At 64.1% G+C, this 57,334-nt stretch carries 49 protein-coding genes (1 of these 49 running past the window's edge); 30 read left to right on the forward strand and 19 right to left on the reverse strand.

Annotation, left to right across the window (positions count from 1 at the left end; genetic code table 11):
* Positions 1-140 precede the first annotated feature (140 nt).
* The 3 genes from A4C63_RS03255 to A4C63_RS03265 form a co-directional block, all read right to left on the reverse strand.
* A complete protein-coding gene (locus A4C63_RS03255) occupies positions 141-932 on the reverse strand; it encodes an OmpA family protein (RefSeq protein WP_063911481.1) in 792 nt (263 codons plus the stop codon).
* Between the two features lie 50 nt (positions 933-982).
* Positions 983-1,396: a DUF4398 domain-containing protein gene (locus A4C63_RS03260; RefSeq protein ID WP_063911482.1), complete on the reverse strand. Its 414-nt coding sequence runs from the start codon at positions 1,394-1,396 to the stop codon at positions 983-985.
* A gap of 277 nt (positions 1,397-1,673) precedes the next feature.
* Entirely contained in the window at positions 1,674-2,018 is a 345-nt protein-coding gene (locus tag A4C63_RS03265) for a hypothetical protein (protein WP_063911483.1), read from the reverse strand.
* Between the two features lie 280 nt (positions 2,019-2,298).
* Here A4C63_RS03265 and ppc point away from each other — a divergent pair, with 280 nt between their 5' ends.
* The 6 genes from ppc to A4C63_RS03295 all read left to right on the forward strand — a co-directional run bounded on the left by ppc (position 2,299) and on the right by A4C63_RS03295 (position 8,951).
* Positions 2,299-4,926: a phosphoenolpyruvate carboxylase gene (gene ppc / locus A4C63_RS03270; protein WP_063911484.1), complete on the forward strand. Its 2,628-nt coding sequence runs from the start codon at positions 2,299-2,301 to the stop codon at positions 4,924-4,926.
* Positions 4,927-5,183: 257 nt separating this feature from the next.
* A complete protein-coding gene (gene adk, locus A4C63_RS03275; protein ID WP_003259830.1) occupies positions 5,184-5,834 on the forward strand; it encodes an adenylate kinase in 651 nt (216 codons plus the stop codon).
* Positions 5,835-6,122: 288 nt separating this feature from the next.
* Positions 6,123-6,797 carry a tRNA (adenosine(37)-N6)-threonylcarbamoyltransferase complex dimerization subunit type 1 TsaB gene (tsaB, locus tag A4C63_RS03280; protein ID WP_063911485.1) on the forward strand — a complete coding sequence of 225 codons (675 nt, stop codon included), beginning with the start codon at positions 6,123-6,125 and terminating at the stop codon, positions 6,795-6,797.
* Between the two features lie 131 nt (positions 6,798-6,928).
* Entirely contained in the window at positions 6,929-7,219 is a 291-nt protein-coding gene (locus A4C63_RS03285; protein ID WP_063911486.1) for a hypothetical protein, read from the forward strand.
* 3 nt (positions 7,220-7,222) lie between these two features.
* Positions 7,223-8,092: a DUF72 domain-containing protein gene (locus A4C63_RS03290; protein ID WP_063911487.1), complete on the forward strand. Its 870-nt coding sequence runs from the start codon at positions 7,223-7,225 to the stop codon at positions 8,090-8,092.
* Between the two features lie 28 nt (positions 8,093-8,120).
* Positions 8,121-8,951 carry an oxaloacetate decarboxylase gene (locus A4C63_RS03295; protein ID WP_063911488.1) on the forward strand — a complete coding sequence of 277 codons (831 nt, stop codon included), beginning with the start codon at positions 8,121-8,123 and terminating at the stop codon, positions 8,949-8,951.
* 2 nt (positions 8,952-8,953) lie between these two features.
* Here A4C63_RS03295 and A4C63_RS03300 read toward each other — a convergent pair whose 3' ends face one another.
* On the reverse strand, positions 8,954-9,574 hold the full coding sequence (locus A4C63_RS03300) for a hypothetical protein (protein WP_063911489.1): 621 nt from the start codon (positions 9,572-9,574) through the stop codon (positions 8,954-8,956).
* Positions 9,575-9,677: 103 nt separating this feature from the next.
* On the opposite strand from A4C63_RS03300, the gene A4C63_RS03305 reads away from it, so the two are divergent.
* On the forward strand, positions 9,678-10,454 hold the full coding sequence (locus A4C63_RS03305; RefSeq protein ID WP_063911490.1) for a class I SAM-dependent methyltransferase: 777 nt from the start codon (positions 9,678-9,680) through the stop codon (positions 10,452-10,454).
* A gap of 129 nt (positions 10,455-10,583) precedes the next feature.
* On the opposite strand, the gene A4C63_RS03310 is transcribed toward A4C63_RS03305, so the two are convergent.
* Positions 10,584-11,225 carry a TetR/AcrR family transcriptional regulator gene (locus A4C63_RS03310; RefSeq protein WP_063911491.1) on the reverse strand — a complete coding sequence of 214 codons (642 nt, stop codon included), beginning with the start codon at positions 11,223-11,225 and terminating at the stop codon, positions 10,584-10,586.
* Positions 11,226-11,394: 169 nt separating this feature from the next.
* Between A4C63_RS03310 and A4C63_RS03315 the strand changes: the two genes are divergently transcribed.
* Positions 11,395-12,495, forward strand: a complete 1,101-nt coding sequence (locus A4C63_RS03315) for an efflux RND transporter periplasmic adaptor subunit (RefSeq protein ID WP_063911492.1) — start codon at positions 11,395-11,397, stop codon at positions 12,493-12,495.
* A gap of 6 nt (positions 12,496-12,501) precedes the next feature.
* The gene (locus A4C63_RS03320) at positions 12,502-15,567 is read left to right on the forward strand and encodes an efflux RND transporter permease subunit (protein WP_063911493.1); all 3,066 of its coding nucleotides are present in this window, start codon (positions 12,502-12,504) and stop codon (positions 15,565-15,567) included.
* Between the two features lie 130 nt (positions 15,568-15,697).
* Here the strand turns inward: A4C63_RS03320 and A4C63_RS03325 are convergent, their stop codons facing one another.
* The 3 genes from A4C63_RS03325 to plsB all read right to left on the reverse strand — a co-directional run bounded on the left by A4C63_RS03325 (position 15,698) and on the right by plsB (position 19,382).
* A complete protein-coding gene (locus A4C63_RS03325; RefSeq protein ID WP_063911494.1) occupies positions 15,698-16,387 on the reverse strand; it encodes a DUF4197 domain-containing protein in 690 nt (229 codons plus the stop codon).
* Positions 16,388-16,420: 33 nt separating this feature from the next.
* Positions 16,421-16,819, reverse strand: a complete 399-nt coding sequence (locus A4C63_RS03330) for a YbaY family lipoprotein (RefSeq protein WP_063911495.1) — start codon at positions 16,817-16,819, stop codon at positions 16,421-16,423.
* A gap of 76 nt (positions 16,820-16,895) precedes the next feature.
* Complete coding sequence (gene plsB, locus A4C63_RS03335; protein WP_063911496.1) at positions 16,896-19,382, reverse strand: glycerol-3-phosphate 1-O-acyltransferase PlsB; 2,487 nt, start codon at positions 19,380-19,382, stop codon at positions 16,896-16,898.
* A gap of 233 nt (positions 19,383-19,615) precedes the next feature.
* Between plsB and A4C63_RS03340 the strand changes: the two genes are divergently transcribed.
* Positions 19,616-19,825 (forward strand): cold-shock protein, encoded by a 210-nt coding sequence (locus tag A4C63_RS03340; protein ID WP_003252255.1) that lies wholly within the window; start codon positions 19,616-19,618, stop codon positions 19,823-19,825.
* 122 nt (positions 19,826-19,947) lie between these two features.
* Here the strand turns inward: A4C63_RS03340 and A4C63_RS03345 are convergent, their stop codons facing one another.
* The 4 genes from A4C63_RS03345 to A4C63_RS03360 all read right to left on the reverse strand — a co-directional run bounded on the left by A4C63_RS03345 (position 19,948) and on the right by A4C63_RS03360 (position 25,077).
* Entirely contained in the window at positions 19,948-20,322 is a 375-nt protein-coding gene (locus A4C63_RS03345) for a hypothetical protein (protein ID WP_063911497.1), read from the reverse strand.
* A 17-nt stretch (positions 20,323-20,339) separates the two neighbouring features.
* Positions 20,340-21,152: a putative RNA methyltransferase gene (locus tag A4C63_RS03350; protein ID WP_063911498.1), complete on the reverse strand. Its 813-nt coding sequence runs from the start codon at positions 21,150-21,152 to the stop codon at positions 20,340-20,342.
* Complete coding sequence (gene dapE, locus A4C63_RS03355) at positions 21,152-22,303, reverse strand: succinyl-diaminopimelate desuccinylase (protein WP_013971240.1); 1,152 nt, start codon at positions 22,301-22,303, stop codon at positions 21,152-21,154. Before dapE ends, A4C63_RS03350 begins: the two co-directional genes overlap by 1 nt.
* Before the next feature lie 182 nt (positions 22,304-22,485).
* Complete coding sequence (locus A4C63_RS03360) at positions 22,486-25,077, reverse strand: glycosyltransferase (protein ID WP_063911499.1); 2,592 nt, start codon at positions 25,075-25,077, stop codon at positions 22,486-22,488.
* 119 nt (positions 25,078-25,196) lie between these two features.
* Between A4C63_RS03360 and tcdA the strand changes: the two genes are divergently transcribed.
* Positions 25,197-26,006: a tRNA cyclic N6-threonylcarbamoyladenosine(37) synthase TcdA gene (tcdA, locus tag A4C63_RS03365; protein WP_172827470.1), complete on the forward strand. Its 810-nt coding sequence runs from the start codon at positions 25,197-25,199 to the stop codon at positions 26,004-26,006.
* Between the two features lie 23 nt (positions 26,007-26,029).
* Here the strand turns inward: tcdA and A4C63_RS03370 are convergent, their stop codons facing one another.
* From A4C63_RS03370 to A4C63_RS03385, 4 genes are all read right to left on the reverse strand, one after another.
* Positions 26,030-26,440 carry a SufE family protein gene (locus tag A4C63_RS03370; protein WP_063911501.1) on the reverse strand — a complete coding sequence of 137 codons (411 nt, stop codon included), beginning with the start codon at positions 26,438-26,440 and terminating at the stop codon, positions 26,030-26,032.
* Positions 26,437-27,642: a cysteine desulfurase gene (locus A4C63_RS03375; protein WP_063911502.1), complete on the reverse strand. Its 1,206-nt coding sequence runs from the start codon at positions 27,640-27,642 to the stop codon at positions 26,437-26,439. Before A4C63_RS03375 ends, A4C63_RS03370 begins: the two co-directional genes overlap by 4 nt.
* Before the next feature lie 120 nt (positions 27,643-27,762).
* Positions 27,763-28,797: a 2,3,4,5-tetrahydropyridine-2,6-dicarboxylate N-succinyltransferase gene (gene dapD, locus A4C63_RS03380; RefSeq protein ID WP_063911503.1), complete on the reverse strand. Its 1,035-nt coding sequence runs from the start codon at positions 28,795-28,797 to the stop codon at positions 27,763-27,765.
* A gap of 31 nt (positions 28,798-28,828) precedes the next feature.
* Positions 28,829-29,176, reverse strand: coding sequence for an ArsC family reductase (locus tag A4C63_RS03385; protein WP_075043977.1), 348 nt, complete (start codon positions 29,174-29,176; stop codon positions 28,829-28,831).
* A 562-nt stretch (positions 29,177-29,738) separates the two neighbouring features.
* On the opposite strand from A4C63_RS03385, the gene A4C63_RS03390 reads away from it, so the two are divergent.
* Complete coding sequence (locus A4C63_RS03390) at positions 29,739-31,385, forward strand: Na+/H+ antiporter (protein ID WP_063911504.1); 1,647 nt, start codon at positions 29,739-29,741, stop codon at positions 31,383-31,385.
* 105 nt (positions 31,386-31,490) lie between these two features.
* Here the strand turns inward: A4C63_RS03390 and dapC are convergent, their stop codons facing one another.
* Genes dapC through map form a run of 3 tightly spaced genes read right to left on the reverse strand, consistent with a single transcriptional unit; the run spans position 31,491 to position 36,244 of the window.
* On the reverse strand, positions 31,491-32,687 hold the full coding sequence (gene dapC, locus A4C63_RS03395) for a succinyldiaminopimelate transaminase (protein WP_063911505.1): 1,197 nt from the start codon (positions 32,685-32,687) through the stop codon (positions 31,491-31,493).
* Between the two features lie 30 nt (positions 32,688-32,717).
* Positions 32,718-35,420, reverse strand: coding sequence for a [protein-PII] uridylyltransferase (locus tag A4C63_RS03400; RefSeq protein WP_063911506.1), 2,703 nt, complete (start codon positions 35,418-35,420; stop codon positions 32,718-32,720).
* A 41-nt stretch (positions 35,421-35,461) separates the two neighbouring features.
* Entirely contained in the window at positions 35,462-36,244 is a 783-nt protein-coding gene (map, locus tag A4C63_RS03405; RefSeq protein WP_004375406.1) for a type I methionyl aminopeptidase, read from the reverse strand.
* A gap of 413 nt (positions 36,245-36,657) precedes the next feature.
* On the opposite strand from map, the gene rpsB reads away from it, so the two are divergent.
* The 18 genes from rpsB to tilS all read left to right on the forward strand — a co-directional run.
* Positions 36,658-37,395: a 30S ribosomal protein S2 gene (gene rpsB, locus A4C63_RS03410; protein WP_003252287.1), complete on the forward strand. Its 738-nt coding sequence runs from the start codon at positions 36,658-36,660 to the stop codon at positions 37,393-37,395.
* A gap of 186 nt (positions 37,396-37,581) precedes the next feature.
* Complete coding sequence (gene tsf / locus A4C63_RS03415; RefSeq protein WP_013971250.1) at positions 37,582-38,445, forward strand: translation elongation factor Ts; 864 nt, start codon at positions 37,582-37,584, stop codon at positions 38,443-38,445.
* A gap of 180 nt (positions 38,446-38,625) precedes the next feature.
* Positions 38,626-39,369, forward strand: a complete 744-nt coding sequence (gene pyrH / locus A4C63_RS03420; protein ID WP_003252294.1) for a UMP kinase — start codon at positions 38,626-38,628, stop codon at positions 39,367-39,369.
* Positions 39,366-39,923: a ribosome recycling factor gene (frr, locus tag A4C63_RS03425; RefSeq protein ID WP_025337974.1), complete on the forward strand. Its 558-nt coding sequence runs from the start codon at positions 39,366-39,368 to the stop codon at positions 39,921-39,923. Before pyrH ends, frr begins: the two co-directional genes overlap by 4 nt.
* A gap of 16 nt (positions 39,924-39,939) precedes the next feature.
* A complete protein-coding gene (gene uppS / locus A4C63_RS03430; RefSeq protein ID WP_063911507.1) occupies positions 39,940-40,695 on the forward strand; it encodes a polyprenyl diphosphate synthase in 756 nt (251 codons plus the stop codon).
* Entirely contained in the window at positions 40,695-41,510 is an 816-nt protein-coding gene (locus A4C63_RS03435; protein ID WP_063911508.1) for a phosphatidate cytidylyltransferase, read from the forward strand. The genes uppS and A4C63_RS03435 overlap by 1 nt, the downstream gene beginning before the upstream one ends.
* The gene (gene ispC / locus A4C63_RS03440) at positions 41,507-42,697 is read left to right on the forward strand and encodes a 1-deoxy-D-xylulose-5-phosphate reductoisomerase (RefSeq protein WP_063911509.1); all 1,191 of its coding nucleotides are present in this window, start codon (positions 41,507-41,509) and stop codon (positions 42,695-42,697) included. The genes A4C63_RS03435 and ispC overlap by 4 nt, the downstream gene beginning before the upstream one ends.
* A 71-nt stretch (positions 42,698-42,768) precedes the next feature.
* Positions 42,769-44,121 carry an RIP metalloprotease RseP gene (gene rseP / locus A4C63_RS03445; RefSeq protein WP_063911510.1) on the forward strand — a complete coding sequence of 451 codons (1,353 nt, stop codon included), beginning with the start codon at positions 42,769-42,771 and terminating at the stop codon, positions 44,119-44,121.
* A 74-nt stretch (positions 44,122-44,195) separates the two neighbouring features.
* Positions 44,196-46,544, forward strand: a complete 2,349-nt coding sequence (gene bamA / locus A4C63_RS03450) for an outer membrane protein assembly factor BamA (protein WP_063911511.1) — start codon at positions 44,196-44,198, stop codon at positions 46,542-46,544.
* A 44-nt stretch (positions 46,545-46,588) separates the two neighbouring features.
* Complete coding sequence (locus A4C63_RS03455; RefSeq protein WP_015269197.1) at positions 46,589-47,092, forward strand: OmpH family outer membrane protein; 504 nt, start codon at positions 46,589-46,591, stop codon at positions 47,090-47,092.
* A 1-nt stretch (position 47,093) separates the two neighbouring features.
* Complete coding sequence (lpxD, locus tag A4C63_RS03460; RefSeq protein WP_063911512.1) at positions 47,094-48,149, forward strand: UDP-3-O-(3-hydroxymyristoyl)glucosamine N-acyltransferase; 1,056 nt, start codon at positions 47,094-47,096, stop codon at positions 48,147-48,149.
* A gap of 114 nt (positions 48,150-48,263) precedes the next feature.
* On the forward strand, positions 48,264-48,704 hold the full coding sequence (gene fabZ, locus A4C63_RS03465) for a 3-hydroxyacyl-ACP dehydratase FabZ (RefSeq protein ID WP_028634990.1): 441 nt from the start codon (positions 48,264-48,266) through the stop codon (positions 48,702-48,704).
* Positions 48,701-49,477: an acyl-ACP--UDP-N-acetylglucosamine O-acyltransferase gene (gene lpxA, locus A4C63_RS03470; protein WP_063911513.1), complete on the forward strand. Its 777-nt coding sequence runs from the start codon at positions 48,701-48,703 to the stop codon at positions 49,475-49,477. Before fabZ ends, lpxA begins: the two co-directional genes overlap by 4 nt.
* 1 nt (position 49,478) lies before the next feature.
* Entirely contained in the window at positions 49,479-50,606 is a 1,128-nt protein-coding gene (gene lpxB, locus A4C63_RS03475) for a lipid-A-disaccharide synthase (protein ID WP_063911514.1), read from the forward strand.
* A gap of 1 nt (position 50,607) precedes the next feature.
* Positions 50,608-51,231, forward strand: a complete 624-nt coding sequence (rnhB, locus tag A4C63_RS03480; RefSeq protein ID WP_063911515.1) for a ribonuclease HII — start codon at positions 50,608-50,610, stop codon at positions 51,229-51,231.
* A gap of 186 nt (positions 51,232-51,417) precedes the next feature.
* Positions 51,418-54,942, forward strand: coding sequence for a DNA polymerase III subunit alpha (dnaE, locus tag A4C63_RS03485; RefSeq protein ID WP_063911516.1), 3,525 nt, complete (start codon positions 51,418-51,420; stop codon positions 54,940-54,942).
* A gap of 107 nt (positions 54,943-55,049) precedes the next feature.
* Positions 55,050-55,997 carry an acetyl-CoA carboxylase carboxyl transferase subunit alpha gene (accA, locus tag A4C63_RS03490; RefSeq protein ID WP_063911517.1) on the forward strand — a complete coding sequence of 316 codons (948 nt, stop codon included), beginning with the start codon at positions 55,050-55,052 and terminating at the stop codon, positions 55,995-55,997.
* A gap of 141 nt (positions 55,998-56,138) precedes the next feature.
* Positions 56,139-57,334 carry the 5' portion of a tRNA lysidine(34) synthetase TilS gene (gene tilS, locus A4C63_RS03495; RefSeq protein ID WP_063911518.1) on the forward strand. 88 nt of this gene lie beyond the right edge of the window, so 1,196 of the gene's 1,284 nt are visible here — the first part of the coding sequence; the start codon lies at positions 56,139-56,141; its stop codon lies off the right edge, out of view.

Below are 57,334 nucleotides of genomic sequence, written 5' to 3' on the forward strand. Positions count from 1 at the left end.
CACGCCCGCTCCCACAGGGATCGCGCAAAGCTCGAAACCGGCGCCGTACCTGTGGGAGCGGGCGTGCCCGCGAAAGGGCCGGAACAGGCAAAAGAAAGCCCCGCGTCGATCGCGGGGCTTGTCAGTTCAGCTAGCCAGCCTCACTGCTGTACCTGGCTCACCGAGCGCGGCGCCACCGGCTGGTTGTCGTTGGAGATGGTCACCTCCACCCGACGGTTCTGCGCCCGCCCCGAATTGCTCGAGTTGTCCGCTACCGGGTACTCCTTGCCATAGCCTTGGGCGACGATGCGCGCCGGGTCGACGCCGGCACGTACCAGAGCCATGCGCACGCTGTTGGCGCGGCGCTCCGACAGGCCTTGGTTGTAGTTGGCCGAGCCGACGCTGTCGGTGTACCCCTCGACGATCACCTTGCGTTCCGGGTTTTCCTGGAGGAACTGCGCCAGCTTGGTGATGTTCGGGTAGGCGTTGCTCTTGAGTTGGGCCTTGTTGAAGTCGAACAGCACGTCGCCGAAGGTGACCAGCGTGCCGCGGTCGGTCTGTTTGGCATTGAGGCTGTCCTGCAGCTTGGCGATCTGCGCGTCGCGGGCGTCCAGCTTGGCCTGGGCACGCTGGGCCGAGGCGTTCTTCAGTTCACCTTCGGCAGTGCGCAGGGCGATAGTCTGCTTGGCCACTTCGACACGCTGGTTGGTCAGGTAGGCCAACTGGTCGACCTTCTTCTCGTCTTCTCGGTCCATGTAGGCCTTGTCGGCCTTGTTCAGCCAGTCCTGTGCGTCCTTGGTCTCCAGCGCTGCAACCTTGCTCGATTGCGGGTCACTCTGCAGCGAGGAGAAGTTGGTGCGGGCCGATTCGAGGTTGGCGTTTGGGTCGTGCGAGCAGGCGGCAAGGCCGATACTCAGAGCCAGCAGGGCGGGAATCATGACGTAGTTGCGCATAGTGTTCATCCTTTGATCGTTTGCGAAGGCCGAGGTTGGCAGGGCAGGGCTCATTGAGCGCTGCGCAGGCCTTCCTCACGTACGTCCTGAACGCCCTCGCGGGCATCCAGCACGGCCTTCTGGGCCTTGGCCGCCTGGGCCTTGCGTTCGGCGAGGCGGGCGTCCCATTCGGCCTGTTCGGCCAGGCGCCTGGCGTCGTCGTATTTCTTGTCATGCATGGCGATCTCGGCCTGCTTGAACTTGTCCTGGGCCGCTTTCATTTCCACGGCGGCGAACTCGGTGCCGCCAGCGCTGACGGCGGAGTTCACGGCGGACTGGGTGACGGCATATTGCTCGGTGGGCGGGTTGCCCGCACAGCCGGCCAGGGCCAGGCTGCTGCCCAGGGCCAGCGCTGCCAGCTTGAACCCGCGCACATGAGTGGATGAGGGTTCGCAAGTGCGGGTTTTCTTGGTAGTCAGTTCCATTGGATCACTCCTGTTGACGACGATGTCCGTAGCAGTCCATCGCTCATTCCCTGACACGTCCGCGCGCTTCAGCTCAACGGTGCACAACGGCAGGTGTGCAGGGTTTTAGCGTGATGGCTATTGGCTGTGACTGAGGCTTTTTCCGGATAGTTCAGAAAAAATCACCCTTAACGGACAACTATTTCTGACTAATCGGTCAGTGTGATTCGTCCGGAACTTTTGCGGTGTATAGCGGTATTCCGGGCCCCTACTAGGCCCGGAAGAATGGGGCGGCGGGTTACTTCTCGCTGTCGGCTGCGGGGTTGCTCAGGGCGTGCAGATGCTGGCGCGACAGTGAAAGAAAGCGCGGAGTAGGGCCTATGTCCTCGTACAGCGGGTCGCCTTCTTCGTCGGTGGCGATGACCTGGCGGCCCTGCACATAGGGGAAGCTGGCTTCCAGTTCCTCAAGAGCGGCTGCGACCAGTTCACCGAGCAGTTCTTCTGCGGTGCGCTTGGGGTACATGTCGATCAGCGCGGCCAGGCGCGCCTCTGACTCCAGGTCCAGGTGCAGGACATGGCCAGTGGGGCTGAGGGTACCGGCGGCATTCTGTTCCCAGTGCCGGGCGAGTTCACGAATTTTCATGATGACCTCTGTTGACGCCTGAAAAGGCTGCATTGCATGGGAGTCTCGTGCTTTCACTTTAGTTTGCTTTGGCCGATCACGGCTTGCCATCGCCGCCCGGCTGTGGGCACTCTTGCCAGGTATGCCGCACCCTCTGTGGGAGCGGGCGTGCCCGCGAACACCGGCAACGCCGGTGCCAGACACCGCGTTGGATTCTTCGCGGGCAAGCCCGCTCCCACAGGGGATCGCGTAAAGGCTTAAAGGGATGCAATGCGCCAGAGCCGCGCCGGAGAGAGGGCCAATGACCGATATCGATGTGCGTTTGCGTGAAGATGTCCATGTGTTGGGTGAGTTGCTCGGCGAAACCATTCGCCAGCAGCACGGCGAAGCGTTCCTGCAGAAGATCGAGGACATCCGCCACAGTGCCAAGGCCGACCGTCGCGGCGCCGGCGAGCAACTGAGCTCGACCCTGGCGGACCTGGCCGAGGAAGACTTGCTACCTGTGGCCAGGGCCTTCAACCAGTTCCTCAACCTGGCCAACATGGCCGAGCAGTACCAGTTGATCCGTCGCCGCGACGCCGACCAGCCCGAGCCGTTCGAGGCCCGGGTGTTGCCCGAACTGCTGGCGCGCCTCAAGCAGGCCGGGCACGGCAATGATGCCCTGGCCCGGCAGCTGGCCAAGCTCGACATCCAGCTGGTGCTCACCGCGCACCCCACCGAGGTGGCCCGCCGTACCCTGATCCAGAAGTACGACGCCATCGCCGGCCAGCTGGCTGCCCAGGACCACCGCGACCTGACCCCGGCCGAACGCCAGCAGGTGCGCGAGCGCCTGCGCCGGCTGATCGCCGAGGCCTGGCACACCGAAGAAATCCGCCGCACCCGGCCTACGCCGGTAGATGAAGCCAAGTGGGGCTTCGCGGTGATCGAGCATTCGCTGTGGCATGCCATTCCCAGCCACTTGCGCAAGGTCGACAAGGCCCTGCTGGAGGCTACCGGCCTGCGCCTGCCGCTGGAAGCGGCGCCGATCCGCTTCGCCTCGTGGATGGGCGGTGACCGTGATGGCAACCCCAACGTGACCGCTGCGGTCACCCGCGAAGTCCTGCTGCTGGCGCGCTGGATGGCCGCCGACCTGTTCCTGCGCGACATCGATGCACTGGCTTCCGAGTTGTCCATGCAGCAGGCCAACGACGCCCTGCGCGAGCGTGTCGGCGACAGCGCCGAACCCTACCGCGCCGTGCTCAAGCAACTGCGCGACCGCCTGCGGGCGACGCGCGCCTGGGCGCATTCGGCGTTGACCAGCAACCAGCCGGCCAGCGCCGAGGTGCTGGTGGACAACCGCGACCTGATCGCGCCGCTGGAGCTGTGCTACCAGTCCCTGCACGCATGCGGCATGGGTGTGATCGCCGAAGGCCCGTTGCTGGACTGCCTGCGCCGCGCCGTGACCTTCGGCCTGTTCCTGGGCCGCCTGGACGTGCGCCAGGACGCCGCCCGCCACCGTGATGCGCTGAGCGAGATTACCGACTACCTGGGCCTGGGGCGCTATGCCGACTGGGATGAAGAGCAGCGCATCGAGTTCCTCCAGGCCGAGCTGAAAAACCGCCGGCCACTGCTGCCCGCGCACTTCAAGCCGCAGGCCGATACCGCCGAGGTGCTGGCCACCTGCCGGGAAATTGCCGCCGCGCCGGCTGCCTCGCTGGGCTCTTACGTCATCTCCATGGCCGGTGCTGCTTCGGATGTGCTGGCGGTGCAGTTGCTGCTCAAGGAGGCTGGCCTGACGCGGCCCATGCGCGTGGTGCCACTATTCGAGACCTTGGCCGACCTCGACAATGCCGGCCCGGTGATGCAGCGCCTGCTCGGCCTACCAGGCTACCGCGCCAACCTGCGTGGCCCGCAGGAAGTGATGATCGGCTACTCCGACTCGGCCAAGGATGCCGGTACCACGGCAGCGGCCTGGGCGCAGTACCGGGCCCAGGAAAACCTGGTGCGCATCTGCGCCGAGCACCAGGTCGAGCTGTTGCTGTTCCACGGCCGTGGCGGCACGGTAGGCCGCGGTGGAGGCCCGGCCCATGCCGCGATCCTGTCGCAGCCACCAGGTTCGGTGGCAGGGCGCTTCCGTACCACCGAGCAGGGCGAAATGATCCGCTTCAAGTTCGGCTTGCCGGGCATCGCCGAGCAGAACCTCAACCTGTACCTGGCTGCCGTCCTCGAAGCCACCTTGTTGCCACCGCCACCACCGCAGCCGGCCTGGCGCGAGTTGATGGACCAACTGGCCGCCGATGGCGTCAAGGCCTATCGCGGTGTGGTGCGGGAGAACCCCGATTTTGTCGAGTACTTCCGCCAGTCGACCCCGGAGCAGGAACTGGGGCGCCTGCCGCTGGGCAGCCGCCCGGCCAAGCGCCGCGCCGGTGGCATCGAAAGCCTGCGGGCCATCCCGTGGATCTTCGGCTGGACCCAGACCCGCCTGATGCTGCCGGCCTGGCTTGGCTGGGAAACGGCATTGAGCAATGCCCTGGCCCGTGGCCAGGGTGAACTGCTGGCGCAGATGCGCGAGCAATGGCCGTTCTTCCGCACCCGCATCGACATGCTCGAGATGGTGCTGGCCAAGGCCGATGCGCAGATCGCCGAGGCCTACGACGAACGTCTAGTGCAACCGCACTTGTTGCCTTTGGGTGCGTACCTGCGCGACCTATTGTCGCAGTCGTGCCAGGTGGTACTGGGCCTGACCGGGCAGCCGGTGCTACTTGCGCACAGCCCCGAGACGCTGGAATTCATCAGCCTGCGCAACACCTACCTGGACCCATTGCACCGTCTGCAGGCCGAGTTGCTGGCCCGCTCGCGCAGCCGCGAAGCCGCTCTGGACAGCCCGTTGGAGCAGGCCTTGCTAGTCACTGTGGCGGGTATTGCAGCCGGCCTGCGCAACACCGGCTGAGGGTAGGCCCGGGGTGCCCCGGGCAAGTACTGTGCTGGGCGTGCAAGTGGACGAAGAGGGTGGTTGCGCCGGGCGCAACCGCCTGCCAGGCCAGCCGTAGGTGGCGCATTCCTGCAACTTTGGGACGCTTGTCTGGCTGCCGGGCGCTGTGTATCTTGAGCAGCCTTCTGACCGATTTGTGGTCATACCCGATTTTCCGGACTTGGCCCTGGTCGCCGAATCCATTGAATTTCATAAAAAAATTTGAGGAGCACAAGATGCGCGTAATTTTGCTGGGAGCTCCCGGGGCCGGTAAAGGTACTCAGGCAAAGTTCATCACCGAAAAGTTCGGTATCCCCCAGATTTCCACCGGTGACATGCTGCGTGCCGCCGTCAAGGCCGGCACCCCGCTGGGCCTGGAACTGAAGAAAGTCATGGATGCCGGCCAGCTGGTCTCCGACGAGTTGATCATCAGCCTGGTCAAGGAGCGCATCGCCCAGCCTGATTGCGCCAAGGGCTGCCTGTTCGACGGCTTCCCGCGCACCATCCCGCAAGCCGAAGCCATGGTCGCTGCCGGTGTCGACATCGACGCCGTGGTCGAAATTGCCGTGGACGACGAGGAAATCGTTGGCCGCATGGCTGGCCGCCGCGTGCACCTGGCCTCGGGCCGTACCTACCACATTCAGTACAACCCACCGAAAGTGGAAGGCAAGGACGACGAGACGGGTGAAGACCTGATCCAGCGCGATGACGACAAGGAAGAAACCGTTCGCCATCGCCTGTCTGTCTACCACAGCCAGACCAAGCCGCTGGTGGACTTCTACCAGAAGCTGTCGGCCGCCAATGCCGGCAAGCCGAAGTACAGCCACATCGAAGGCGTCGGTTCGGTTGAAGCCATCACCGCCAAGGTCCTGGCAGCCCTGAGCTGATCCAGCGCCTGACGCACCTCGACAACGGCCCGCTTGCGGGCCGTTGTCGTTTGTGGGACTCGGCATTGCGGCCCTGATGCGGCCTCTGTGGCAGCGGGCGTGCCCGGGAAGAATTCAACGCGGTGGCTGGCACCGGCTGCGCCGGTGTTCGCGGGCACGCCCGCTCCCACAGAGACCGCGCCAGTTCGCATGTAGCGCCTAATGGCCGTACAGCTGCCCCTTGGGGACACAACGCCGCCGCTGTTCTATACTGCCGCTCTTTTTCACTCGCACCTGGATACCCGTTCGATGACCACCCTGCTGGCCCTGGATACCGCTACCGAAGCCTGTTCCGTCGCACTGCTGCATGACGGCAAGGTAACCAGCCATTACGAGGTGATCCCGCGCATGCATGCCCAGAAGCTGCTGCCGATGATCAAGCAGTTGCTGGCCGACTCCGGCGTGGCGCTGAATGCGCTGGATGCCATCGCCTTTGGTCGTGGCCCGGGCGCGTTCACCGGCGTGCGCATTGCCATTGGTGTGGTCCAGGGCCTGGCTTTTGCCCTGGAGCGCCCGGTGTTGCCGGTGTCCAACCTGGCCGCACTGGCCCAGGGCGCGCTGCGCGAGCACGGCGTGCAGCAGGTGGCGGCCGCCATTGATGCGCGCATGGATGAAGTGTATTGGGGCTGCTACCAGGCCAGCGAAGGCGAAATGCGCCTGCTCGGCCAAGAAGCAGTGTTGCCACCCGAGCAGGTGGCACTGCCGGCTGGCAGCGCTGGCGAATGGTTCGGTGCCGGTACCGGTTGGGGCTACGCCGAGCGCCTGGCGGTGCAGGTGGCGGCCAGCAATGCCAGCGCCTTGCCCAATGCCCTGGACATCCTCAGCCTGGCCAGGTTTGCCTGGGCACGTGGCGAGGCGATCGTTGCCGAACAGGCGCAACCGGTCTACCTGCGCGATAATGTAGCGACACCCAAGAAGCGCTGAGTGTTGTTTGTCGGTTATCACCGATGACACTAAAACCTTTTGCGTGATCTGTGGTCCAGTTATCACTCGAGCATTAGCGATGGAACCCTGATGCTGCTAAATTGCCATCATCGATCCTGAGTGCTCATGCCATGCGTATCGACGGTTTCTCACCGCAGTCCTACCCGATCAAGCGCTCGCCGCGCAAGGCGGCGGTGCGTGAGGAGGCCATCGAAGATGCCGAGGTGATCGAGCAGGCCGAAGCTGCCCCTCAGGAAGCCACCGCCCGCCGTCGCAGTGGTGGCCTGCCAGCCCGCCAGCAGGACATGATCTTCCCCCGCGCCCGTGACCGCCGCACTGCTACCGCATTGGCCAGCTACCTGAGCACCGCCGGTTTTACCGACTGGGACATGGAAGTAATGGGGCTCGACCTGTACATTTAGTGGATGAGTTCATCGCCACTGCCTTATTTTCTCGGTTGCCCGTCCTGGAGCGAAAACGCCTGGCGCGACTACCTGTATCCCGCCGACGCCAACAGCAGTGAGATGCTTGGCTACTACAGCCGGGTATTCAACGCCGTCGAGGGCAATACCACCTTCTACGCCCGTCCCGCACCCGGCACCATTGCGCGTTGGGCGCAGATCATGCCCGAGCACTTCCGCTTCACTGCCAAGTTCCCCAGGGACATCAGCCATGAAGGCGACCTGCGCGATCAGCTCGAACCGGCCTTTGACTTCACCCGCCTGATGGCCCCGCTGGGCCAGCGTGTAGCACCCTACTGGCTGCAGTTGCCGGCCCAGTTCGGCCCCGCACGGCTGGGCGAGCTTTGCCACTTCCTTGACGAGATCGGGGTGCCGGTGGCTGTGGAGGTGCGCAACCAGGCCTTCTTCGCCAAGGGTGAAGAGGAGCGGTTGCTCAACCGCCTGCTGCATGAGCGCGGTGTGGAGCGTATCTGCCTCGACCCGCGTGCCTTGTTCAGCTGCACCTCTCGTGACCCCGCCGTGCTGCATGCGCAGGCGAAGAAGCCCAAGGTACCGCCACGCCCGGCAGCCTTCAGCCAGCAGCCGCAGGTGCGCTTCATCGGCCATCCGCAGCTGGAGGCCAACGAGGCCTTCCTTACCCCCTGGGTAGACAAGGTTGCCACCTGGATCGAGGAAGGCCGCCGCCCCTACATATTCCTGCACACCTCGGACAACCGCCTGGCCGCGGCGCTGGCCCAGCACTTTCACCAACGCCTGATGCAGCGCCTGCCGGGCCTTGCCGCGCTGCCGGAATTGCCGCGCACCCCCGAGGTCGAACAACTAGGGCTACTCTGACCATTCCCTGACTGCCGGAGGTTGAACCATGGATGTGCAAACCCTGCGAGCGGAAGCCTTCAAGGCCCTGCACGAGCGCGACAGCGCCTTCGTCATCCCCAACCCATGGGATGCCGGTTCGGCCAAGCTACTGGCCAGCTTGGGCTTCGAGGCGCTGGCCACTACCAGCGCAGGCCTGGCTTTCAGCCTGGGGCGGCCGGACGCCGAAGGGGCCTTGACCCTGGAAGATACCTTGGACAACGCCGGTGAGATTGTCGATGCCACCCCCTTGCCGGTGGCTGCTGACCTGGAGAACGGCTTTGGCGAGCAGCCCGAAGATTGCGCCCAGACCATTCTGCGGGCAGCAGAAGTCGGCTTGGTGGGTGGCTCTATCGAGGATGCCAGTGGCCGCAGCGATGCACCGATCCATGACTTCGAGCTGGCAGTAGAGCGTGTGCGCGCAGCCGTGCAGGCGGCGCGCAGCCTGCCGTTCCCGTTCACCCTGTGCGCCCGGGCAGAAAACCTGCTGCACGGGCGCATGGACCTGGACGACACCATCCTGCGTTTGCAGGCCTATGCCGAGGCCGGTGCCGACGTGCTCTACGCGCCCGGGCTGCGTACTGTCGAGGAAATCCGCGCGGTAGTGCAGGCCGTCGCGCCACGGCCGGTGAATGTGCTGATGGGCATGGCGGGCGTGCCACTGAGCGTCAACCAGTTGCAGGACCTGGGCGTACGCCGTATCAGCGTCGGCTCATCGCTGGCCCGTGCCGCGTTGGGGGCCTTCCACCGGGCCGCGCTGGAAATTCGTGATGAGGGCACGTTCGGCTACGGGGAACAGGCACTACCGTTCACCCAGCTCAACGAACTGTTCCGCCGCTGACCTCAGGCGTGGGCGCGCACGTTGTTCAGCACCACCGGGCGGGCCCAGTGGATGTCGAACTCCAGGTCGTTCTGCTGCTTGGCCAGGGTGGCGTCGTCGAACGGCTCGGGGGCCGGGTCCAGCAGGTTGGTCTCGAACTCGGCGATCGGCAGGAACAGCGAGCGCGGGGTAGGGCCGGGGCCGGGCTCGGCAATGGGGTGACCTTGGCTCATCACCACAGGGCGCAGCCAGCTGTTGCTGATATCAAGCTGGCGCTGCTGTTCGATCAGCTCGACTGCGCTGAACGGCTCGGGAGCGGGCGGCAGCAGGTTGGCTTCGAGTTCTGCCTTGGGCAGGAACAGTGGCTCTGGCGGTGCCACCTCGGTGTCGTGTACCGGGCAGGCACGCTGGGCGTCGATCAGGGCCAGCGCGCGGGCGCCGCCGATCGGCTCGCCGCTGGCCTCGTCATACTGCACGAACGACTGGCTGACGCTGTCTGCGGGCTCTTCCTGCTGCTCGGCCATGGCCCGGGCAAAGAAATCCTGCCACAGGTGGCTGACGCCCCCGAGTGCCTGGGTGTTGTGCTGACTGTAGTTGCCGACAGGCGACAGGTAGGTCAAGCCGATGGGAAGAGTATCTGACATGGCAGTCGCGCGCGTTGTGCTCTGGCAGAATAGCGGGATATTGCCTGTATCGGCCGAGGTGGCCGATACATTAAGGGCTGGGTTCAATTTCTAGGTGTGAATGATGGAAGAGCAGGGCACAGGTATCCGGGTCGAGGCGCTGTCGGCTGAATTCGAGGCGCAAGCCGCTGCGTGGGCCGAGCGTCTTGAGCTGCCGCTGCGGGACGATGCCGCCGGGTTTGCCGTGCAGGTGGGCGTCGATGGCTTGCAGATCCAGCAGTTGGGCCCGCAGGCCCCGGGGCCGGTGCGGGTGGACTTCGTCGAAGGCCAGGCCGCGCACCGGCGCCAGTTTGGCGGTGGCAACGGGCAGATGATCGCCAAGGCCGTGGGTATTTCCCAAGGTGTACGGCCGCAGGTGCTGGATGCCACTGCCGGGCTGGGCAAGGATGCGTTCGTACTGGCCAGCCTGGGCTGCCAGATGACCCTGATTGAGCGCCAGCCGTTGATTGCCGCGCTGCTGGAGGATGGCCTGGCGCGGGCCCGTGCGGATGAAGAGGTGGGGCCGATCGTGGGGCGCATGCGCCTGCTGACCGGCAACGCCATCGAGCGCATGCGAGCCTGGGAAGGCGAGGCACCCCAGGTGATCTACCTCGATCCGATGTTCCCGCATCGGGACAAGAGTGCGCTGGTGAAGAAGGAAATGCGTGTGTTCCGGCCTTTGGTGGGCGACGACCTGGATGCCCCGGCCTTGCTCGAAGCTGCCCTGGCGCTGGCGACCCACCGAGTGGTGGTGAAGCGGCCGCGCAAGGCCCCGATCATCGACGGGCCGAAGCCGAGCCATAGCCTGGAGGGCAAGTCGAGCCGGTATGACATTTACCCGAAGAAGGCGCTGAAGGCCTGATTTGGCTATGCCTGTGCGGGCCTCTTCGCGGGTAAACCCGCTCCCACAGGTGCTGTACAAACTTCAAGATCACATCGACCCTGTGGGAGCGGGTTTACCCGCGAAGAGGCCCGCACAGGCATCCAGATATCAGGGCTGGAATGCCCGCATGAATACCCCGACCACCTCGCGCACATGCGCCTCGGCCTCATCCCTCTCCAGCGCCCCCGCGCACCCCAGTAGCAACCGGTAATCCGGTGCGCCCTTGACCAGGCAGAAGAAGTGTTCCGCCGCACGCAGCGGGTTGTCGATGCGCAGCAGCCCGCGCTCATGCGCCCCGCGCAGCAATGCTTCCATCCCCGCCAGCACCCGCTTGGGCCCGGCTTCGTAGAAGTACTCGCCAAAACTCGGGTCGAGGCTGCCCTGGGCCATGATCAGGCGGCTGAGCTTGACCGCTTCATCGCTGCTGATCAGCGCCTGGAAGCCACGGGCAATAGTCAGCAGCACCTCTTCCACTGGCACCCCATCGGGGTACTCGAAAAGCAGGTCGGGCAACTGGATCTGGCAGGTTGCCATGACCGCTGAGCCGAACAGTGTCTGCTTGTCGGTGAAGTGGCTGTAGACGGTGAGCTTTGAAACACCTGCCGCCGCAGCGACCGCATCCATGCTGGTGTTGGCGTAGCCAAGGCTGAGGAACAGTGCCTTGGCGGCTTCGAGAATCGCCTCGCGCTTGGCCAGGTCCTTGGGCCGGCCCGGGCCGATGGGTGCGTCGTTGGACATTGTTTTCTGCATCTGGTTGAAGAATCGCCCATCTTAACGGGTCAGGCGCCATTCGGGTGAACCCGCAAGGCTCAAACCCTACCCTGCAAAAACCGGCAGGCCCCCTTTCCGGCACCGATTGCCTGATTTAATATACTTACCAGTATAAATATTCAATGCGCCCTCTGCGAAAGGATTCATCATGTTGCGCCATGCCTTGTCCATCGCCCTGTCCGCTGCTGCCGTGCTGTTCCTGGCGGCGTGCGGCCAGGAAGCAGCCCCACCTGCTGTGCCGCGCCCGGCGTTGGTGGTGCAGCCGCAGCCGGCTGAAGCCGCTGCCGACAGTTACCCCGGCGAAGTGCGTGCGCGCTTCGAGCCGGAACTGGCCTTCCGCATAGGCGGCAAGGTCAGCAAGCGGCTGGTCGAGGAAGGGCAGCGGGTCAAGGCCGACCAGCCGCTGGCCGAGCTGGACCCGCAGGACGTGCGCCTGCAGCTGGAAGCCAACCGTGCCCAGCTGGCGGCCGCCGAGGCCAACCTGTCGCTGGTGCGCGCCGAGCGCGATCGCTACCAGAAGCTGCTGGAACGGCAGATGGTCAGCCATTCCCAGTACGACAATGCCGAAAACCTCTACCGCGCCGGCCTGGCCCGGCTGAAACAGGCCAAGGCCGAGTTCGACGTGGCTGGCAACCAGGCCGAATACGCTGTGCTGCGGGCACCGCAGGCCGGGGTGATCGCCAAGCGCCAGGTCGAGGTGGGCCAGGTGGTCGCAGCCGGGCAGACCGTGTTCACCCTGGCCGCCGATGGCGAGCGGGAAGTGGTCATCGGCTTGCCGGAGCAGCAGTTCGCCCGCTTCGCCGTGGGCCAGCCGGTGAGCGTGGAGTTGTGGTCGCACCCGCAAGAGCGCTTCCAGGGGCGCATCCGCGAGCTGTCACCGGCTGCCGATCCGCGTTCGCGCACCTTCGCTGCGCGTATCGCCTTTACCTCGGCCGCCGCGCCGGCGGAGCTGGGCCAGAGCGCCCGGGTGTTCATCGCCCATGAAGGGCTGATCCCGCTGGCGGTGCCCCTGTCGGCAGTCACTGCGGAAAACGGCCAGGCCTACGTCTGGCGGGTCAACAAGGACAGCCGCCTGGAGCGGGCTGTGGTACGTCTGGGGGCCTATGGCGCCGACAGCGTACCGGTGCTCGAAGGCCTTGCCCCGGGCGACTGGGTGGTCGCCGCTGGCGGCCATGTACTGCGCGAGGGCCAGGAGGTACGCCCCGTGGACCGCACCAACCGCGTAGTGAACCTGACGGCCAAGGAGTAAGTCCCGATGGGTTTCAACCTTTCTGCCTGGGCGCTGCGCAACCGCCAGATCGTCCTGTTCCTGATGATCCTGCTGGCGGCCATTGGCGCCATGTCCTACACCAAGCTTGGCCAGAGCGAGGACCCGCCATTCACCTTCAAGGCCATGGTCATCCGTACCCTGTGGCCGGGTGCCACTGCCGAGGAAGTGTCGCGCCAGGTTACTGAGCGCATCGAGAAGAAGCTGATGGAAACCGGCGAATACGAGCGGATCGTCTCGTTCTCCCGACCGGGCGAATCGCAGGTCACCTTCATGGCCCGCGACTCGCTGCATTCCAAGGACATCCCCGAGCTGTGGTACCAGATCCGCAAGAAGGTCGCCGACATCCGCCATACCTTGCCGCCGGAAATCCAGGGCCCGTTCTTCAATGACGAGTTCGGCACCACCTTCGGCAATATCTATGCGCTGACCGGTGAGGGCTTCGACTACGCGGTGCTCAAGGACTATGCCGACCGCATCCAGATCCAGCTGCAGCGGGTCAAGGACGTGGGCAAGGTCGAGCTGATCGGCCTGCAGGACGAGAAAATCTGGATCGAGCTGTCCAACCTCAAGCTGGCCACTCTCGGCGTGCCGCTTGAGGCCGTGCAGCAAGCCCTGCAGGAGCAGAATGCGGTCAGCACCGCCGGCTTCTTCGAAATGCCCAGCGAGCGCCTGCAGTTGCGGGTGAGCGGGCGCTTCGACAGCGTCGAGCAGATTCGCCAGTTCCCCATTCGCGTCGGTGACCGCACCTTCCGTATCGGCGATGTGGCCGAGGTGCATCGCGGCTTCAACGACCCGCCCGCACCGCGCATGCGCTTCATGGGCGAGGATGCCATTGGCCTGGCGGTGTCGATGAAGGACGGCGGCGACATCCTGGTGCTGGGCAAGGCCTTGGAAAGCGAGTTCGAGCGCCTGGCACGCAGCCTGCCGGCGGGCATGGAACTGCGCAAGGTCTCTGACCAGCCAGCGGCGGTCAAGGCTGGCGTGGGCGAGTTCGTCCAGGTGCTGGTCGAGGCGCTGGTCATCGTGCTGCTGGTGAGCTTCTTCTCCCTGGGCCTGCGCACGGGGCTGGTGGTGGCGCTGGCCATCCCGCTGGTACTGGCCATGACCTTCGCCGCCATGCACTACTTTGGCATCGGCCTGCACAAGATCTCCCTTGGCGCGCTGGTGCTGGCCCTGGGCTTGTTGGTGGATGATGCGATCATTGCCGTGGAGATGATGGCGATCAAGATGGAGCAAGGCTATGACCGCCTCAAGGCGGCCAGTTACGCCTGGAGCAGCACCGCCTTCCCGATGCTCACCGGCACCCTGATCACGGCGGCGGGCTTCCTGCCTATTGCCACGGCAGCCTCCAGTACGGGCGAGTACACCCGTTCGATCTTCCAGGTGGTGACCATCGCCTTGCTGACCTCCTGGGTGGCCGCCGTGGTATTCGTGCCTTACCTGGGCGAGCGCCTGCTGCCAGATCTGGCCAAGCTGCATGCCGCGCGCCATGGCAAGGACAGCCACGCGCCAGACCCTTATGCCACACCGTTTTACCAGCGTGTGCGGCGTGTGGTGGAGTGGTGCGTGCGGCGGCGCAAGACGGTGATCCTGCTGACCATTGCCGCCTTTGTCGGCAGTATCCTGCTGTTCCGTTTCGTGCCCCAGCAGTTCTTCCCGGCCTCCGGGCGACCGGAGCTGATGGTCGACCTGAAACTGGCCGAAGGTGCCTCGCTGGCCAACACCGCCGAGCGGGTCAAGCAACTGGAGGCGCTGCTCAAGCAGCAGGACGGCATCGACAACTACGTGGCCTATGTGGGCACCGGTTCGCCGCGTTTCTACTTGCCGCTGGACCAGCAACTGCCGGCGGCCAGCTTCGCCCAGTTTGTGGTACTGGCCAAGTCGATGGAAGACCGCGAGCGCCTGCGAAGCTGGCTGATCAGTACCGTGGACCAGCAATTCCCCGACCTGCGCGCGCGGGTCACCCGCCTGGAGAACGGCCCACCCGTGGGTTACCCGGTGCAGTTCCGGGTAACTGGCGAGCACATCGAGAAGGCCCGTGCACTGGCCCGCGAAGTGGCCGACAAGGTGCGCCAGAACCCGCATGTGGTGAACGTGCATCTGGACTGGGAGGAGCCGAGCAAGGCGGTGTTCCTCGAGATCGACCAGGACCGTGCCCGCGCCTTGGGCGTGAGCACCGCGCACCTGTCGAGGTTCCTGCAAAGCTCGCTGACCGGCACCACGGTCAGCCAGTACCGCGAGGACAACGAACTGATCGAGATCCTGCTGCGCGGCACCCGGCAGGAACGCAGCGAGCTGAGTAACCTCGGTAGCCTGGCACTGCCGACCGACAACGGCCAGAGTGTGGCGCTGTCGCAGGTGGCGACCCTGGAGTATGGCTTCGAGGAAGGTATTATCTGGCATCGCAACCGCTTGCCGACGGTGACCGTGCGCGCCGATATCTACGACAAGGAGCAGCCGGCCACGCTGGTGAAACAGATCGAGCCGACCCTGCGGGAGATACGCGCGAAACTGCCGGATGGCTACCTGCTGGAAGTGGGCGGTACGGTTGAGGACTCCGAACGCGGGCAGAAGTCGGTGAATGCCGGCATGCCGCTGTTCGTGGTGGTGGTGCTGAGCTTGCTGATGATCCAGTTGCGCAGCTTCTCGCGTACGGTGATGGTGTTCCTCACCGCGCCGCTGGGGTTGATTGGCGTAACCCTGTTCCTGCTGGTGTTCCGCCAGCCGTTCGGCTTTGTTGCCATGCTCGGCACCATTGCCCTGGCAGGGATGATCATGCGCAACTCGGTGATCCTGGTGGACCAGATCGAGCAGGACATTGCGGCGGGGATGCAGCGCTGGCAGGCGATCATCGAAGCCACGGTGCGGCGCTTCCGTCCGATCGTGCTGACCGCGCTGGCGGCGGTGCTGGCGATGATTCCGTTGTCGCGTAGCGTGTTCTACGGGCCGATGGCGGTGGCGATCATGGGCGGGTTGATCGTGGCCACGGTGCTGACCCTGCTGTTCCTGCCGGCGTTGTATGCGGCGTGGTTCAGGGTGAAGAAAGCCTAGCGGCTTTCACCGCCCTGTAGGAGCAGCCTTGTGCTGCGAAGAGGCCGGGGCAGCAAATGAAAATTCATGTTGCTGTACCGGCCTCTTCGCAGCACAAGGCTGCTCCTACAGGGAATTGCGACAACCGGAATCAGAGGGCGCCGAAGACCTTCTTGGCCAGGCTGGTAGCTGCTTCAGCCGGGTTCTGGCGAATGCTCTGCTCCTGCTTGCCGATCATCTCGAACAGGCCATCCAGTGCCTTTTCTGTCACGTAGCTCTCGATGCTGGCGCTCTTGGCATCGACCACACCCAACGCCACGGCCTGCCCGGCAAAGTTGTTGTACTGCTGAGCCAGGCCAACCTTGTCGGTAGCCTGCTTGACGATCGGCAGGAACTTGGCGCGGATCTGCTCGCGGCTGCTCTTGTTCAGGTACTGGGTGGCCGAGTCGTCACCGCCGCTGAGAATACCCTTGGCATCGGTCACGCTCATGTTTTTCACGGCATCCACGAGAATCGCCTGGGCCTGCGGCACGGCAGCCTCGGCGGCCTTGTTCATGCCGGTTTCCAGGGCTTCGACCTGTTCACCTTTGCCGAACATCTTCATCGCCTTGGCGGCCTTGCCCAGGTTGCCAGGCAGTTCGATGCGCACATCCGGGTTGTTGCTGAAGCCGCCCGGGGTGCTCAGTTGCTTGACGGCCAGTTGTGCGCCCTGGGTCAGGGCATCTTTCAGGCCACCGGTGGCGTCTTTCTGGGTCAGGTCGCCCAGCGACAGGGCCAGGGCGCTGGCCGACAGCAGCAGGCCGGCGCACAGGGTGGTGAAGCGCAGGGAAGTGCGGATCATGGAGCTTTCCTTGTAAACAGATGAATACGGGTATCAGCGGACCGGATCGACCTTGATCCGCACGGGCTGCGGGTCACTGCCGTCGAGCATGACGCCGTGGTGTTCGGTGTTGATGAACAGCAGCTTGCCGTCCAGCTCAATGCGCGCGCTTACCGCATAGCGGTGGCCGGGTTTGACCTGGGCCGGGTCGTAGGTGAGGTGGAATGGCAGCGGTACGTTGCCTTTGACCGGGCCGGCCTGGCGGGCCAGGGTCACGGCAGGGGCATCCATCAGCGAAACATCCTGCAGTTCCACGCTCAAGGTAGCGGCAGGCGGCAGGGCAATACGCTGCAGGTAGAAGACTTCACCGTCCAGGCTGGCCTGGGTGGATGAGGTTTGGCTGGAGCAGGCTGCGAGCAAGGATGCGCAACACAGCATAAAGAGCTTTTTCATGGGGTCTCCGGTGTCCTTGGAGCTGGCTTGTGGCCAACCCCAGGGACTTTAGCGGATTTTCCCGGCTGATAAAGCCTCAGATGGTGGAAGTTTCCAGCCCGTCTTCACGGTGCAATGCCACCTGGCGGATCGACAGGCGCAGCTCGGCCGACAGCACGCGCTTGGCCACGCCTTCAGCCAGCTCGCCCAGCTTGTCGTGATAACCCAGCTTGCCCTGGGCATCAGCATGCAGCACGCCTTGCTCGACCAGGGTCTGGATGAAGTGGCGGAACAGGGTCTTGTCGAAGAACTCCGGGGCGTTCAGGCCGTGCAGGATCGACAGGCGCTGGGCCATCATCACGCACAGGTCTTCCAGTTCTTCGGCGCTGAGGCTGTTCTGCCCACTGTTCAGCAGCAGTGAGGTGGCCATGTAGAAACGCTGCAGGGTCTGGGTGATGGTGCGGGCGAGCAGGGTCAGCAACACGAACTGCCGCGAGCTGGGCGCCGGGCGAATGTAAATGTCGTTGTCCTGGCGCAGCAGCCCTTGCTCGACCAGCGCGGCCAGCCACTGGTCGATCACCGCGTCCAGTTGCTCCGGTGCCCAGCGCAGGAACAGTTCGGCCTGCAGGTAGGGGTACAGCGCGTGCACATACTGGCCCAGCAGTTCGCGGCTCATGCGCGAGCTGCTGAGGAAAAAGCTGGCCAGCAGCGCCGGCAGGGCGAAGATGTGCAGCACGTTGTTGCGGTAATAGGTCATCAGTACCGCGTTGCCTTCATCCAGATACAGGATGCGGCCCAGGGCGTCCTTCTGCTCGGCCACCAGGTTCATGCTGCGCACGTGTTCGATCAGCGCCTGGCCGTCGCCGTCGGGCAGGGTGGTGTGCGGCGAGTAGGGCACCTGGCGCAGCAAGGCCAGGTACAGGTCGAGTACGCGGGTCAGGGCGCGTTCGTCCAGGGCCAGGCGGCTGGTGGACAGCAGCGCCAGGGCCACCAAGTTGACCGGGTTGATTGCGGCCGCCTCGTTGAGATGGCGGGCCACGGTTTCGCCCAGGCGGGTGGTGGTGGCGTTGAGCCAGGCCGGGCGGTATTGCGGGCCGTGGTCCTGTTCACGCCAGCCGGGCTGTTGCTGGTCGAGGAAGCCGGCCAGGCGGATCGGTTCGCCGAAGTTCACGTATACCTGGCCAAAGCGCTGCTTGAGCGCCCCGAACACCTTGAAGATGTCGAAGATCGACTCCTTCTTCTTGCTGGCACCGCGCAACTCGCCCAGGTAGGTGCGGCCTTCGAGCACGCGCTCGTAGCCGATGTACACCGGCACGAACACGATCGGCGTGCGCGACGAGCGCAGGAAGCTGCGCAGGGTAATGGCCAGCATCCCGGTGCGTGGCTGCAGCATGCGCCCGGTGCGCGAGCGGCCGCCTTCGACGAAGTACTCGACCGGAAAGCCTTTGGTGTACAGGGTGTGCAGGTACTCGTTGAACACCGCGGTGTACAACGGGTTACCCTTGAACGTACGGCGCATGAAGAAGGCGCCGCCACGGCGCAGCAGGTTACCCACCAACGGCATGTTGAGGTTGATGCCCGCGGCCACGTGCGGCGGGGTCAGGCCGTTGCGGAACAGCAGGTACGACAGCAGCAGGTAGTCGATGTGGCTGCGGTGGCACGGTACGTAGATCACTTCGTGGCCGGGTGCGATGCCCTGCACCTGCTCGATGTGGTTGACCTTGATGCCGTCGTAGATCTTGTTCCAGAACCAGCTCAGCACCACTTCGAGGAAGCGGATGGCGGTGTAGGTGTAGTCCGAGGCGATCTCGTTGCCGTAGCGCAAAGCCTGGGCTTCGGCCTTGGCCAGCGGCAGGTTTTCGCGCTGCGCCTCATCGACGATGGCCTGTCGCACCTGGGGCGCGTGGATCAGGCCCTTGACCAGGTTGCGCCGGTGCGAGATGTCCGGGCCGATGACAGCGGTCTTGAGGTTGCGAAAATGCACGCGCATCAGGCGCTGGGCCATGCGCACGGTGCGCTCGTGGCCCTTGTTGTGCTGCACCAGTTCGCGCAGGTGGATGGGGGCGGAGAACTGCACCCGGGTCTTGCGCCCGAGGATCAGCACGGTCAGCAGCCGGCGCAGGCGCCCGGTAACCGCCCAGCTGTCGGCGAACAGCAGCTTCCACGGGCTGGATTCACTGGCCGGGGTCTGGCCCCAGAACACACTGACCGGAATGATCTGCGCATCCTCTTCGGCATGCTGGCTGACGGCGGCGACCAGGCGCTCCAGGGTGGGCGGGGCGCCGCGCTTGTCATGGCGGCCGAGCCAGTCCGGGTCCGGGGTCAGGTAAAAGAAGGCAGCCGGCTCCTGCAGCGGGCCAACCGCCACCGGCAGCACCGGGCGCGGCAGGCCAGCCTTGGTGCATTCATGGTCGAGCACGGCCAGGTCGGTGAGCGCGGGCGTGGGCAGGGCATAGAACACCGGGCGGCTGCGGTCGAGCTTGAGGGTCAGGGAGGACTGGTTGATGGTCTCGGAGCGCACCCACAGGTACAACAGGCGACGCAGGGCGCCGAAGATCAGGCGGCGCAGGGGGGAACGGGTCATGGGGTGTGTGCCCTGGGAGTGATGTTCAGGTGGGTATTCAGCCAATTAGTCTGCCGTATCCGCGCAAGTTCAGCAAAAATCGCCGAACGGCGCGACAGTCATCAAATTTTTTTGTTCTGTGTCATATACTCGGCCTGCCACTTGCAAGATATTTACGCAAGCGGCGTCGACACAGGGAACAGACCCCTGTGTCTACAAGGCGATCTTCACAATAAAAATCCGGAGTAGTTCAGATGTCGTCTCGTGAGACTGGGAATGTAAAGTGGTTCAACGATGCCAAGGGTTACGGCTTCATTCAGCGCGAAGGTGGTGCGGATGTGTTCGTCCACTATCGGGCGATCCGCGGTGAGGGGCATCGTACCCTGGTCGAAGGACAGCGGGTGGAATACGCCTGCGTGCAGGGCCAGAAAGGCCTGCAAGCCGAGGACGTAGTGGGCCTCTGAGCCTCATGCTGTAAGGCTTGTTGTGGGAGCTGGCTTGCCGGCGATCACCGGCGAAGCCGGTGCCAGGCACCGTGTTGCCTGCATCGGCGGCAAGCCGGGCTCCCACAAAGAATGCAGAGCATTCAGGTGCGCCAGGTGATTTCCTCTTCACCGTCGGCGCTGATGCGGACCCAGCGGTCGGCATCTTCCTCTCCATCTTCTTCCACCCAGCCACCCGGCGCGCAGCGCACTTCCACGCCCAGTGCGGCAAATGCGGCGCGGGCGCAGGCGACGTCATCGGCCCACGGCGTCTGGTCGCTTTCCAGGTACAGGCTGTTCCATTTCCCTACAGCCTTGGGTAGCCAGGTGACCGGAATGTTACCGGCCTGGCATTTGAAGGTATGGCCTTTCTGCTTCCATTCGCTGCACGGGCCGATCGCCTGGGCGAGCCACTCGGCAATCTGCTTGTGGTCGACGTCGGTGTCCTTCAGGTAGATCTCGATATCAGGTTGGCGCATAAGGGCTCCGGGTGTGCTCAGTCTTGGCGCACGAAATAGTCATAACGCATGGAAACCGTGACCTCGAACGGCTCGGGCTGGTCGATCACCCGGGCACGCTTTTCGGCACTGGCACGCCAGCCGTGCGGGGTCATGGCCAGCAGGTCGGCGCGGGCCTTGGGCGCGGCCAGGCTCAGGCGGAACTCCAGGGTTTCGCTGTGGGCATGGGCCATGCCTTCGGGGACCAGGGCCAAGTGTTTGTCGTCGGCGTAAGGGCGTACTTCATCGTAGAGCACTTCGCGCAATTCCATCAGGTGGCCGCTGGTGGGGCCGACCCGCATCAGGCCGCCGCCGGGGCTGAGCAGGCGCTTGGCCTCGGCCCAGTCCAGCGGGCTGAACACGCTGGCGATGAACTGGCAGCTGGCGTCGGCAAGCGGCACGCGGGCCATGCTGGCGACCATCCAGGTGACCTCGGGCGCGCGGCGGCAGGCACGCTTGACCGCCTCGCGGGAGATGTCCAGGGCGTAACCGTCGGCGGCCGGTAGGGCCTGGGCGATCTGCGCGGTGTAGTACCCCTCGCCACAGCCGATGTCCAGCCAGGCACCGGGCTGGCGCTCGGCGGCCAGCTCGGCCAGGCGGCGCGCCACCGGCGCGTAGTGGTCGGCGTCGAGGAAGTCGCGGCGGGCTTCGACCATGGCCTGGTTGTCACCCGGGTCGCGGCTGTTCTTGTGCTGCACCGGCAGCAGGTTCAGGTAACCCTGGCGGGCGCGGTCGAAGCGGTGGCCGGCCGGGCACACCACCCCGTTGTCGAGCCGGCTCAGCGGCGCCTGGCAAAGAGGGCAGGTGAGCATCAGGCGAGCAACCGGACCAGGGTCTGGTAGTAGATTTCGGTCAGCAGGTCGAGGTCGCTGGCCAGGATCCGCTCATCCACCTGGTGGATGGTGGCGTTGACCGGGCCGAGTTCGACCACCTGGGTACCCATGGTGGCGATGAAACGGCCATCGGAGGTACCGCCGCTGGTGGACGGCTGGGTGTCGCGGCCGGTGACGCCCTTGATGCTGGCCGAGACGGCATCCAGCAATTCGCCCGGTTCGGTGAGGAACGGCAGGCCCGACAGCGCCCAGTCGATCGACCAGTCCAGTTCATGCTTGTCGAGGATTGCCGACACCCGCGCCTGCAGGCCTTCGACGGTCGACTCGGTGGAGAAACGGAAGTTGAACAGTGCGGTCAGCTCGCCTGGGACCACATTGGTGGCGCCGGTACCGGAATTGAGGTTGGAGATCTGGAAGCTGGTCGGCGGGAAGAACGCATTGCCTTCGTCCCAGTGCTCGGCCGCCAGTTCCGCCAGGGCCGGCGCGGCCAGGTGGATCGGGTTGCGCGCCAGGTGCGGGTAGGCCACATGGCCCTGCTTGCCGCGCACGGTCAGCTTGGCGCCCAGCGAGCCACGGCGGCCGTTTTTGACCACGTCACCCAGCAGGGTGGTGCTGGAGGGTTCGCCGACGATGCACCAGTCCAGGCGCTCGTTGCGTGCTTTCAGGCGCTCGACCACGGCCTTGGTGCCATGGTGGGCCGGGCCTTCCTCGTCGCTGGTGATCAGGAACGCGACCTTGCCGCGGTGGTCCGGGTAGTCCTGCACGAAGCGCTCGCTGGCGATCACCATGGAGGCCAGGCTACCTTTCATGTCGGCGGCGCCACGGCCGCAGAGCATGCCGTCGGCGTCGATCAGCGCTTCGAACGGCTCATGCTGCCATTGCTGCACCGGGCCGGTGGGGACCACGTCGGTGTGGCCGGCGAAGCACAGCACCGGGCCGTCCTGGCTGCCGTGGGTGGCCCAGAAGTTGTCGACGTCCTCGATGCGCATCGGTTCGAGCTGGAAGCCCACGGCGCCCAGGCGGTTCATCATCTGCGCCTGGCAGTCGGCGTCGACGGGGGTGACCGAGGGGCGACGGATCAGGTCGCAGGCCAGTTGAAGGGTAGGCGAGAGCTCGGCTGGGGCCGTCATGGGGGACTCCGGGGCAAGGCGGGAAATCTGAGGGGCGTTATCTTATATCAAATGGTTTCAGGCGGCACGGCCCATTCGCGGGCGCGCCCGCTCCCACAGGTACTGCACAGCTCTGAATGCCTGTGACAGACCTGTGGGAGCGGGCGTGCCCGCGAATGGGCTGCAAAGCAGCCCCGGCAATCTCAGGCCTGCTGCGCCTCGGCGGCTTTTTCCCCAGGCTTGGGCAGCGAAGACAGGAAGGCCATCACCAGCGCCGCCACATAAGGCAACGACTGCACCAGCAACATCGCCACCCAGAAGCGCATGTCCGAACTCGGCAGCCCCTGTACCAGGTAGATGCCCAGCGCCGCGCCCCACAGCAGCAACATGATGAACAGCTCTTCCCTCGCTTCGGAAATCGCCACCAGCAGCCCGTGGCTGTCGGCGTTCTTCGGTGTGCGGAAGAACGGCATGCTGCTGGTGAAGAAGCCGTACAGCACCGCCTTGGCGATGGTATGCGACAACGCCAGCCCCGCCAGTGCCGCAGCAAAGGCATCCTTCAGGTTCACCCCCACCGCGCGGCGGTAGAGGAAGACGATCTTGCCGACCTTGAAGAAGAACAGCGCCAGCGGTGGAATGGCAAAGATCATCAGCGGCGGGTCGACCCGGTGCGGCACGATGATCATCGCCGCCGACCACAGCAGCGCGCCGATGGTGAAGAAGATGTTCATGCCATCGGCGATCCACGGCAGCCAGCCGGCCAGGAAGTGGTAGCGCTGGCCGCGGGTCAGCTCGCTGCCCTTGCCGCGCAGCAGGGCGCTGGCGTGGTGCTTGATGATCTGGATGGCGCCGTAGGCCCAGCGGAAACGTTGCTTCTTGAAGTCGATGAAGGTGTCGGGCATCAGGCCCTTGCCGTAGCTGTTGTGGGCGTAGGCGGCCGACAGGCCTTTCTCGAACACCCGCAAGCCCAGTTCGGCGTCCTCGCAGATGCACCACTCGGCCCAGCCCAGCTCTTCCAGCACGCTGCGCCGGGTCATGGTCATGGTGCCGTGCTGGATGATCGCGTCACGGTCGTTGCGGGTGACCATACCGATGTGGAAGAAGCCCTTGTACTCGCTGTAGCACAGCTTCTTGAAGGCGCTTTCGTGCTGGTCGCGGTAGTCCTGCGGCGACTGCACCACGGCAATTTTCGGGTCAGCGAAGTGCGGCACCATGTGCTTGAGCCAGTTGCGATCGACGCAGTAGTCCGAGTCGATCACCGCGATCACTTCGGCGTCCTTGGCGGTATGCGGGATCAGGTAGTTCAGCGCGCCGCCCTTGAAGCCGGCCAGGGGCGCGACGTGGAAGAACCTGAAGCGCTCGCCGAGCTTCTCGCAATGGGCCTTGAGCGGCTCCCACACGGCCGGGTCCTTGGTGTTGTTGTCGATCACCAGCACTTCGTAGTCGGGGTAGTCCAGCGCGGCCAGGGCATCGAGGGTCTGTTTCACCATCTCGGGCGGTTCGTTGTAGCACGGCACATGCACCGATACCTTGGGCCGGTAGGCGCTGTCGGCCTGCACCGGCAGGAACTCGCGCCGGCGCTTGTGTATCCATACCGCCTCGGCCAGTTCGTGGGCCTCGGTCAGCAGCACGATGAACACGCCCAGCGCGCCGAGGGCCAGCAGCACGCCCACGGTCAGGCTGAACCAGGTGCTGTATTGCTGGCTGTAGTCGTAGGCGATCCAAACCAGCACCGACCCGCACAGGAAGGTGATGAAGGTCAGGAAGGTACGGCCGCGCTGGCGCAGGGCCGAACCGTCGATGAACAGCACCATCAAGGCAATCATCGCCAGCACCACCGAGGCTACCGCCAGGGCACGCCACTGCGGGATGGCCACTACCGGGCCGTCGAAGTTGAATTTTTGCTGGCGTTCGGCGTTGTACACGCCCCAATAGGCGCCCACCGAGCCTTCGTCGCTGGCCTTCCACGGCTGGTCGTAGGCTTCGATGACGAAGTAATTGTAGCCACGGCGGTTGAGGGTGTTGACCAGGGTGCGCAGGTAGATGGCCTGGTCAGCCTGGGTGGCATCGGCACCGCCGCGCATGCGGCCGTTGCTCGGCCAGCCGACTTCCGAGAGCAGCAGGGGTTTGCGCGGGAACTGGTGTTTAAGGTCCCGGGCGCGGTCGAGCACGAACTCGACCGAATCCTTCATCGGCACGAACTCCCAGTACGGCAGGATGTGCGCGGCAATCAGGTCGACGTGCTTGGCCAGCTGCGGGTTTTCCTTCCAGATGTGCCATTGCTCGCTGGTGGTCACCGGCACCTTGACGGCTGCGCGTACCCGGTCCAGGTATTTGATCAGGTTTTCCGGGGTGACTTCTTCACGGAACAGCGCCTCGTTGCCGACCACTACCCGCACCACGCTGCGCGAAGTGTTGGCCAGCTGGATGGCCGTGGCGATTTCGCGCTCGTTGCGCTCCAGGTCCGGGCTGATCCAGATGCCCAGCGTTACCCGCAGGCCGAATTCCTCGGCCAGGCGCGGGATATCCGCCTGGGTGCCCTCCACGGTGTAGATCCGGATGCTGTCGGTCAGTTTGCTCAACTGCTCCAGGTCCTGGCGCATCTCGTCGTCACTGGGGTACTGGCCCTTCTGCGGGCTTTCGCCCAGACGGAACGGTGAATAGGAGAAGCCAGAGATCTGTTCTGGCCAGGCGGGGGCGGAAACCGGGCGGTTGATCAGCGCCCAGAACCCGGTGAACAACGCGGCGATGGCCAGGACCACGACCAGGTTCAGGCCGAATTTACGTGAAGACATTGTCGTCCATATGTGTCGAAGTGATAGGACATTAAAGCAGGGTTGGTAGTGTCTTTCCTAACGATGCAGGCCATGGGCCCGCTGGCATATAATGCGCGCCGGTTTTTTGGGGTATGAACATGAGCACAGAAGATCCACGCTTCGCCGGCGTTGCCCGGCTGTATGGCGACCAGGGGTTGCACCGTCTGGGCCAGGCCCACGTGGCCGTGGTCGGTATTGGCGGGGTAGGCTCGTGGGCGGCGGAAGCGCTGGCCCGCAGTGGCGTGGGCGAGATCACCCTGTTCGACCTCGACGACGTGTGCGTCAGCAACACCAACCGCCAGGCCCATGCCCTGGAAGGGCAGGTGGGGCGGCCCAAGGTCGAGGTCATGGCCGAGCGCCTGCAGGCGATCAACCCGGCGTGCACGGTGCATGCTGTGGCCGACTTCGTTACCCGCGACACCATGGTCGAGTACATCACCGAGAACCTCGATTGTGTGATCGACTGCATCGACAGCGTCATGGCCAAGGCGGCACTGATCGCCTGGTGCCGGCGGCGCAAGATTGCCATCGTCACCACGGGTGGCGCCGGCGGGCAGATCGACCCGACACAGATCCAGATCGCCGACTTGAACAAGACCTTCAACGACCCGCTGGCCTCGCGGGTGCGTTCCACCCTGCGCCGCGACTACAACTTCTCGCGCAATGTCAGCCGCAACTATGGCGTGCCCTGCGTGTTCTCCAGCGAACAGCTGCGCTACCCCAAGGGCGATGGCAGCGTTTGCCTGCAGAAAAGCTTCGTGGGCGAAGGCGTGCGGCTGGACTGCTCGGGTGGCTTTGGCGCGGTGATGATGGTGACCGCGACCTTTGGCATGGTGGCGGCGAGCAAGGCGGTGGAAAAGCTGGTGGCTGGGGCGCGGCGGCCTTCGGAGCGGGTCAAGCCTGAATAGACCGCGAAGAGGCCAGCACCGATTCAACGGTTGGACGCCAGCTCCGCCATCCGCTGCAACACCGCATGCAGCCCATTGCTGCGCGAAGGCGACAGTTGGCGCTCCAGCCCCAGCTGAGTGAACCACTCCCGCAGATCGAGCCCGGCCAGTTCCTCATTGGCCAACCCTTGCACCCGCACCAGCAACAACGCCAACAGCCCGCGCAACAAGCGCGCATCGCTACTGGCCTTGAAGCGCCATACCCCTTCAACCTGCTCGGCCACCAGCCATACCAGGCTTTCGCAGCCATGCACCCGGTTGGCCTCGGTCTTTTCGGTGTCAGCCAGCGGTTCCAGCCGGTCGCCCCACTGCATCAGCAGCCGCGCTCGCTGTTCCCAGCCCTTGCCCTGCTCAAAAGCTTCCAGCGCCTGGCGCGCCTGATCCGGCAGGCTCATCGCAACAGCTCCAGGCCTTGATCCAGTGCCTCGAAGAAACGCTGCAAGTCATCGCTGTCGTTATACAGCCCCAAGGACACGCGGATCGCGCCCTCCAGGCCCAAGTCCTGCAGCAGCGGCATGGCACAGTGGTGCCCGGCACGCACGGCAATGCCTTGCTCGGTCAGCAGGTGGGCGATGTCGGCGTTGTGCACGCCTTCGATGACGAAACTGGCAAGGGCGGCCTGTGGCGTGCCGAGGATGCGTACACCATCGCGGTCCGCCAGGCCGCGCAGCAGGTGCTGGTGCAGGTTGGTCTCATGGGCTTCGAGCGCCTGGGCATCGAGGCTGGCCAGGTAGTCCAGGGTTGCACCCAGGCCGATCACCCCGGCGATCGGCGGCGTGCCTGCCTCGAACCCCAGCGGCGCCGGGCGGAAGCTGGCGCTGTGGTACTCGGCCAGTTGCACCATCTCACCGCCGAACTGCCAGTGGTGCAGCAGTTCCAGCGCCTGGCTGCGGCCGTACAGCACGCCAACGCCTTCCGGGCCGTACAACTTGTGGCTGGAGAACACATAGAAGTCGCAGCCAAGCTGCTGCACATCGTGGCGGCCGTGCACCACGCCCTGGGCCCCGTCGACCACGGTCAGCGCGCCTTGGGCGCGGGCATGGGCCAGCAGCGCCGGCAGCGGCTGCCAGGTGCCCAGCACGTTGGACAGTTGGCTCACCGCCAGCACCCGGGTGCGTGGGCCGATCAGTTGCAACGCCTGGTCCAGGTCGATGCGGCCATGGGCATCCAGCGGCAGCACCACCAGGCGCAGGTTGCGCCGGCGCGCCAGCTGTTGCCAGGGCAGCAGGTTGGCATGGTGTTCCAGGGCACTGACGGCAATTTCGTCACCGGCCTCGAAGCGGTGTTCCAGGCCATAGGCCAGCAGGTTCAACGCCGAAGTGGCGCCGTGGGTGAAGATGATCTGCCGCGAGTCTGCCGCATTCAACCAGGCGGCAACCTTGTCGCGGCTGGTTTCGAAGGCCTGGGTTGCCAGTGCGCCGGGCAAGTGCTGGGCTCGGTGCACGTTGGCTGCGCCATGGCCATAGTAATGGCTCAGGGCATCGAGCAGGGCTTGCGGCTTCTGGGTGGTGGCGGCGCTGTCCAGGTAGGTCTGGTGTTGCCGTTGCAGGGCGGCGATGGCGGGAAAATCGGCACGCCAGGGGGAGGGCTGGAACATGGTCACGGGGCCTGGAATGAAAATCGGGTCTGGCGTGGTGCCAGACCCGATCTTAACATTTCAAACGCTGAGAATCCGCTGTTCGCGAGCAAGCTCGCGCTTACAGGGGCTGAAGGATTCTCAGTTGTGCGCGTGCAGCGCCTCGTTCAGCTCGATGGCCGATTTGTGGGTCTTGCACTCCACCGCGCCGTTCAGCGAGTTGCGGCGGAACAGCAGGTCGGTCTGGCCGGCCAGGTCACGGGCCTTGACCACTTTGACCAGCTGGTTGTTCTCGTCCAGCAGGTTCACCTTGGTACCGGCGGTGATGTAAAGGCCGGCTTCGACGGTGTTACGGTCGCCCAGCGGAATGCCGATACCGGCGTTGGCACCGATCAGGCAGCCTTCGCCAACCTTGATGACGATGTTGCCGCCACCGGACAGGGTGCCCATGGTCGAGCAGCCGCCGCCCAGGTCCGAGCCCTTGCCGACGAACACGCCAGCGGAAACGCGGCCTTCGATCATGCCTGGGCCTTCGGTGCCAGCGTTAAAGTTGACGAAGCCTTCGTGCATGATGGTGGTGCCTTCGCCGATGTAGGCGCCCAGGCGCACACGGGCGGTGTCGGCGATACGCACGCCGGCCGGGACCACGTAGTCAGTCATTTTCGGGAACTTGTCCACCGAGAACACTTCCAGCAGCTCGCCCTTCAGGCGCGCTTCCAGTTGCAGCTCGGCCAGTTCGGCCAGGTCGACCGCGCCCTGGTTGGTCCAGGCCACGTTCGGCAGCAGCGGGAAGATGCCGGCCAGGCTCAGGCCGTGCGGCTTGACCAGGCGATGCGACAGCAGGTGCAGCTTGAGGTAGGCCTCTGGGGTCGAGGTCAGCGCGGCGTCTTCGGCCAGCAGGGTGGCGACCAGCGGCTTGTGGCTTTCAGCCAGGCGGGTCAGCAGGGCGGCCTGGGCGGCATCCACGCCTTTAACGGCTTCGGCCAGTTGCGCGGCCTGGGCGTTGCTGAAGGCGATGGCCTGGTTGCCACCTTGGTAACCGAGAACAGGGGCTACCGCGGCGACCAGTTCGGCGCTCGGGTTGAGCAGCGGTTGTGCGTAGAACACTTCCAGCCAGGCGCCCTGGCGGTTCTGGGAGCCGACACCGAAGGCCAGGCTGAACAGGGTATTGGACATGTGATTACCTCGTGCGAAATAGGGAAGGGGGTCAGGCCAGGGCAGCGGCGTACAGGTCAGGCTTGAAGCCGACCAGGGTACGCGCGCCAAGGTCGAGCACCGGGCGCTTGATCATCGACGGCTGGGCCAGCATCAGCTCGACGGCCTTGGCCTGGTCGAGGTCGGCCTTGCTGGCGTCGTCCAGCTTGCGGAAGGTGGTGCCGGCACGGTTGAGGATGACTTCCCAGCCGTGTTCGTCGCACCAGCGGTTCAGGCTGTCACGGTCGATGCCTTGGGTCTTGTAGTCGTGGAATTCGTAGGCGATGGCCTGGTCTTCGAGCCAGGTACGTGCCTTCTTCATGGTGTCACAGGCTTTGATGCCGTAGAGCGTGTAGGTCATTGTGTGCATTGGGGATCACAGGCGGCCCCAACCTCTCCGTTTTCCGATTTCAGTCGCGGGATTATGCGGGAACGATCCTGTGAGCGCCACGGGTGTGCATGTCCTGGATCTTGCAGTGTGTCGGAGACCGAGCGCCGCCCGCGCGGCGCTTCGCAGCACAAGGCTGCTCCTACATCTGTTTCGGGCCAGTAACGCCTGTACCAACGCACGCGACTGCCTTGTTTGCTCGACACGATGTCGAGGCGTACGCCAGGGGGCCGCGTGCCGCGCTCACAGGAATAACTGGCCCGAAACAGATGTAGGAGCAGCCTTGTGCTGCGAAGCGCCGCGCGGGCGGCGCTCGGTCTCACAGGCACAGCAAGACTCAAGGCATGCATCTGCTGGGCGATAAGGGGTCGAACCTGCGCCACCGACAAACCGAAGTATCATCATGTTACATATTCATCCACCACCTGCGACTATCGTGCAGCGGCCGCAGTGCGCCCATCGCCGCTAACATATTGTTTCAATGGCGATGTTTCGCCTTGTTGTCGTTTCTGGTTCACAAAGGAAGCTTTCCCGGATGCAGTCCGCCTACACCGTCCTCATCCTGCTGACGCTGGTCAGCGTGTCGAAGCTGGTCGGCCGCATTATCCCGCTGCCCTTGCCGCTGGTGCAGATTGCCGCCGGCGCCTTGCTCGCATGGCCGACACTGGGCCTGCATGTGGCGCTGGACCCCGAGCTGTTCCTGTTCCTGTTCCTGCCGCCCTTGCTGTTCGCCGACGGCTGGCGTATTCCCAAGCGCGAGTTGTGGCGTATTCGCGGGCCGGTGGTGGCGCTGGCCGTGGGCTTGGTGCTGTTTACCGTGGTCGGTGCCGGTTACTTCGTTCACTGGCTGCTGCCGAGCATCCCGCTGCCGGTGGCCTTCGCCCTGGCTGCCGTGTTGTCGCCGACCGACGCCGTGGCGGTTTCGGCCATTACCCAGGACCGCCTGCCCACCCCGCTGATGCACATGCTCCAGGGCGAGGCCCTGATGAACGATGCCTCGGGCCTGGTGACCTTCAAGTTCGCCCTGGCAGCGGCGATCACCGGGGTATTCTCGCTGACCGACGCCAGCTTCAGCTTCGTTCTGGTCGCCCTGGGCGGCCTGGCGGTGGGCGTGGCCCTGAGTTGGCTGATCGGCCGCCTGCGTGCCTGGATGATCGCCCGCGGCTGGGACGACCCGGCCACCCACGTGGTGTTCATGTTGCTGCTGCCGTTCGCTGCCTACGTACTGGCCGAGCGCCTGGGTGTGTCGGGCATTCTTTCGGCGGTGGCGGCCGGCATGATGCAGAGCTGGCTCGACCTGCTGCCACGGCAGACCAGTACGCGCCTGCTCAACCGCAGCGTGTGGTCGCTGCTGGAGTTCGCTTTCAACGGTCTGATCTTCCTGCTGCTGGGCCTGCAACTGCCGGACATCATCAAGGCCGTGGTCAGCCATGAACCCACCGTCTGGCCGACCTTGGCCTGGCGCTGCCTGGACGTGGTGGCGATCTTTGTGGCGCTGATCTTGCTGCGGTTCATCTGGGTGCAGAGCATCTGGCGCTCGATCGGTGTGGTACGCCGCTGGCGCGGCAAGCCGGCGCTGGTGCTGATGCCGACGGCGCGCTCCTGCTGGTTGTTGACCCTGGGCGGTGTGCGCGGTGCGGTTACCTTGGCCGGTGTGATGTCGATCCCGTTACTGATCGGGGCAGGCAAGGCCTTTCCGGAACGTGACTTGCTGATCTTCATTGCGGCCGGGGTGATCCTGCTGTCGTTGATCAGTGCCTGTATCGCGCTGCCGCTGTTGCTGCGCGGGGTGACCAAGAGCCCGGACGAGCGTTTGCACCAGGAAGTGCAGGAGGCCTGGCGGCGCACGGCCGAGGCGGCAATCCATGCGCTGGAGGCAGAAGAAGTGATCGACAGCAATGCGCCGCAGGATGCCGCGCAGGCGACCCTGGCGACCGAATTGAAGGCGCGCTTGATGGCTGAGTACCGGGATGAACTGGACAGCTACAACGACAGCGCCGAGGCCAAGGCCCTGGCTGAACAGATGGATTTGCTGGAGCGGCGCTTGCGCCTGCGTGCGCTACGGGCTCAGCGGCTGGAGCTGTATGAGCTGCACCGCAAGCATCTGGTGGGGGATGAAGTGGTGCGGCAGGTGCTGGGGGAGCTGGATATGAGTGAGGCAAACCTAGGGTCGGTCAGGTAGACCGCAGGGGGCCGCTTCGCGGGCTTGCCCGCTCCCACAGGTAATGCACCGCTTTCTCGGCTTGTGCTGTATGCGTGGGAGCGGGCATGCCCGCGAACTGGGCGGTCAGCGGTTCTGCAGGAATGCGCGAATCCGCTCCGCCGCCTCGATGCACTCGGCCAGCGGTGCAACCAGTGCCATGCGCACGCGGCTGGCGCCCGGGTTCACGCCATCCACTTCACGTGACAGGTACGACCCCGGCACCACCGTCACATGCTGGGCCTCGAACAGGTCGCGGGTGAACTCGGCATCGCCGCCGGGTACCTTGGCCCACAGGTAGAAGCTGCCATCCGGGCGCTGCACGTCCAGCACCGGCTGCAGGATATCCAGCACGGCATCGTACTTGGCGCGGTACTGGTCGCGGTTCTCGCGTACATGCGCCTCGTCCTTCCAGGCGGCAATGCTGGCCAGTTGGGTTTGTACCGGCATGGCGCAGCCGTGGTAGGTACGGTACAGCAGGAACGGCTTGATGATCTCGGCGTCACCGGCGACGAAGCCCGAGCGCAGGCCCGGCAGGTTGGAGCGCTTGGACAGGCTGTGGAATACCACGCAGCGCTTGAAGTCGCTGCGGCCCAGTTCCACACAGGCCGTCAGCAGGCCCGGTGGCGGGGCGTCCTCGTCGAAGTACAGCTCGCTGTAGCACTCGTCGGCGGCAATCACGAAGTCGTGTTCGTCGGCCAGGGCAATCAGCTTCTTCAGGGTGTCCATAGGCACCAGTGCGCCGGTGGGGTTGCCCGGTGAGCACAGGAACAGGATCTGGCAGCGCTTCCACACTTCAGCCGGCACGGCGTCGAAGTCGGGGTTGAAACCGTTGCTTTCCAGGCACGGCAGGTAGTGTGGTGTGGCACCGGCCAGCAGCGCTGCGCCTTCGTAGATCTGGTAGAACGGATTGGGGCTGACCACCAGGCCGTCATCGGCGCGGTTGACCACGGCCTGGGTGAAGGCGAACAGCGCTTCACGGGTGCCGTTGACCGGCAGGATGTGGCGGTCGGCGTCCAGCCAGCCGGCCGGTACGCCAAAGCGCCGCTCGCACCACTGACCAATGGCCTGGCGCAGGGCCGGCAGGCCGATGGTGCTCGGGTACACCGCCAGCTTGTCGAGGTTGTCGGCCATGGCCTGGGCGACGAACGCCGGCGATTCGTGCTTCGGCTCACCGATCGACAGGGCGATGGCGCGTTTGTCCGCCGCAGGCTTCACGCTGCCCAGCAGGGCGCGGAGCTTCTCGAACGGGTAAGGCTGAAGCTGGGTCAAGGCATGGTTCATCGGCGCAAGGTCTCGTCAATCGTCTAATCGTTAAAAGGTCACGCGGGTAGGGCTGGCATCGCTGGCCTGGCCGGCCTGCAGCTGCTGGACGATGGCTTCCTGCAGTCGGCTGCACAGTTGCGGGTCGGACAGCGGCTGGTTGTCGGCATCGGTGATGAAGAACACGTCTTCCACCCGCTCGCCGAGGGTGGCGATCTTGGCGTTCTGCAGCGACAGGTCGAACTCCAGGAAGATCCGCCCCAGCCGGGCCAGCAGGCCTGGGCGGTCGGGTGCGGTGATTTCGAGGATGGTCACCGGTCGCTGGGCATCGTTGAGGATGGTCACCTGTGGCGGGAAGTCGAAGTGCTTGAGCTGGCGCGGCACCCGGCGCTGGATGATGGTCGGGTAGTCCTCGGGGTTGCGCAGCGCTTCGGTCAGGCCGTCGCGAATCTGCTTGACCCGCTGCGGGTTGTCGCCGATCGAGCCGCCGTCGTTGTCCAGCACGATGTAGGTGTCGAGGGTGAACTGGCTGCTCGAGGTGATGATCCGCGCGTCATGAATGTTCAGGTTCAGCTGCGACATGGCCGCCACCGTCACGGCAAAGAAGTCGTGCTGGTCGGGGGCGTAGATGAAGATCTGCGTGCCGCCCTCGAACTCGCGCTGGGTGGTTTCCTTGATCAGTACCAGCGGCCCGCCATCGGCCGGCTGCTGCAGGATTGCGTCACTGTGCCAGGCCACATCGGCGGCGGTGTGCTTGAGGAAGTAGTCATCGCCCAGTTGCGACCACAATTGCTCGACATCGTCCGGGTCGGTGCCTTCGCGCACCAGGATGTCCAGCGCCGCAGACTGGGTCTGGCGAATCTGTTCTTCGCGGTCCAGCGGGTTTTCCAGGCCACGGCGCAGGGCGCGCTTGGTCTCGGTGTACAGCTGGCGCAGCAGGCTGGCCCGCCACGAGTTCCACAGGCTGGGGTTGGTGGCGTTGATATCGGCCACGGTCAGCACGTACAGGTAGTCCAGGCGCGTCTCGTCACCCACGTGCAGGGCAAAGTCGTTGATCACCTGCGGGTCGGACAGGTCCTTGCGCTGGGCGGTGGTCGACATCACCAGGTGGTTCTGCACCAGCCAGACGATCAGCCGGCTGTCCCAGGCGGGCAACTGGTGGCGTTCGCAGAACTTCTTCGCATCCACCGCACCCAGCTCGGAATGGTCGCCCTGGCGGCCCTTGCCGATGTCGTGATACAGGCCGGCCAGGTAGATCAGCTCGGGCTTGGGCAGGCGGCCCATGAGCTTGCTGGCCAGCGGGAATTTCTCGGACACCGGCGTGTATTGCAGCTTGCGCAGGTGCTTGATGAGGTTGAGGGTGTGTGCATCGACCGTATAGATGTGGAACAGGTCGTGCTGCATCTGCCCGACGATCAGGCCGAACTCCGGCAGGTAGCGCCCAAGGATGCCGTAGCGGTTCATCCGCCGCAGGTTGCGGTGGATGCCGATTTCGCACTTGAACAGCTCGATGAACAGGCTGGTGTTGCGGATATCGGTGCGGAAGGTGTCGTCGATCAGGTGGCGGTGCTCGCGCAGCAGCCGCACGGTATCGGCACGTACACCCTTGATCTCGGGGTGCTGGGCCATCAGCACGAAGATTTCCAGCATGGCGAACGGCGTGCGCTTGAACACGTTCGGCCTGGTCGCTTCTATATAGCCATCATGCAGGCGGAAGCGCGCATTCAGCGGTTGGGTGGTGCCGCTGTCGTCATCGGCGAGGATGACCTCCTCGAAGTGCTGGATGATCAGGTCGCACAGCTGGCTGATGCTCATCACCACTCGGTAGTACTGCTGCATGAACTGCTCGATAGCACGCTTGGGGTTGTCGTCGCTGTAGCCCAGCAGTGCGGCGATGCTGCGCTGGTGGTCGAACAGCAGGCGGTCCTCGGCGCGCCCTGCAAGCATGTGCAAGGCGTAGCGCACCTTCCACAGGAAGTCCTGGGACGAGGCCAGCAGCTCGTTCTCGCTTTCCAGCAGGAAACCTTCGCCGGCCAGCGCATGCAGGTTGAGGGTGCCGTACTGGCGGCGGGCCACCCACAGCACGGTCTGGATGTCGCGCAGGCCACCGGGCGAACCTTTCACATTGGGTTCGAGGTTGTACTCGGTGTCGTTGTACTTGTGGTGGCGGGCCTTGAGTTCGGCGCGCTTGGCCAGGAAGAAGTCCTTGCTCGGCCACATGTGCGCGGTGCTGGTCACCTCCAGCATGTGCTGGCGCAGGGCCTCGGGGCCGGCAATGGTGCGGCTTTCCATCAGGTTGGTGATGACCGTCAGGTCGGCGCGGGCCTGCTCGGCGCACTCGTCGACGGTACGCACGCTCTGGCCCACTTCCAGGCCGATGTCCCACAGCAAGGTGAGAAACCGCTCGATGGCGTCGCGGTACTGCTCGTGTTCGGCAGCGCCCAGCAGAATCAGCAGGTCGATGTCCGAATGCGGGTGCAGCTCACCGCGCCCGTAGCCACCCACCGCGACCAGGGCGATGCCGTACTGGTCGCCCCAGTCGAACTGGTTCCAGGCCTGTTGCAGGATATTGTCGACGAGCCAGGCGCGGGCCTCGATCAGTGGGCGGATTTCGCTGCCACTGCGGAAACGCTTGTCGAGCACCTCGCCGGCCTGGCGGATGGCTTTCTTGAAGGCGGCGATGGGGCTCGCCTTGAGGGCCAGTTCCGCCTGGAACTGGCCGCGGTCGAACAGCTCGGGGTCCACCTGGGGCATCGCGTCACGTTCCTGTCGTGGGGTGGCCTGTCGGAGTGCGGTCAGGCCGAGGTGCGCGGGATGGTGTCGTCCTTGCGCAGGGTGAAGATCTCGTAGCCGGTCGCGGTCACCACCAGGGTGTGTTCCCACTGGGCCGAGAGCTTGCGGTCCTTGGTGATGGCGGTCCAGCCGTCACCCAGCACCTTGGTGTCGGCCTTGCCCTGGTTGATCATCGGCTCGATGGTGAAGGTCATGCCTTCCTTGAGCTCCATGCCGGTGCCGGCGCGGCCGTAGTGCAGGATCTGCGGCTCTTCGTGGAATACCTTGCCGATGCCGTGGCCGCAGAACTCGCGCACCACCGAGAAGCCGTTCTTTTCAGCGTGCTTCTGGATCACTTCGCCGATGTCGCCCAGGCGGCAGCCCGGCTTGACCAGCTCGATGGCCTTGTACATGCATTCCTGGGTGACCTTGGACAGGCGCTCGGCCCATACCGGCACGGTGCCGACGTGGAACATGCGGCTGGTGTCGCCATGGTAGCCGTCCTTGATCACGGTGACGTCGATGTTCAGCGTGTCACCGTCCTTGAGCGGCTTGTCGTTGGGGATGCCGTGGCAGACCACATGGTTGATCGAGGTGCAGATCGACTTCGGGTAGCCCTTGTAGTTGAGCGGTGCCGGGATGGCCTGCTGGACGTTGACGATATAGTCGTGGCACAGGCGATCAAGCTCTTCGGTGGTGACACCGGGCTTGACGTGTTCTTCGATCATTTCCAGCACTTCGGCGGCCAGGCGGCCAGCGATGCGCATCTTCTCGATGTCTTCTGCGGTCTTGATGGTGACGGTCATTACAGGCTCTCTACGGCGCCGAGAACGGCGCGAACAAACGGGAAAGGCCGGATTCTAGCAGAGCAGGGCACCGATCGGTCGGGATCCAGGTAGAGAATTGGGGCTGCTGCGCAGCCCATCGCCGGCAAGCCAGCTCCCACAGGAATCGCGTTACCCTTGTGGAAGCTGTCATCTATAGAGAGCATTCTGGCCTGTTTGGCGGGGTGCTGCAAAAGCCGCTGACGGACGCAACAGTATCCGGGTTCCGTTCGGCCGCGGTCTGTGGTATAAAATGCGCCGCTTTCGGGGACGACCCCGTCAGCACTTAACCCACACACGTGTCGACACGATGACCTGGGTGCCCCGAGTTGCAGAATTCGCGGGTTGGTCATTGGGATACGTGGAGGCCCAACCCGACTTATCAAGGAACTATCATGTCCCAAGTCAACATGCGCGATATGCTGAAGGCCGGTGTGCACTTCGGCCACCAGACCCGTTACTGGAACCCGAAAATGGGCAAGTACATTTTCGGCGCGCGTAACAAGATCCACATCGTCAACCTGGAAAAAACCCTGCCGATGTTCAACGACGCTCTGTCGTTCGTAGAGCGCCTGGCCCAGGGCAAGAACAAGATCCTGTTCGTCGGCACCAAGCGTTCCGCCGGCAAGATCGTCGCCGAGCAAGCTGCTCGTTGCGGTTCGCCGTACGTTGACCACCGTTGGTTGGGCGGCATGCTGACCAACTACAAGACCATCCGCGCTTCGATCAAGCGTCTGCGCGACCTGGAAACCCAGGCCGAAGACGGCACTTTCGCCAAGCTGACCAAGAAAGAAGCCCTGATGCGCTCCCGCGACCTGGAAAAACTGGATCGCAGCCTGGGCGGTATCAAGGACATGGGCGGTCTGCCAGACGCTCTGTTCGTTATCGACGTTGATCACGAGCGCATCGCGATCACCGAAGCCAACAAGCTGGGCATCCCGGTTATCGGCGTTGTCGATACCAACAGCAGCCCGGAAGGTGTTGACTACATCATCCCAGGTAACGATGACGCCATCCGCGCTATCGAGCTGTACATGACTTCGATGGCTGACGCTGTCATCCGCGGCCGCAACAACGTTGCCGGCGGCACCGAAGTTTACGCTGAAGAAGCGGCTGCACCTGCTGCCGAGTAATTAGACGCTAGCGTCGACTTGGCACGCAAAAAGGGGGCTCTGCCCCCTTTTTGCCACCTTGAAATCCTGCTGTCAGCATCGGCCCCGCATCATGGGCTCGCTGAGACAAACACAGCGGATTTGCAGAATTGAACGCCCGTGACCAACGGGTGGAATGGTTGAAAAACTTTCCAAGAGGATTTTGAAATGGCAGCAATTACTGCAGCGCTGGTAAAAGAACTGCGCGAGCGTACCGGCGAAGGCATGATGGATTGCAAGAAGGCCCTGGAAAAGGCCGGCGGCGACATCGAAAAAGCCATTGACGACATGCGTGCCTCGGGCGCCATCAAGGCCGCCAAAAAGGCTGGCAACGTCGCTGCTGAAGGCGCTATCGCCGTCAAGACCGACGGTAAATCCGCCGTCCTGCTGGAAGTGAACTCGCAGACCGACTTCCTGGCCCTGCAAGACGACTTCAAGAACTTCGTTGCCGACAGCATCGAAGAAGCCTTCGCCCAGAAGCTGACCGATGCCGCTCCGCTGATCGCCTCGCGTGAAGCTGCTCGTGAAGCCCTGGTTGCCAAGTGCGGCGAGAACGTCAACATCCGTCGCCTGGTGCGCGTTGAAGGTGACGTTGTCGGTGCCTACCTGCACGGCAACAAGATCGGCGCTGCCGTTGTCCTGAAAGGCGGCGACGTCGATCTGGCCAAGAACATCGCCATGCACGTTGCGGCTTCGAACCCTGAGTTCCTGCTGCCGTCGGAAGTTTCGGCCGAAGCGATCGAGCGCGAGAAGGGTGTCTTCCTGCAGCTGAACGCTGACAAGATCGCTGGCAAGCCGGAAAACATCGTCGAGAACATGATCAAAGGTCGTATCTCGAAGTTCCTGGCCGAAGCCTCGCTGGTAGAGCAAGCCTTCGTCATGAACCCGGAAGTCAAGGTCGGCGAGCTGGCCAAGAAAGCCGGCGCTGAAATCGTTTCCTTCACCTACTTCAAGGTAGGCGAAGGCATCGAGAAGCCAGTCGACGACTTCGCTGCTGAAGTTGCCGCTCAGGTCGCTGCTGCCAAGCAGTAAGACAGCCCCGTCTGTCGCCCCGAAGAGGCTGCCCGCTCACGCGCGCAGCCTCTTTGTCAAAACGGCGAAGGGTTTATAAGGCCCGTCGCCGCTGGCACCGAAGCGGTGCCACGCTACAGTTAGCAGGCTGCAAACAGCCCGCACGAATTTTCTAAAAGTACGCCGCAGGAGAGACTCGCAATGGCTCAGCAGGTGAGTGGTCGCCAACCTCGCTATAAACGCATTTTGCTCAAACTTAGCGGCGAGGCCCTGATGGGCTCGGAAGACTTCGGGATCGACCCGAAAGTGCTGGATCGCATGGCCCTCGAAGTTGGCCAGCTGGTAGGGATCGGTGTCCAGGTCGGCCTGGTGATCGGTGGTGGCAACCTGTTCCGCGGCGCCGCGCTCAGCGCAGCCGGCATGGACCGCGTCACCGGTGACCACATGGGCATGCTGGCTACCGTGATGAACGGCCTGGCCATGCGCGACGCGCTGGAGCGCTCGAACATCCCGGCCCTGGTCATGTCGGCCATTTCCATGGTCGGTGTCACCGATCATTACGATCGTCGCAAAGCTATTCGCCACCTCAACTCCGGGGATGTGGTAATTTTCTCCGCCGGTACCGGCAACCCGTTCTTCACCACCGACTCCGCGGCCTGCCTGCGCGCCATCGAAATCGATGCCGATGTGGTGCTGAAGGCGACCAAGGTCGATGGTGTGTACACTGCCGATCCATTCAAGGACCCGCATGCCGAGAAGTTCGATCACCTGACCTACGACGAGGTCCTGGATCGCAAGCTGGGTGTGATGGACCTGACCGCAATCTGCCTGTGCCGTGACCACAAGATGCCATTGCGGGTATTCAACATGAACAAGCCTGGCGCCCTGCTGAACATCGTGGTGGGTGGCGCTGAAGGTACTCTGATCGAGGAAGGCCAAGCATGATCAACGACATCAAGAAAGACGCGCAGGAGCGCATGACCAAGTCCCTCGAGGCCCTGGCTCGCAACCTGGCGGCAATCCGCACCGGTCGCGCCCACCCAAGCATCCTGGACAGCGTCAAGGTCCCGGCCTGGGGTAGCGAGATGCCGCTGAACCAGGTGGCCGCGATCACCGTCGAAGATGCCCGCACCCTGAAGATCGTCGCCCACGACAAGAACCTCAGCGCCGCCATCGAGAAGGCCATCCTCACCTCCGACCTGGGCCTGAACCCGTCCAGCGCCGGTACCACCATCCGTGTGCCGATGCCGGCCCTGACCGAGGAAACCCGCAAGGGCTACACCAAGCAGGCCAGCGGCGTTGCCGAGGATGCCAAGGTGGCCGTACGCAACGTGCGCCGTGACGCACTGGCCGACCTGAAGAAGCTCACCAAGGACAAGGAAATCAGCGAAGACGAAGAGCGTCGTGCCGCTGACGAGATCCAGAAACTGACCGACAAGTACGTTGCCGAGGTCGATGCTGCCTTCAAAGCCAAGGAAAAGGACCTGATGGCCGTCTAAGGCCGGGGCTTTTTTAATGGAAAAGACCAAGCCAGCGGCGCCGTCCTCGGTGCCGCGTCATGTCGCGATCATCATGGATGGCAACAACCGCTGGGCGAAAAAACGCCTGCTGCCCGGCGTTGCCGGGCACAAGGCGGGTGTCGACGCCGTTCGCGCGGTCATCGAAGTCTGTGCCGAGTCCGGGGTCGAGGTACTGACCCTGTTCGCCTTCTCCAGCGAGAACTGGCAGCGCCCCGCCGAAGAGGTCGGTGCGCTGATGGAGTTGTTTTTCTCGGCCCTGCGCCGTGAGGCCAAGCGCCTCAACGAGAACAACATCAGTCTGCGTATCATTGGTGACCGTTCGCGTTTCCATCCCGAACTGCAGGCCGCCATGCGCGAGGCCGAGGCGCTGACCGCCGGCAACAACCGCTTCATCCTGCAGATCGCGGCCAACTACGGTGGCCAGTGGGACATTGCCCAGGCCGCCCAGCGGCTGGCGCGGGAAGTGCAAGCCGGGCATCTGCGCCCGGAAGACATCACCCCGGACCTGCTGCAGACCTGCCTGGCAACCGGCGAACTGCCGCTGCCGGACCTGTGTATCCGCACCGGTGGCGAGCACCGCATCAGTAACTTCCTGTTATGGCAGCTGGCCTACGCCGAGCTGTACTTCTCCGACCTGTACTGGCCGGACTTCAAACACGAGGCCATGCGCAACGCCCTGGCCGATTTCGCTTCGCGCCAGCGCCGCTTCGGTAAGACCAGCGAGCAGGTCGAGGCTGGAGCTCGTGCTTAATGCTTAAACAACGCATCATTACCGCGCTGATCCTGCTGCCGGTCGCGCTGGGTGGCTTCTTCCTGCTCAACGGTGGGGATTTCGCCCTGTTCATCGGCTTCGTGGTGACCCTCGGCGCCTGGGAGTGGGCGCGCCTGGCCGGGCTGATGGCCCAGCCGCTGCGCATCGCCTATGCCGTGGTCGTCGCCGGGGCGCTGATGCTGCTGTACATCCTTCCGGAGCTGGCACCCTGGGTGCTGGGTGCTGCAGTGATCTGGTGGGGGTTGGCCACCTGGCTTGTGCTTACCTACCCGCGCAGCAGTGAGCTGTGGGCCAGTGCTGCCTGCCGGTTGCTGATCGGCTTGCTGGTATTGCTGCCGGCCTGGCAGGGGCTGGTGCTGCTCAAGCACTGGCCGTTGGGTAACTGGCTGATCCTGTCGGTCATGGTGCTGGTGTGGGCTGCCGATATTGGCGCTTACTTCTCTGGCCGTGCCTTCGGCAAGCGCAAGCTGGCGCCACAGGTCAGCCCGGGCAAGAGCTGGGAGGGCGTGTATGGCGGCCTGGTGGTCAGCCTGGCGATTACCTTGGTGGTCGGCATCAGCCGCGACTGGGGCTTCGGCCAGATCCTGCTGGGCCTGCTGGGTGCCGCGCTGGTGGTCATGTCTTCGGTGGTCGGTGACCTGACCGAAAGCATGTTCAAGCGCCGTTCCGGCATCAAGGACAGCAGCAACCTGTTGCCCGGGCACGGTGGGGTGCTTGACCGCATCGACAGCCTGACCGCGGCGATCCCGATTTTCGCCGTGCTGCTGTGGGCTGCCGAATGGGGTGTGATGTGAGTCGTCCGCAGCGTATTACCGTGCTGGGGGCCACCGGCTCCATCGGCCTGAGCACGCTGGATGTCATCGCTCGCCACCCCGACCGCTACCAGGTGTTCGCCCTGAGCGGCTATTCGCGTATCGACGAACTACTGGCCCTGTGCGTTCGCCATCGCCCGGCGTTCGCCGTGGTGCCGAGCACCGAGGCGGCCGCGCGACTGCGCGAAAGCCTGGCTGCGGCGGGCTGCGCCACCGAGGTGCTGGAGGGCGAGGCTGGGCTGTGCCAGGTGGCTTCTGCGTCGGAAGTGGATGCGGTGATGGCGGCCATTGTCGGCGCCGCCGGCCTGCGTCCCACCCTGGCGGCGGTCGAGGCGGGCAAGAAGGTGTTGCTGGCCAACAAGGAGGCACTGGTAATGTCCGGTGCGCTGTTCATGGAAGCTGTGGGGCGCAGTGGCGCCGTACTGCTGCCGATCGACAGTGAGCACAACGCGATCTTCCAGTGCATGCCTGGCGACTACGCGCGCGGCCTGAGTGCCGTCGGCGTGCGCCGGATCCTGCTCACCGCCTCCGGCGGTCCGTTCCGCGAGACTCCCGTCGAGGCGCTGCTGGACGTCACCCCGGAACAAGCCTGCGCGCATCCCAACTGGTCCATGGGGCGCAAGATTTCCGTGGATTCGGCCAGCATGATGAACAAGGGCCTTGAGCTGATCGAGGCTTGCTGGCTGTTCGATGCCGCACCGGCCAAGGTCGAGGTGGTGGTGCACCCGCAGAGCGTTATCCACTCCCTGGTGGATTATGTGGACGGTTCGGTGCTGGCGCAGCTGGGTAACCCGGACATGCGCACGCCCATCGCCAACGCCCTGGCCTGGCCCGAGCGGATCGACTCCGGGGTGGCACCGCTGGACCTGTTCGCCATCGCCCGTCTGGATTTCCAGGCGCCCGACGAACAGCGCTTCCCTTGCCTGCGCCTGGCGCGGCAGGCTGCCGAAGCCGGCAACAGCGCACCAGCCGTGCTCAATGCGGCCAACGAGGTTGCGGTCGAGGCATTTCTCCAGCGGCGTATCCGCTTCCCGGAGATCGCGGGTATGATCGAACAGGTGCTCGATCAGGAGCCCGTCGTACCGCTGCCGTCGCTGGACGCGGTGTTCGCCGCCGACCAGCGTGCCCGGGAGCTTTCCCGTGAGTGGCTGAGGCGTCACGGTCGCTGATGCAGGCCCGCCACGGTTCACGAGGGGGCTGGGCATGATGCCAGCCCGCTGAACATCATTCGGAGATGGATATGACAGCGCTCTACATGATTATCGGCACCCTCGTAGCCCTGGGTGTGCTGGTCACTTTCCATGAGTTCGGCCACTTCTGGGTGGCGCGCCGCTGCGGTGTCAAGGTGCTGCGCTTCTCGGTGGGCTTCGGTACGCCGCTGCTGCGCTGGCATGACCGCCATGGCACCGAATTCGTGATCGCGGCGATCCCGCTGGGTGGTTACGTCAAGATGCTCGACGAGCGCGAGGGCGACGTGCCGTCGGCGCTGGTCGGCCAGTCGTTCAACCGCAAGTCCGTGCGCCAGCGTATCGCGATCGTCGCGGCGGGCCCGGTTGCCAACTTCCTGCTGGCCATTCTGTTCTTCTGGGTGCTGGCGATGCTGGGTACCCAGCAGGTCCGCCCGGTGATCGGTGCAGTCGAGGCTGGCAGCCTGGCAGCATCTGCAGGCCTGACCGCAGGTCAGGAAATCGTCTCCATCGACGGCAAGCCGACCAACGGTTGGTCCGCGGTCAATCTGCAGCTGGTCCGCCGTCTGGGCGAGAGCGGCACCTTGCAGGTTGGCGTGCGTGAAGAGGGTGCCAGTGCCGAGCGCCAACTGCAGGTGAAGCTGGACAGCTGGCTCAAGGGGGCCGACGAGCCGGACCCGATCCAGTCGCTTGGGCTGCAGCCTTGGCGCCCGGCGATCGTGCCGGTGTTGGCCGAGATCGATCCGAAGGGCCCGGCTGCCGCTGCGGGCCTGAAAACCGGTGACAAGCTGCTGGCCCTCGATGGCGTGGCCGTGAACGAATGGCAGCAGGTGGTCGATGCCGTGCGGGCCCGCCCGCAAGCCAAGGTAGTGGTACGTGTCGAGCGCGATGGTGCTGCGCTGGATGTGCCGGTCACCCTGGCGCGCAAGGGCGAGGGCAAGGCTGCCAGCGGCTATCTGGGTGCCGGGGTAAAAGGTGGCGAATGGCCTGCCAGCATGCTCCGCGAAGTCAGCTACGGCCCGCTGGATGCGGTGGGTGAGGGGCTGTCACGCACCTGGAACATGAGCGTCCTGACCCTTGAATCGCTGAAGAAAATGCTGTTCGGGGAGCTCTCGGTAAAAAACTTGAGCGGACCGATAACCATTGCTAAAGTGGCGGGCGCTTCAGCCCAGTCCGGCGTGGGGGATTTCCTGAATTTCCTGGCCTACCTGAGCATAAGCCTGGGGGTTCTTAACCTGCTGCCCATCCCGGTTCTGGATGGGGGGCATTTGCTGTTTTACCTGGTCGAGTGGGCGCGCGGTCGTCCGCTGTCGGATCGGGTGCAAGGTTGGGGGGTCCAGATCGGTATCAGTTTGGTCATAGGGGTGATGTTGCTCGCCCTGATCAACGATCTGGGTCGACTATAAAGCTTCGCTCAATTGCGAAACCTGCCGTCTTGTCGCGGCGGGCTGTTTATTGCCAGTTGGAATAAAAGGACTTCATGAAACGTCTGCTGCTAACTGCGGTCATGTCCGCACTGATGATCGCTGAAGTTCACGCCGAGTCCTTCACCATCTCCGATATCCGCGTCAACGGCCTGCAGCGGGTTTCCGCCGGCAGCGTCTTCGGTGCCTTGCCGCTGAACGTCGGCGACCAGGCCGATGACCGCCGCCTGGTGGAGTCGACCCGTTCCCTGTTCAAGACTGGCTTCTTCCAGGACATCCAGCTGAACCGCGATGGCAATGTGCTGATCATCAACGTGGTCGAGCGCCCGTCGGTGTCGAGCATCGAGATCGAAGGCAACAAGGCGATCAGCACCGAAGACCTGATGAAGGGCCTGAAGCAATCTGGCCTGGCCGAAGGCGAGATCTTCCAGCGTGCCACCCTCGAAGGTGTGCGTAACGAGCTGCAGCGCCAGTACGTGGCCCAGGGCCGCTACTCGGCTGAAGTCGACGCCGAAGTGGTGCCGCAGCCGCGCAACCGCGTGGCGCTGAAGATCAAGATCAACGAAGGTACCGTCGCCGCCATCCAGCATATCAACATCGTTGGCAACAACGTGTTTGACGACGAGACCCTGGCGCAGCTGTTCGAGCTGAAGACCACCAACTGGCTGTCGTTCTTCAAGAACGACGACAAGTACGCCCGCGAAAAGCTCTCCGGTGACCTGGAACGTCTGCGTTCCTACTACCTGGACCGCGGCTACATCAACATGGACATCGCTTCCACCCAGGTGTCCATCACGCCAGACAAGAAACACGTCTACATCACCGTCAACATCAACGAAGGCGAGAAGTACACCGTCCGCGACGTGAAGCTGTCCGGTGATTTGAAAGTGCCGGAAGACCAGGTCAAGTCGCTGCTGCTGGTGCAGCCTGGCCAGGTGTTCTCGCGCAAGGTGATGACCACCACCTCCGAGCTGATCACCCGTCGCCTGGGTAACGAAGGCTACACCTTCGCCAACGTCAACGGCGTGCCGCAGCCGAACGATGAAGACCACACCGTCGACATCATGTTCGTGGTCGACCCGGGCAAGCGTGCCTACGTCAACCGCATCAACTATCGCGGCAATACCAAGACCGAAGACGAAGTGCTGCGTCGCGAAATGCGCCAGATGGAAGGTGGCTGGGCTTCGACCTACCTGATCGACCAGTCCAAGACTCGTCTGGAGCGCCTGGGCTTCTTCAAGGAAGTCAACGTCGAGACCCCGCCGGTGCCGGGCACCGACGACCAGGTCGACGTCAACTACAGCGTCGAAGAGCAGGCCTCCGGCTCGATCACCGCCAGCGTCGGTTTCGCCCAGAGCGCCGGCCTGATCCTCGGTGGTTCGATCAGCCAGAGCAACTTCCTCGGTACCGGTAACAAGGTGTCCATCGGCCTGACCCGTTCGGAATACCAGACCCGTTACAACTTCGGTTTTGTTGACCCCTACTTCACTGCCGATGGCGTGAGCCTGGGCTACAACGCCTTCTATCGCAGCACCGACTACGACGACCTTGACGTCGACGTGGCCAGCTACGCGGTGGACAGCTACGGTGCCGGCGTCAGCCTGGGCTACCCGATCAGCGAGACCTCGCGCCTGACCTATGGCCTGAGCGTACAGCAGGACAAGATCAAGACCGGCAAGTACACCGTTGACGAGATCTTCGACTTCCTGGAGCAGGAAGGCGATAACTTCCTGAACTTCAAGGCCTCGATCGGCTGGTCCGAATCGACCCTGAACAAAGGTGTGCTGGCCACCCGTGGCCACTCGCAAAGTCTGACCCTGGAATCGACCATTCCGGGCAGCGACCTGTCGTTCTACAAGCTCGACTACCGTGGCCAGCTGTTCAAGCCGATCACCAATGACTATACCCTGCGTCTGCACACCGAGCTGGGCTATGGTGATGGCTATGGCAGCACCTCGGGCCTGCCGTTCTACGAGAACTACTTCGCGGGTGGCTTCAACTCGGTCCGTGGATTCAAGGACAGCAGCCTGGGCCCACGCAGTACGCCGAGCGACGGTACTCGGCCGGGCACTCTTCGCGACCCGGATCAGGATCCGTTGCCGTTTGGTGGCAACGTGCTGGTACAGGGCGGTGTCGAGTTGCTGTTCCCGCTGCCGTTCGTCAAGGACCAGCGTTCGCTGCGCACCTCCGTGTTCTGGGACGTGGGTAACGTGTTCGACACCAATTGCGGCAACCAGCCTGATTGCGAGAAGGTCGGTTTCTCGGGCATGGCCAGTTCGGTCGGCCTGGGCGTGACCTGGATTACCGCACTGGGCCCGCTGAGCTTCAGCCTGGCAATGCCGGTCAAGAAGCCGGACGATGCCGACACCCAGGTGTTCCAATTCTCTCTGGGCCAGACCTTCTGAGGTCGGCCCTCGCTTAATGACAACGGTTTATCCAGGAGTTCATCGTGCGTAAGTTGACCCAACTGGCCGTAGTGGCCGCGGCGCTGGTCGCCACCCCGGCTTTCGCCGAAATGAAGGTTGCCGTCCTGAACTATCAGATGGCCCTGCTGGAATCGGATGCCGCCAAGAAATACGCGGTAGATGCCGAGAAGAAGTTCGGTCCGCAACTGACCAAGCTGAAAAGCCTGGAAAGCAGCGCCAAGGGCATCCAGGACCGTCTGATCAAGGGCGGCGACAAGATGCAGCAGCAGGAGCGTGAGCGCCTGGAGCTCGAGTTCAAGCAGAAGGCTCGTGACTTCCAGTTCCAGTCCAAGGAACTGAACGAAGCCAAGGCCGTTGCCGACCGCGACATGCTCAAGCAGTTGAAGCCGAAGCTGGATGGCGCTGTCGAGGAAGTGATCAAGAAAGGTGGTTACGACCTGGTCCTCGAGCGTGGTGCGGTCATCGATGTCAAGCCTCAGTACGACATCACCCGCCAGGTCATCGAGCGCATGAACCAAGCCCGTTGATATGACCGTGACCATGACGCTAGGCCAGTTGGCCGAGGCCCTCGGCGCCACCCTCAAGGGGCCCGAGGCGCTGCAGATTACCGGGCTGGCCACCTTGCAGGAGGCTGGCCCCGGTCAGTTGAGCTTCCTCGCCAACCCGCAGTACCGCAAATTCCTGGATAGCAGCCAGGCGGCCGCGGTGCTGCTGAAGGCGGCGGACGCCGATGGCTTTGCCGGCAATGCGCTGATCGTCGCCGATCCGTACCTGGCCTATGCGCGCATTTCCCACCTGTTCGACCCCAAACCCAAGGCTGTGGCGGGTATTCATCCCAGCGCCGTGGTGGCCGTGGACGCGCAGGTGGACGCCAGTGCCAGCATCGGGCCGTTCGCGGTCATCGAAAGCGGTGCGCGCATCGCGGCCAATGTCAGCGTGGGGGCACACTGCGTGGTCGGTGCCCGTTGCGTGATCGGTGAGGGTGGCTGGCTGGCTCCACGGGTCACCCTGTACCATGATGTGACCATCGGCAAGCGTGTGGTCATCCAGTCGGGTGCGGTGATCGGCGGTGAAGGCTTCGGCTTTGCCAACGAGAAGGGCGTGTGGCGCAAGATCGCCCAGATCGGTGGTGTGACCATCGGCGACGACGTGGAAATCGGCGTCAACACCGCGGTCGATCGTGGTGCGCTGTCGGACACGCGGATCGCTGACGGGGTCAAGCTCGACAACCAGATCCAGATCGCCCACAACGTGCAGATCGGTGAGCACACGGCCATGGCCGCCTGCGTCGGGATTTCCGGCAGCACGCGCATCGGCAAGCATTGCACCATTGCCGGCGGTGTCGGCATGGTGGGTCATATCGATGTCTGTGATAACGTTTTCGTGTCCGGCATGACCATGGTGACCCGTTCGATCACCGAACCGGGTGCCTATTCTTCCGGCACTGCCATGCAGCCACTGGCTGAATGGCGCAAGAGCGCCGCGCGTATCCGCCACCTGGACGACATGGCCAAGCGTCTCCAGCAGCTGGAAAAACGCGTCGATACCGTGACCTCAGGTGGCCAGCCGGCATCAGAAGGCTGATACCATTCCCTGAGCAAGAGTGAACAGTCGCTATCTGGCTCCTCTTTGGACTGCAAAAGGAGCGTGTGGTCAGCACCTGCGCTCCCTATTCTTATTACAGGCTTCCCCCCCGAAATGATGGACATCAACGAGATTCGCGAATACCTGCCTCACCGTTACCCGTTCCTGCTGGTGGACCGCGTGACGGATCTGGACTACGAGGCCCAGAGCATTCGTGCCTACAAGAATGTCAGCATCAACGAGCCGTTCTTCAATGGCCACTTCCCGGCGCACCCGATCATGCCGGGCGTTCTGATCATCGAAGCCATGGCCCAGGCCGCCGGTATCCTCGGTTTCAAGATGCTTGACGCCAAGCCGGCCGATGGCACCCTGTACTACTTCGTCGGCTCCGACAAGCTGCGTTTCCGTCAGCCGGTACTGCCAGGTGACCAGTTGGTGCTGGAAGCCAAGTTCCTCAGCCGCAAGAGCATGATCTGGAAATTCGAGTGCCGCGCCCTGGTCGACGGCAAGCCGGTTTGCTCGGCGGAAATCACCTGTGCGGAACGCTCCCTATGAATTCGATTGATCCTCGGGCCATTATCGACCCCTCGGCCAAGCTGGCCGACGGTGTCGAGGTCGGCCCCTGGTCGATCGTTGGCCCCGATGTGGAAATCGGGGAGGGCACCGTTATCGGCCCGCATGTTGTGCTCAAAGGGCCGACCCGCATCGGCAGGCACAACCGTATCTTTCAGTTTTCCTCGATCGGCGAAGACACTCCGGACCTCAAGTACAAGGGTGAGCCGACGCGCCTGGTGATCGGTGACCACAATGTGATCCGCGAAGGGGTGACCATTCACCGCGGCACCGTCCAGGATCGCTCGGAAACCACCGTGGGCGACCACAACCTGATCATGGCCTATGCCCACATCGGCCACGATAGCGTCATCGGCAACCACTGCATCCTGGTCAACAACACGGCCCTGGCCGGCCATGTGCATGTGGGCGACTGGGCGATCCTGTCCGGCTACACCCTGGTGCACCAGTACTGCCATATCGGTGCCCACGCGTTTTCGGGCATGGGCACGGCGATCGGCAAGGACGTCCCGGCTTTTGTCACCGTGTTCGGCAGCCCGGCCGAAGCCCGCAGCATGAACTTCGAAGGCATGCGCCGCCGGGGTTTCAGCGACGAGGTGATCCACGTGCTGCGCCGTTGCTACAAGATCGTCTATCGCCAGGGCCTGACCGTCGAAGACGCGCTCAAGGAACTGGACGAACTGGCTGCGAAGCACCCTGAGGTCGACCTGTTCCGTCAGTCGATCGTGAACTCCGCACGCGGCATCACCCGCTGACATGGCCCAGCTTTGCGTAGCCTTGGTCGCAGGTGAGGCCAGCGGCGACATTCTCGGTTCAGGCTTGATGCGTGCCCTCAAGGCACGCCACCCCGACGTACGGTTCATCGGCGTTGGCGGCCCCTTGATGGAGGCCGAAGGGCTGCAATCCTATTTCCCCATGGAGCGCCTGGCCGTCATGGGCCTGGTCGAAGTGCTGGGGCGCCTGCGCGAACTGCTCAAGCGCCGCAAGCTGCTGATCGAGACCCTGATCGGCGAAAAGCCTGATGTGTTCATCGGCATCGATGCGCCCGATTTCACCCTCAACATCGAACTGAAGCTGCGTCAGGCCGGGATCAAGACCGTGCACTATGTCAGCCCGTCGGTCTGGGCCTGGCGGCAGAAGCGCGTGCTGAAGATTCGCGAAGGCTGCGACCTGATGCTGACGCTGTTGCCATTCGAGGCACGGTTCTATGAAGAGCAGGGTGTGCCGGTGCGCTTTGTCGGCCACCCGTTGGCCGATACCATCCCGCTCGAAGCCGACCGCCCCGCGGCGCGTGCCGCGCTGGGCCTGGGCGAAGGGCCGGTAGTCGCGTTGATGCCGGGTAGCCGGGGCGGCGAAGTAGGGCGCCTGGGGGCGCTGTTCCTGGATACCGCCGAACGGCTGCGCCAGCAGGTACCGGGCGTGCGTTTCGTGCTGCCTTGCGCCAATGCCGCGCGGCGTGCCCAGATCGAACAGATGCTTGAAGGGCGCGAACTGCCGCTGACCCTGCTCGATGGCCAGTCGCACCGGGCCCTGGCGGCCTGTGACGCCGTGCTGATCGCCTCGGGTACGGCCACCCTGGAAGCGCTGCTGTACAAGCGGCCGATGGTGGTGGCCTATCGCCTGGCACCGCTGACCTACTGGATCCTCAAGCGCCTGGTAAAGAGCCCTTACGTGTCGTTGCCGAACCTGCTGGCCCAGCGCGTGCTGGTACCCGAGCTGCTGCAGGACGACGCTACCAGCGAAGCCCTGGCCAACACCCTTGCGCCGCTGGTAGCCGATGGCAGCCAACAGACCGAACGTTTCGACGAAATTCACCGCACCCTGCGCCGTGACGCCTCCAACCAGGCGGCCGAGGCGGTACTGGCCCTGCTCAAGGACCGCTGACATGCAAATTGGACTGGACTTCAACCTGGTCGAAGACCTGGTCGCCGGCGTTGACGAGGTGGGCCGTGGCCCGCTGTGCGGCGCGGTGGTGACCGCGGCGGTGATTCTCGACCCGGCCCGCCCGATCCTTGGCCTGAACGATTCGAAGAAGCTCACCGAAGCCAAGCGCGAGGCGCTTTACGATGAGATCTGCGAAAAGGCCCTGAGCTTCTGCATCGCCCGCGCCGAGGTCGAGGAAATCGACCGCCTGAACATCCTGCAGGCCACCATGCTGGCCATGCAGCGCGCAGTGGAAGGCCTGCACATTACACCGAAGCTGGCACTGATCGACGGTAACCGCTGCCCGAAACTGGCCGTACCGGCGGCGCCGGTGGTCAAGGGCGATAGCCAGGTGCCGGCCATCGCGGCGGCGTCGATCCTGGCCAAGGTGACCCGTGACCGGGAGATGAGCGCATTCGAGCTGATCTACCCGGGTTATGGCATTGGCGGGCACAAGGGCTACCCGACCCCGGTGCACCTTGAGGCGCTGGCACGGTTGGGGCCAACGCCCATTCATCGGCGTTCCTTTGCCCCGGTGCGGGCTGCGTGGGACGCGCGTGAAGGCGTCACCGATTCTCTGATCTGACGTAAGGGGCCGCTTTGCGGCCCTTCGCGGGCGTGCCCGCTCCTACAGGTACAGCGCCGTTCCTGAGGGTGATGATATCCCCGTGGGAGCGGGCGTGCCCGCGAAGGGCTGCGAAGCAGACCAAATTCCATCCCCATTTAAGCTACAATCCCGCCCTTGTCGTTCAGCACTGCTACAGGATCTTCCATGTCGGTTCCCTTCGTTCACCTGCGCGTCCACTCCGAATTCTCGCTGGTCGACGGCCTGGTGCGGATCAAGCCGCTGGCCAAGGCGCTGGCCGGGATGAACATGCCAGCGGTGGCGATCACCGACCAGAGCAACATGTGCTCGCTGGTGAAGTTCTACAAGACTGCCATGGGCGCCGGCATCAAGCCGATCTGCGGCGCCGACCTGTGGCTGGCCGCAGCTGACCCGGAAGCACCGTTGTCGCGTATCTGCTTCCTGGCCATGAACCCCAAGGGCTACCGCAACCTCACCGAGCTGATTTCGCGTGGCTGGACCGACGGCCAGCGCAACGGCCTGGTAATCCTCCAGCGTGAATGGATCGGCCCCGCCAGCGAGGGCCTGATCGCCCTGTCCGCAGGCAAGGAAGGCGACGTCGGCATGGCCCTGCTGGCCGGCAAGGACGATGAAGCCGAGTCCCTGCTGCAGGACTGGATGGCAATGTTCCCCGAGCGGTTCTACGTCGAAGTGCAGCGCACCAACCGCGCCCGCGACGAGGAATATGTGCACGCTGCCGTGGCCCTGGCGGACAAGTTCGGCGCCCCGCTGGTTGCGACCAACGACGTGCGATTCATCAAGCAGTCGGACTTCGACGCCCACGAAACCCGCGTGTGCATCGGCGAGGGCTGGACGCTCGACGACCCGCGTCGGCCAAGGATGTACAGCGACCAGCAGTACCTGAAGTCGGCCGAGGAAATGACCGAGCTGTTCAGTGACCTGCCCGACGCCATCGCCAACACCGTCGAGATCGCCAAGCGCTGCAACATCCAGGTGCAGTTGGGCAAGTACTTCCTGCCCGACTTCCCCACGCCCAACGGCATGGGCATCGATGACTACCTGCGGCATGTGTCCCACGAAGGCCTGGAAGAGCGCCTGGCGGTGCTGTGGCCGAAAGAGACCACGCCCAATTACGAAGAGAAGCGCCAGGTCTACCTGGACCGCCTGAAGTTCGAGCTGGACATCATCATCCAGATGGGCTTCCCCGGTTACTTCCTGATCGTTATGGACTTCATCAAGTGGGCCAAGAATAACGGCGTGCCAGTCGGCCCGGGCCGGGGGTCGGGTGCCGGCTCGCTGGTGGCCTACGTGCTGAAGATCACCGACCTCGACCCGCTGGCCTACGACCTGCTGTTCGAGCGCTTCCTCAACCCAGAACGTATTTCCATGCCCGACTTCGACGTCGACTTCTGCATGGATGGCCGTGACCGGGTAATCGATTACGTGGCCGAAGCCTATGGCCGTAACGCGGTCAGCCAGATCATCACCTTCGGTACCATGGCGGCGAAGGCGGTGGTGCGAGACGTGGCGCGGGTACAGGGCAAGTCCTATGGCTTGGCCGACCGCCTGTCGAAGATGATCCCGTTCGAAGTGGGCATGACCCTGGAGAAGGCCTACGAGCAGGAAGAAATCCTGCGTGACTTCCTCAAGGGCGACGAAGACGCCCGCGAAATCTGGGACATGGCCCTGAAGCTCGAGGGCGTGACGCGCGGTACCGGCAAGCACGCCGGTGGTGTGGTCATCGCCCCGACCAAGCTCACCGACTTCTCGCCGATCGCCTGTGACGAAGAGGGCGGCGGCCTGGTAACCCAGTTCGACAAGGATGACGTCGAGGCCGCCGGCCTGGTGAAGTTCGACTTCCTCGGCCTGCGGACCCTGACCATCATCAAGTGGGCAATGGAGATCATCAACCGCGAGCAGGCCAAGAAGAACCTGCCCGACGTCAACATCGACTTCATCCCGCTGGACGATCGCAAGACCTACGAGTTGTTGCAGAAGGCTGAAACCACGGCGGTGTTCCAGCTTGAATCGCGCGGCATGAAGGAGCTGATCAAGAAGCTCAAGCCCGACTGCCTGGAAGACCTGATCGCACTGGTGGCTCTGTTCCGCCCGGGCCCGCTGCAGTCGGGCATGGTGGACGACTTCATCAACCGCAAGCACGGCCGCGCCGAGCTGGCGTACCCGCACCCGGACTACCAGTACGAAGGCCTGAAGCCGGTACTGGCGCCCACCTACGGCATCATCCTGTACCAGGAACAGGTGATGCAGATTGCCCAGGTGATGGCTGGTTACACCCTCGGCGGCGCCGACATGCTGCGCCGTGCGATGGGTAAGAAAAAGCCCGAGGAGATGGCCAAGCAACGTGGTGGTTTCATCGAAGGTTGTGCCAACAACAATATCGATGCGGACCTGGCCGGTAACATCTTCGACCTGGTGGAAAAGTTCGCCGGCTACGGCTTCAACAAATCCCACTCCGCCGCCTATGGCCTGGTGTCTTACCAGACGGCCTGGCTGAAGACCCACCACCCGGCGGCGTTCATGGCCGCCGTACTCTCGGCGGACATGCACAACACCGACAAGGTGGTGGTGCTGGTCGAGGAAGTGCGCAGCATGAAGCTGCGCCTCGATGCGCCGGACGTGAACTTCTCCGACTTCAAGTTCACCGTCAACAACGACGGCCGCATCGTCTATGGCCTGGGGGCGATCAAGGGTGTCGGTGAGGGCCCGGTGGAAGCGATCGTCGAGGCTCGCGCCCAGGGCGGCCCGTTCAAGGACCTGTTCGATTTCTGCGAACGCATCGACCTCAAGCGAGTCAACAAGCGTACCCTCGACGCGCTGATCCGCAGTGGTGCGCTTGACCGCCTGGGCCCGCACTTCCATGACGAGATCAAGGCCTACCATGCCAACATCGACCTCAACCGTGCCACCTTGCTGTCGGCGCTGGGCGAGGCCATCAAGGCCGCCGAGCAGGCGGCGCATACCGCTGACAGTGGCCACGTCGACCTGTTCGGCGGCATGTTCGACGAAGTGGATGCCGACGTTTACGCCAACCACCGCAAGGTGCGCGAGCTGACCCTCAAGGAACGCCTGAAGGGCGAGAAGGACACCCTTGGCCTGTACCTCACCGGCCACCCGATCGACGAGTACGAGACCGAGATCCGCCGCTTCGCCCGCCAGCGCATTATCGACCTCAAGCCGTCACGCGATACCCAGACCATCGCCGGCATGATCATTGCCCTGCGGGTGATGAAGAACAAGAAGGGCGACAAGATGGGCTTCGTCACCCTCGATGACCGCTCCGGGCGCATCGAGGCGTCGCTGTTTGCCGATGCCTTCATGGCGGCACAGTCCTTGCTGCAGACCGATGCCATGGTGGTGGTCGAAGGCGAGGTCAGCAACGACGACTTCTCCGGTGGCCTGCGCCTGCGGGTCAAACAAGTGATGACCATGGAGGACGCGCGCACCAAGCTGGCCGAGAGCCTGCGCCTGAAGGTGGCACACGAAGCGCTCAAGGGCGACCGGCTGAAGTGGCTGGGCGAGCTGATTACCCGCCATCGCGGCGCTTGCCCGATCACCCTCGAGTACACCGGCAGCGACGCCAAGGCCATGCTGCAGTTCGGTGAGCAATGGGCCATCGACCCGGCCGATGGGCTGATTCAGGCGCTGCGTGACCAGTTCGGGCGTGAGAACGTCTTCCTGCAATATCGTTGAACCGACAAAAAATTTAATCTCGACCTGAATGCGCCTGATCCCTTAAGGTATGGCGCCAAACGGATCAACCGGCCGGCCGCCTGGCCGTAGACCCAAGACGGATGACTATGAACCCGAATTTTCTCGATTTCGAACAGCCGATTGCCGACCTGCAAGCCAAGATCGAAGGCCTGCGCCTGGTAGGCAACGACAACTCGCTGAACATCAGCGATGAAATTGCCCGTCTGCAAGACAAGAGCAACACCCTGACCGAAAGCATCTTCGGCAACCTGACCAGCTGGCAGATCGCCCGCCTGGCCCGTCATCCGCGTCGTCCTTACACCCTGGACTACCTGGAGCACATCTTCACCGAGTTCGAAGAACTGCACGGTGACCGCCACTTCGCCGACGATGCCGCCATCGTTGGTGGTACCGCGCGCCTGGATGGCAAGCCAGTCATGGTCATCGGCCACCAGAAGGGCCGCGAAGTGCGCGAGAAGGTACGCCGCAACTTCGGCATGCCGCGCCCTGAAGGCTACCGCAAGGCCTGCCGCCTGATGGAAATGGCCGAGCGCTTCAAGATGCCGATCCTGACCTTCATCGACACCCCGGGCGCCTACCCGGGCATCGACGCCGAAGAGCGCAACCAGAGCGAGGCCATCGCCTGGAACCTGCGCGTGATGGCGCGTCTGAAAACCCCGATCATCGCCACCGTGATCGGTGAGGGTGGTTCCGGCGGTGCGCTGGCCATCGGTGTGTGCGACCAGTTGAACATGCTGCAGTACTCCACCTACTCGGTGATCTCGCCGGAAGGCTGCGCCTCGATCCTGTGGAAGACCGCCGACAAGGCAGCTGACGCGGCCGAGGCCATGGGTATCACTGCCGAGCGCCTGAAGAGCCTGAACATCGTCGACAAGGTCATCCAGGAGCCGCTGGGCGGCGCCCACCGTGACCCGGCGAAGATGTCGGAAAGCATTCGTGCCGACCTGGTACAGCAGCTGGACATGCTCGCCAAGCTCGACCACGACGCGCTGCTGGCCCGTCGTTACGATCGCCTGATGAGCTACGGCGTTTGATGATGCGGTGAATGGCACCGGCTTTGCCGGTGTTCGCGGGCACGCCCGCTCCCACAGGAATTGCACTGCCCTTGGGGCTTGCACCATACCTGTAGGAGCGGGCGTGCCCGCGAATGCTTTCTTGAATCGAGCGAGGGCTAGATGATCAACCTCACCCCTTGGCTCAACGCCCCCAACTGGTACATCGCCTTCTCCGGCGGCCTCGACTCCACCGTACTCCTGCACCTGCTGGCCGATTACGCCCGCAGTCACGCATCGCCTCCACTGCGCGCCATCCACGTCCACCACGGCCTGCAAAGCGCTGCCGACGCCTGGCCCGCCCACTGCCAGAGCGTCTGCGACAAGCTCGGCATCGAACTCCAGGTCATCCACGTCCAGGTCCCCCCCGGCGCCAGCCTCGAACAGGCCGCCCGCGACGCCCGTTATGCTGCCTTCAGGCAAGCGCTCGGCCAAGGCGACATCCTGTTCACTGGCCAGCACCGCGACGACCAGGCCGAAACCCTGCTGTTCCGCCTGCTGCGCGGCGCCGGCCTGCGTGGCCTGGCAGCAATGCCGGGGCAGCGGGTGCTAGGGCAGGGCAGCCTGGTCAGGCCATTGCTGGGCTGTTCACGCCAGCAACTGCAGGACTACGCCCAGGCTAAAGGGCTGGCCTGGATCGAAGATCCGTCAAACGCCGACACACAATTTGCCCGCAACTACCTGCGTGGCGAAGTGTTTCCGCTACTTCAGCAGCGTTGGCCGCAAGCCAGCCAGAATTTCGCCCGCGCCGCCGAGCACCTGGGCGAAGCCCTGGGCCTGCTGGACGAACTGGCCCAGGAGGATCTGGCGCTCGCCGAGGAGGGCGCACCGGTGGCCTGGTCGGAGCTGGATTCCCTCGACCTGGCTACCCTGGTGGCGCTGTCGCCGGCCCGTCAGCGCAATGCCCTGCAACACTGGCTGAGCCGGCGCACCCGCCTGCCCGACACCCGGCACTGGGCGGGCTGGGCGGACCTGCGCGATGCCGCCGCCGATGCCCGGCCCGTCTGGCAGCTTGCCGATGGGCAACTGCTGCGCAGCCATGGGCGCATCTGGTGGTTGAGCGGCGACTGGCTGCCGTTGCCCGCCGGCGAACTGGCCTGGGCCAATCCCGCCGAGCCTTTGCTGTTACCGGGCAACGGCAGCGTGCGTCTTGCTGGCGCAGTGCCGCTGGACGGCCTGCGCATTGCCTACCGCCAGGGCGGTGAAGTGCTGGACCTCCCCGGCCGCGGCCGACGCGACCTCAAGCGCCTGCTCAACGAGCTGCAGGTGCCGTTCTTCCTGCGTCCGCGCCTGCCATTGCTGTATCAGGGCGAGCGCCT

This window comes from Pseudomonas sp. p21 (assembly GCF_001642705.1).
Lineage (GTDB): Bacteria > Pseudomonadota > Gammaproteobacteria > Pseudomonadales > Pseudomonadaceae > Aquipseudomonas.

Bases quoted from the DNA above. Each gene is read 5' to 3' on its own strand.
- dnaE (WP_063911516.1), top strand. From the start codon at position 51,418: ATGTCGGTTCCCTTCGTTCACCTGCGCGTCCACTCCGAATTCTCGCTG.
- A4C63_RS03330 (WP_063911495.1), bottom strand. From the start codon at position 16,819: ATGAAAAAGCTCTTTATGCTGTGTTGCGCATCCTTGCTCGCAGCCTGC.
- lpxA (WP_063911513.1), top strand. From the start codon at position 48,701: ATGAATTCGATTGATCCTCGGGCCATTATCGACCCCTCGGCCAAGCTG.
- A4C63_RS03385 (WP_075043977.1), bottom strand. From the start codon at position 29,176: ATGACCTACACGCTCTACGGCATCAAAGCCTGTGACACCATGAAGAAG.
- adk (WP_003259830.1), top strand. From the start codon at position 5,184: ATGCGCGTAATTTTGCTGGGAGCTCCCGGGGCCGGTAAAGGTACTCAG.
- A4C63_RS03320 (WP_063911493.1), top strand. From the start codon at position 12,502: ATGGGTTTCAACCTTTCTGCCTGGGCGCTGCGCAACCGCCAGATCGTC.
- A4C63_RS03285 (WP_063911486.1), top strand. From the start codon at position 6,929: ATGCGTATCGACGGTTTCTCACCGCAGTCCTACCCGATCAAGCGCTCG.
- A4C63_RS03345 (WP_063911497.1), bottom strand. From the start codon at position 20,322: ATGCGCCAACCTGATATCGAGATCTACCTGAAGGACACCGACGTCGAC.
- bamA (WP_063911511.1), top strand. From the start codon at position 44,196: ATGAAACGTCTGCTGCTAACTGCGGTCATGTCCGCACTGATGATCGCT.
- A4C63_RS03435 (WP_063911508.1), top strand. From the start codon at position 40,695: ATGCTTAAACAACGCATCATTACCGCGCTGATCCTGCTGCCGGTCGCG.
- fabZ (WP_028634990.1), top strand. From the start codon at position 48,264: ATGATGGACATCAACGAGATTCGCGAATACCTGCCTCACCGTTACCCG.
- dapD (WP_063911503.1), bottom strand. From the start codon at position 28,797: ATGTCCAATACCCTGTTCAGCCTGGCCTTCGGTGTCGGCTCCCAGAAC.
- A4C63_RS03315 (WP_063911492.1), top strand. From the start codon at position 11,395: ATGTTGCGCCATGCCTTGTCCATCGCCCTGTCCGCTGCTGCCGTGCTG.
- uppS (WP_063911507.1), top strand. From the start codon at position 39,940: ATGGAAAAGACCAAGCCAGCGGCGCCGTCCTCGGTGCCGCGTCATGTC.
- A4C63_RS03375 (WP_063911502.1), bottom strand. From the start codon at position 27,642: ATGTTCCAGCCCTCCCCCTGGCGTGCCGATTTTCCCGCCATCGCCGCC.
- A4C63_RS03350 (WP_063911498.1), bottom strand. From the start codon at position 21,152: ATGCTCACCTGCCCTCTTTGCCAGGCGCCGCTGAGCCGGCTCGACAAC.
- A4C63_RS03400 (WP_063911506.1), bottom strand. From the start codon at position 35,420: ATGCCCCAGGTGGACCCCGAGCTGTTCGACCGCGGCCAGTTCCAGGCG.
- A4C63_RS03300 (WP_063911489.1), bottom strand. From the start codon at position 9,574: ATGTCAGATACTCTTCCCATCGGCTTGACCTACCTGTCGCCTGTCGGC.
- A4C63_RS03360 (WP_063911499.1), bottom strand. From the start codon at position 25,077: ATGTCTTCACGTAAATTCGGCCTGAACCTGGTCGTGGTCCTGGCCATC.
- pyrH (WP_003252294.1), top strand. From the start codon at position 38,626: ATGGCTCAGCAGGTGAGTGGTCGCCAACCTCGCTATAAACGCATTTTG.
- rpsB (WP_003252287.1), top strand. From the start codon at position 36,658: ATGTCCCAAGTCAACATGCGCGATATGCTGAAGGCCGGTGTGCACTTC.
- rseP (WP_063911510.1), top strand. From the start codon at position 42,769: ATGACAGCGCTCTACATGATTATCGGCACCCTCGTAGCCCTGGGTGTG.
- dapE (WP_013971240.1), bottom strand. From the start codon at position 22,303: ATGACGGCCCCAGCCGAGCTCTCGCCTACCCTTCAACTGGCCTGCGAC.
- ppc (WP_063911484.1), top strand. From the start codon at position 2,299: ATGACCGATATCGATGTGCGTTTGCGTGAAGATGTCCATGTGTTGGGT.
- A4C63_RS03295 (WP_063911488.1), top strand. From the start codon at position 8,121: ATGGATGTGCAAACCCTGCGAGCGGAAGCCTTCAAGGCCCTGCACGAG.
- tcdA (WP_172827470.1), top strand. From the start codon at position 25,197: ATGAGCACAGAAGATCCACGCTTCGCCGGCGTTGCCCGGCTGTATGGC.
- A4C63_RS03370 (WP_063911501.1), bottom strand. From the start codon at position 26,440: ATGAGCCTGCCGGATCAGGCGCGCCAGGCGCTGGAAGCTTTTGAGCAG.
- tsf (WP_013971250.1), top strand. From the start codon at position 37,582: ATGGCAGCAATTACTGCAGCGCTGGTAAAAGAACTGCGCGAGCGTACC.
- A4C63_RS03325 (WP_063911494.1), bottom strand. From the start codon at position 16,387: ATGATCCGCACTTCCCTGCGCTTCACCACCCTGTGCGCCGGCCTGCTG.
- dapC (WP_063911505.1), bottom strand. From the start codon at position 32,687: ATGAACCATGCCTTGACCCAGCTTCAGCCTTACCCGTTCGAGAAGCTC.
- A4C63_RS03265 (WP_063911483.1), bottom strand. From the start codon at position 2,018: ATGAAAATTCGTGAACTCGCCCGGCACTGGGAACAGAATGCCGCCGGT.
- lpxB (WP_063911514.1), top strand. From the start codon at position 49,479: ATGGCCCAGCTTTGCGTAGCCTTGGTCGCAGGTGAGGCCAGCGGCGAC.
- A4C63_RS03305 (WP_063911490.1), top strand. From the start codon at position 9,678: ATGGAAGAGCAGGGCACAGGTATCCGGGTCGAGGCGCTGTCGGCTGAA.
- A4C63_RS03310 (WP_063911491.1), bottom strand. From the start codon at position 11,225: ATGCAGAAAACAATGTCCAACGACGCACCCATCGGCCCGGGCCGGCCC.
- A4C63_RS03340 (WP_003252255.1), top strand. From the start codon at position 19,616: ATGTCGTCTCGTGAGACTGGGAATGTAAAGTGGTTCAACGATGCCAAG.
- frr (WP_025337974.1), top strand. From the start codon at position 39,366: ATGATCAACGACATCAAGAAAGACGCGCAGGAGCGCATGACCAAGTCC.
- map (WP_004375406.1), bottom strand. From the start codon at position 36,244: ATGACCGTCACCATCAAGACCGCAGAAGACATCGAGAAGATGCGCATC.
- tsaB (WP_063911485.1), top strand. From the start codon at position 6,123: ATGACCACCCTGCTGGCCCTGGATACCGCTACCGAAGCCTGTTCCGTC.
- A4C63_RS03390 (WP_063911504.1), top strand. From the start codon at position 29,739: ATGCAGTCCGCCTACACCGTCCTCATCCTGCTGACGCTGGTCAGCGTG.
- accA (WP_063911517.1), top strand. From the start codon at position 55,050: ATGAACCCGAATTTTCTCGATTTCGAACAGCCGATTGCCGACCTGCAA.
- lpxD (WP_063911512.1), top strand. From the start codon at position 47,094: ATGACCGTGACCATGACGCTAGGCCAGTTGGCCGAGGCCCTCGGCGCC.
- rnhB (WP_063911515.1), top strand. From the start codon at position 50,608: ATGCAAATTGGACTGGACTTCAACCTGGTCGAAGACCTGGTCGCCGGC.
- plsB (WP_063911496.1), bottom strand. From the start codon at position 19,382: ATGACCCGTTCCCCCCTGCGCCGCCTGATCTTCGGCGCCCTGCGTCGC.
- A4C63_RS03290 (WP_063911487.1), top strand. From the start codon at position 7,223: ATGAGTTCATCGCCACTGCCTTATTTTCTCGGTTGCCCGTCCTGGAGC.
- A4C63_RS03260 (WP_063911482.1), bottom strand. From the start codon at position 1,396: ATGGAACTGACTACCAAGAAAACCCGCACTTGCGAACCCTCATCCACT.
- A4C63_RS03255 (WP_063911481.1), bottom strand. From the start codon at position 932: ATGCGCAACTACGTCATGATTCCCGCCCTGCTGGCTCTGAGTATCGGC.